The sequence below is a fragment of the Tropicimonas aquimaris genome (assembly GCF_042676185.1).
GTDB classification, from domain to species: domain Bacteria; phylum Pseudomonadota; class Alphaproteobacteria; order Rhodobacterales; family Rhodobacteraceae; genus Tropicimonas; species Tropicimonas aquimaris.
The window spans coordinates 1-55,220 of the sequence record NZ_JBHTJT010000051.1 but is presented as its reverse complement, the minus strand read 5'-3'; the positions used below and the strand labels follow the sequence as shown (position 1 = coordinate 55,220).

Below are 55,220 nucleotides of genomic sequence, written 5' to 3'. Positions count from 1 at the left end.
CGACGATGGCCGCCTGCGCGGATGTCGCCCTTGCGGCCGGTGCATGCGAAGTGCGGGTTCTTGCACTGGCGCGGGTCAGCAAGGACCGATAGTCTCGCCGGCGTGCTTCCGGAGAGATGAATGCAACCTGTCGAGATCTACACCACGCCCACCTGCGGATTCTGTCACGCGGCCAAAAGGTTGCTCCAGTCCAAGGGCGTCAGCTACTCCGAGATCGACGTCGCACGCGAACCGCGGCGACGCGAGGAAATGATGACGCGCGCGAAGGGCGGCTACACCGTGCCGCAGATATTCGTCGGCCCCACCCATGTCGGCGGCTGCAACGATCTCTACGCACTGGAACGCGCCGGCAAGCTCGACCGGCTCCTGCAGGGAGGCTGAAAGGGACATCAATATGCGCACCGCCCTGTTGCAGCTCAACGTGACCGACGATCCGGAGCAGAACCTGCCCCGGACGCTGGAGATGGTGGCGGAGGCTAGAGCGCAGGGCGCGGAGTTCGTGCTGACCCCGGAGGTGACCAACTGCCTCTCGGCGAGCCGGACCAGGCAGCGCGAGGTGTTGCAACCCGAGGCCGAGGACATCACGCTTGCCGGATTGCGCGAGGCGGCCGCGCACCACTCGGTCTGGCTGCTGATCGGATCGCTGGCGCTGGCGGAGGAGGGGCCGGAGGGCCGCTTTTCCAACCGCTCCTTCCTGATCGGGCCGTCCGGCGGCATCGTGGCGCGCTACGACAAGATCCACATGTTCGACGTGGATGTCTCCGAGACCGAGACATACCGCGAATCGGCCGGCTATCGCCCCGGAGAGACGGCGGTGCTCGCGCATCCGCCCTTCGCCGTAATCGGTATGACGGTCTGCTATGACCTGCGGTTCCCGCATCTCTATCGTCGGCTGGCCCAGGGCGGGGCAAAGATCCTGACGGTGCCCTCGGCCTTCTCTCCGGTCACCGGCGCGGCGCATTGGGAGCCGCTTTTGCGTGCGCGAGCCATCGAATGCGGGGCCTGGGTCCTGGCTCCGGCGCAATGCGGCGTGCACCGGGCGCAGCGCGGCAAGGAGCGCCGCACCTATGGCCACAGCCTGGTGGTGAGCCCCTGGGGCGAAGTCCTGGCCGATGGCGGGGAGGTTCCGGGCATCACGTGCGTGGACCTCGACATGGCCGCGGTCGAGGACGCTCGCGGCCGCATACCCTCGCTCCGCCATGACCGGGAATTCGAGGGTCCGAGATGAGCCAGCAGACCGACAGCCTCGCCGTTGCGCTTTTCAGCGAGATCTTCACGATCGACCAGCTGGCCCGCAACCGCCTGACCAAGGCGCTGCCGAAGGGGATGGAGCTGAGCCAGTTCTCGGTGCTCAATCACCTCGCCCGGCTCAACGAGGAGCGCACGCCGGCGCAGCTGGCGCAATCCTTCCACCTGACCCGCGGCGCGATGACCAACACGCTCAACAAGCTGGAATGGGCGGGGCATGTCCATATCCGTCCGGACTGGGACGATGCGCGGCGCAAGTTCGTCTCGATCAGCCCTTCGGGCCGCGCGGCGCGGGATGCGGCCATCGCTGCGTTGGCGCCGATCATCGGCGAGGTGATCCGCGAGATCGGCCCGGAGCGGGTGCGGCAGGCGCTGCCGGTTCTGAGGGAGTTGCGCGAACGGCTCGGCGCGATCTGACGGGCTTGCAATCGGCGGGCGGACGGCAAAGCCTGCGCCCATGAGATGCTTCGTCGCCATTCCTCTGCCCGAGACGGTGCGCGACGCGTTGGCCGTGCTGCAGGAAGGCCTGCCCGTCGGTCGCGCGACGCCCTACGACAACCTGCACCTCACTTTGGCTTTTCTGGGGGAGGTTCCGGAGACGGAGCTTCTTGCCGTGCACGAGGCGCTTTCAGGGGTGTGCGGGGCGCGATTCACCGCCGTGTTCGAGGGGATGGACCTGTTCGGCGGCCGCCAGCCCAAGATCCTGTTTGCCGCCGTCCGGCGCAACGAGGCACTCATGGCGCTCCATGTCAGCGTTCGTACGGGGCTTGCCGGCGTGGGGCTGGTGCTGCCGCGGGAGCGGTATCGCCCGCATGTGACGCTCGCCCGCTTCAACCGCGCGCCCGGACGAGACGAGGCGGCGCGGCTGGGGCGCTACCTTGAGGCAAGCGCCCTTGCGCCGGTGCCGGGATTCGACGCGGAGAGCTTCGCGCTTTTCCGGTCCGATCTCGGGAACGGGCCGGCGCTCCACACGGAACTCGCCTTCTATCCGCTCCGCTGACCGGTCAGGCGGGCTTGGTGGAGGCGGTGACGTAGTTGACCGACAGGTCGGACTTGGAGAGCGACCAGGTCCAGGTGATCGGGTTGAAGACAAAGCCCGTCGCGTCCTCCGGCGTCAGCCCGGCATTGCGCAGCAGCTCCTTCAGCTCCTCGGGAGTGATGAACTTGTTCCATTCGTGGGTGCCCTTGGGCAGCCAGCGCATCACCCATTCCGCACCGACGATCGCCATGGCGAAACTCTTGGTGTTGCGGTTGATGGTGGAGCAGATCATCAGCCCGCCGGGTTTCAGCAATTGCTGGCAGGCGGTCAGATAGGCCAGCGGATCGGAGACGTGCTCCACTACTTCCATGTTCAGCACCACGTCGAACTGCTCGCCGGCCGCGGCCATCTCCTCGGCGGTGATGCAGCGGTAGTCGATGTCGAGCCCGGATTGCTCGGCATGAATCTGCGCGACGGGAATGTTGCGCGCGGCCGCGTCGGCGCCCACCACGGTCGCACCAAGCCGCGCCATCGGCTCGCTCAGCAGGCCGCCGCCACAGCCGATGTCCAGCAGGCGCAGGCCGGCGAAGGGCTTTTCTGCGGTCAGGTCGCGGTCGAACTCCGCCGCGATCTGGCGCGTGATGTAGTCGAGTCGCGTCGGGTTGAGCATGTGCAGCGGTTTGAACTTGCCGGTCGGATCCCACCATTCGGCCGCCATCGCTTCGAACTTGGCGACTTCGCCTGGATCGACAGTGGTCTGGGTCATGGGTGGCTCCTTGGTGGGGTGCGGTTCATATGGCGTGGCATCGGAATTCGGTCCGCTATATAGCTCTGACATGGACAGGGTCGCAGATCACAAAAGCGCACAGGACTTCCTCTACCCTTCGCTGGCTCCGTTTGACCAGCGGATGATGGACGTTGGTGACGGTCACAAGATCTATGTCGAACAATGCGGCGATCCAGAGGGCGTTCCGGTGGTGGTGCTGCATGGCGGGCCCGGCGGCGGATGCAGCCCTGCGATGCGGCGCTTCTTCGACCCGGAAGGATACCGGATCATCCTGTTCGACCAGCGCGGCTGCGGCCGGTCGCGGCCCCACGCCAGCATCGAGGCCAACACGACATGGCATCTCGTCGCCGATATCGAACAGATTCGCGAGGCGCTCGGGATCGAGCGATGGGTGGTCTTTGGCGGCAGCTGGGGCGCGACGCTCGGGCTGGTCTATGCGCAGGCGCATCCGGACCGGGTGGCCTATCTCGTGCTGCGCGGGGTCTTCCTGATGATGCAGGAGGAGCTCGACTGGTTCTATGGCGGTGGCGCGGGCAAGTTCTTTCCCGAGAACTGGCGCCGCTTCACCGGGCTGTTGCCCGAGGACGAGCGGGACAACGTGATCGACGCCTTCGGCCGGCGGCTCTTCGGGCCCGACCGCGCGGTGCAGACACGGTTCGCCCGCGCTTGGGCGTCATGGGAGAACGCGCTGGCGGCGATGAGCCATGACGGGCCCGGGCACGACAGCCCGCCCGATTACGCGCGCGCCTTCGCACGGCTGGAGAACCACTATTTCCGGCACCTCGGCTGGCTGGAACGGGACGGGCGGATCCTGGAGGACATGCCTTTGATCTCGCACATCCCCGGCACCGTCGTTCAGGGCCGCTACGACATGATCTGCCCGCCGGCTTCCGCCTGGAAACTGACCGAGCGCTGGTCCCGTGGGGAATTGCGCATGGTGAGCATGGCCGGACACGCGCTGACCGAGCCGGGCATCACCTCGGAACTCGTGCGTGTGACGGATTCGGTGCTGCGCACCGCCGGACGGCTGGGATTCTAGGCGACAGGGCGCCGGAAGCCCCGGCAGGGGTAGCGCGGGGATCCGGATGGAGGCTACAAAGGGGCGACGGAAACCGCCGCAGATCGCGTTTCAGTCCATACCCTGACCGAAACCGAACCTGACGATGCGCTCCGCCCTGCGATACTTCCTTGCCAGACAACCCATCGCCTTCGGCATCTTCGCCGCGTCCCTTCTGGTGATGCTGTTCTTCGCGGTGCAGTTCCTACTGCATTTGGGACATGTGCGCGACGACGTTCCGGAGAACCAGGCGCTCGAGGAATGGATGCGGCCGCGCTACGTGGCGATGTCCTATCGGCTGCCGCCGCATGTGCTGTCCGACATCCTCGATATCGGGCCGCCTCCGAAAGAGCGGGAGCGCGAGCCGCTGACAATGGCCGACATCGCCGAACGGCAGGGCGTCGACCTGCCGACGCTGACAGAGCGCGTCCGCGCCGGCGCCGCGGCCTTCCACGAGGAGCGCGGCAAATGATCGATACACTGCTCGCCCTCGTTCCGTTTTACGGACTATTCCTTGTCGGGGGCGTGGTTGCGGTCTCCTGCCTTGCGGTGCCGCTGCCCTCGTCGATGCTGGTGATGGCTTCGGGCGGGTTCGCTGCGGCCGGGGACCTGGTGCTGTGGCAGGTGATCACGGTGGCCTTCGCGGGCTACGTGATCGGCGATCAGGTAGCGTTTCACATAGCGCGTTGGGGTGGGGCGCCGCTTCTCAGCCGGATGAAGACCCGGCCCGCCCGCGCGAAGCTCCTGGAGCGGGCCGAGGCGCTGGTAGCGCGATGGGGCGCGGCTGCGGTCCTGGCCAGCCGCACCATTGTAAGCCCGCTCGGCCCCTGGACGAGCTATGTCAGCGGGGCGGTCGGTCTCGGCTGGCGGACCTTCACTTTGGCGGCGGTTCCGGGCGCGGCGCTCTGGGCCACGGCCTATGCGATGCTCGGCTTCCTCTTCGCCGATCAGATCGCCGATCTCGCGACGGTGATCGTGGATGGCGCTGCCCTGATTCTCGCCGCTGCTGTGGCCATTGGCTCCGGCTGGTGGCTCTGGCGGGGCTGGCGCAGCTACCGGTTGGCGGCGCAGGTGGCAAGTGAACCCTTGCGCAATCCGCGCTGAGTCCGTATATGCCCTCTCAACAGCGGCGCTGCCGGGGTCACCCGAAAGCTCCACCGGGAAAGATCGACGGGCCGCGCGCCCGTTTTTTTGTGTTTGGAACCGACGAACGTGACCGACCTGATAGCAAAGACCAACATGGACCGCCGGCTGGCCGAGATCCTGACCCCCGTGATCGAGGGGATGGGGTACGAGCTGGTGCGTATCCGGTTGATGTCGGGCAAGACCAAGACGCTGCAGATCATGGCCGAGAAGTCGGAGGGCGGCATCGAGGTCGACGATTGCGCCGAGATCTCCACCGCAGTCAGCGCGGTGATGGATGTCGAGGACCCTATCGAGGACAACTACACGCTGGAGGTGTCGAGCCCCGGCATCGACCGTCCGCTGACCCGGCTCAAGGATTTCGAGACCTGGGAAGGCTACGAGGCCAAGATCGAGACCCACGAGATGATCGACGGCCGCCGCCGCTTCAAGGGCGTGCTGCAGGGCGTTGAGGACGGTGAGGTGCTGATCGAGATCGACCAGGAGGGCGGCGCGGTGGTGATCGGGCTGCAATTCGACTGGCTCTCGGATGCCAAGCTCGTTCTGACCGACGAGTTGATCCGGGAAATGCTCAACCAGCGCAAGCATTCGGGCGAGATCGACGAAGCCCAGTACGACGAAGTCGAGACATTCATGGCGTCCGAGGACGACGCCGCCGAGAACTCGTAAAAGAGGAACCACAAGAGATGGCCATCACATCCGCCAACCAGCTGGAACTGCTGCAGACCGCCGAGGCGGTGGCGCGCGAGAAGATGATCGACCCGGAACTGGTGATCGAGGCGATGGAAGAAAGTCTCGCCCGGGCTGCCAAGTCCCGCTACGGGACCGAGATGGATATCCGCGTGTCGATCGACCGCAAGACCGGCCGCGCGACCTTCACCCGCATCCGCACCGTGGTTGCGGACGAGGAACTGGAGAACTACCAGGCGGAGCTGACGGTTGAGCAGGCCAAGCAGTACCTCTCCGATCCGAAGATCGGCGACGAGATCCGCGACGAGGTTCCGCCGGTGGAAATGGGTCGGATCGCCGCCCAGTCGGCCAAGCAGGTAATCCTGCAGAAGGTTCGCGAGGCCGAGCGCGATCGCCAGTACGAGGAATTCAAGGATCGCGCGGGCACCATCATCAACGGTGTCGTCAAGCGCGAGGAATACGGCAACGTCATCGTCGACATCGGCCGTGGCGAGGGCATCCTGCGTCGCAACGAGAAGATCGGCCGCGAGAGCTATCGCAACGGCGACCGCATCCGCTGCTACATCAAGGATGTGCGCCGCGAGGCCCGAGGCCCGCAGATCTTCCTGAGCCGCACCGCGCCGGAATTCATGGCCGAGCTGTTCAAGATGGAAGTGCCGGAGATCTACGACGGCATCATCGAGATCAAGGCCGTGGCCCGCGACCCGGGCAGCCGCGCCAAGATCGCCGTTGTGTCCTATGACGGCTCGATCGACCCGGTCGGCGCCTGCGTCGGTATGCGCGGCAGCCGGGTTCAGGCGGTGGTGAACGAACTCCAGGGCGAGAAGATCGACATCATCCCGTGGAACGAGGATGTCCCGACCTTCCTCGTGAACGCGTTGCAGCCGGCCGAGGTCTCCAAGGTCGTGCTCGACGAGGAAGCCGAGCGAATCGAGGTCGTGGTGCCGGACGAGCAGCTGTCGCTGGCCATCGGCCGCCGCGGTCAGAACGTGCGTCTGGCCAGCCAACTCACCGGCCTCGACATCGACATCATGACCGAGGAAGAGGAATCGGCGCGCCGCCAGAAGGAGTTCGAGGAGCGCACGCAGCTCTTCATGGACACGCTGGACCTGGACGAGTTCTTCGCCCAGCTTCTGGTGGCCGAAGGCTTCACCAACCTCGAGGAAGTCGCCTATGTCGAGGTCGACGAGCTTCTGGTGATCGACGGCGTCGACGAGGATACCGCGGCCGAGCTCCAGGCACGGGCCCGCGATCACATCGACGAGATGAACCGCAAGGCGCTCGAGCGGGCAAAAGAACTGGGTGTGGAGCAGAGCCTCATTGATTTCGAGGGGCTGACACCCCAAATGATCGAAGCACTGGCCGAGGACGGCGTGAAGACGCTGGAAGATTTCGCCACCTGCGCCGATTGGGAACTTGCGGGCGGCTGGACCACGGTCAACGGCGAGCGCGTGAAGGATGACGGGGTTCTGGAGAAGTTCGACGTGTCGCTGGGCGAGGCCCAGGACATGGTGATGACGGCCCGGATCCTGCTTGGCTGGGTCGATCCGGCCGATCTGGAATCCGACGAGGAAGACGCAGACACTGTCGACACAGAGGAGGCTGGCGCCTGATCTCAGGCGCCGGTTTGGGTGCGGGCCTTGGGGCGCGGCGGGCAGACAGATACTCGGGAGGTGGCGGAGCGACGCTGCATCGCCACCGGCGAGGTCGGCCCGAAAGCGGGGCTGATCCGCTTCGTGGTCGGTCCCGGGGGCGAGATCGTTCCTGACCTGGCCGGCAAGCTGCCCGGGCGCGGCATCTGGGTGTCGGCCGACCGCGCCGCTCTGGAACTGGCCGTCAAGAAACGGCTGTTCAGCCGGAGCGCGAAGCGGCAGGTCCAGGTGCCCGAGGGGCTCGTCGAAACGGTTGAAGCGGGCATGACCCGGCGCGTGACCGACATCCTGTCGTTGGCGCGCAAGGCCGGGCTGGCCATCGCGGGCTACGAGAAGGTCCGCGGCATGATCCAGGCGGGAGAGGCCGTGGTGCTGGTGCAGGCATCCGACGGTTCCGTCAGGGGAAAAAGCAAACTGCGCCTTCCACCGGAGGAAGGCACCACATTCGACTGTTTGACGGCCGATGAAATCGGTTTGTCCTTTGGTCGAGACCATGTAATACACGCGGCGCTGTGTAACGGGGGGTTGACGACTCGTTTCGTCGAGGAAACCACACGGCTATCCGGCCTGCGCGGCAAGATCGGGGCGACCGGCCCCGGAAAGGACGATGGTATCGCATGAGCGACAATGACGGCAAAAAGACCCTGGGCCTGAAGGGCGGATCGCGCTCTGGCTCCGTGAAGCAGAGTTTCAGTCACGGCCGGACGAAGAACGTCGTGGTCGAGACGAAGCGCAAGCGCGTGGTCGTGCCGAAACCTGGTGCAGCCAAAGGCGCCGGGGGCGCTGCGGCCGGCGGTGATCCGTCGCGTCGCCCTGCAGGCATTTCGGATGCCGAGATGGAGCGCCGCCTGAAGGCGCTTCAGGCAGCCAAGGCGCGCGAGGCCGACGAGGCCCGGGAGCGCGAAGAAGAAGAGAAGCGTCGCGAGGAAGAGCGCGAGCGTCGTCGTGCCGAGGCCGAGGCCAAGGAGCGCGAGGAGCGCGAGCGCGAAGAGGCCCTCAAGGCGAAGGCGGAAGAGGACGAGCGCAAGAAGCGCGAGGCCGAGGAAGCCGCCAAGCGCGAGACCGAAGCCCGCAAGGTCGAGCCCGAGAAGCCGGCTTCCCCGCGCGCCGCGGCCAAGGATGACGACGGCGCGGCCACGCAGCGCAACTTCACCAAACCCGACGCGGCGCCGCGCAAGGCCGATCGCGAGGAACGCCAGCGCGAGACCCGCGGAAAGGCCCGCGACGATGGCCGCCGCTCCGGCAAGCTGACGCTGAACCAGGCAATGTCCGGGAACGAAGGCGGTCGCCAGCGTTCGATGGCTGCGATGAAGCGCAAGCAGGAACGCGCACGCCAGAAGGCAATGGGCGGCGCCGAGATCCGCGAAAAGGTCGTACGCGACGTTCAGGTCCCCGAGACCATCGTGGTGAGCGAACTGGCCAACCGCATGGCCGAACGCGTCGCCGACGTGGTCAAGGCGCTCATGCAGAACGGCATGATGGTCACGCAGAACCAGGCGATCGACGCCGATACCGCCGAACTGATCGTCGAGGAATTCGGCCACAAGATCGTGCGTGTGTCGGATTCGGACGTCGAGCAGGTGATCGACTCCGTCGAGGACAAGGACGAGGATCTTCAGCCGCGTCCGCCGGTCGTGACCGTCATGGGCCACGTCGACCACGGCAAGACGTCGCTGCTCGATGCGATCCGTAACGCAAAGGTCGTTTCCGGCGAGGCCGGCGGCATCACCCAGCATATCGGTGCCTATCAGGTGAAGACCGACAGCGGTCAGCTCCTGACCTTCCTCGATACGCCGGGCCACGCCGCCTTCACCTCGATGCGCGCCCGTGGTGCACAGGTGACCGACATCGTGATCCTCGTGGTCGCGGCGGACGACGCCGTGATGCCGCAGACGGTCGAGGCGATCAACCACGCCAAGGCCGCCGGGGTTCCGATGATCGTGGCGATCAACAAGATCGACAAGCCAGACGCCGATCCGCAGAAGGTTCGCACCGCGCTTCTGCAGCACGAAGTGATCGTGGAGCAGATGTCAGGTGAGGTTCAGGACGTTGAGGTTTCGGCCAAGACAGGCCTTGGCCTTGATGCGCTGCTCGAAGCCATCGCGTTGCAGGCAGAGATCCTGGAACTCAAGGCCAACCCCGAACGCGCCGCCGCCGGTGCGGTGATCGAAGCCCAGCTCGACGTGGGCCGCGGCCCGGTTGCTACCGTTCTCGTCCAGAACGGCACTCTCAAGCAGGGTGACATCTTCGTCGTCGGCGAGCAGTGGGGCAAGGTTCGTGCGCTGGTCAACGACAAGGGCGAACGCGTCAAGGAGGCCGGCCCATCGGTTCCGGTCGAGGTGCTCGGCCTGAATGGAACGCCGGAAGCCGGTGACGTTCTCAACGTCGTCGAGACCGAAGCGCAGGCCCGCGAGATCGCGGAATACCGCGAACAGGCCGCCAAGGAGAAACGCGCCGCCGCCGGCGCCGCGACCTCCCTTGAACAGCTTCTGGCCAAGGCCAAGGAAGATGAGAACGTCAAGGAGTTGCCGATCCTGGTCAAGGCGGACGTGCAGGGTTCCGCCGAAGCCATCGCCCAGGCGATGGAGAAGATCGGCAACGAGGAGGTGCGCGTGCGCCTTCTGCACTCCGCCGTGGGCGCCATCACGGAAAGCGACATCGGCCTGGCCGAAGCCTCCGGCGCTCCGGTCATCGGCTTCAACGTCCGTGCCAACGCCCCGGCCCGCGCCGCGGCGAACCAGAAGGGCGTGGAGATCCGCTACTACTCGGTGATCTACGACCTCGTGGACGACGTGAAGGCGGCCGCCTCCGGCCTGCTCTCGGCCGAGGTCCGCGAGACCTTCATCGGCTATGCCACGATCAAGGAGGTCTTCAAGGTCTCCCACGTCGGCAAGGTCGCTGGCTGTCTCGTCACCGAAGGTGTGGCGCGCCGCTCCGCGGGTGTCCGTCTGCTGCGCGACGACGTGGTGATCCACGAAGGAACGCTGAAGACTCTCAAACGCTTCAAGGACGAAGTGTCCGAGGTCCAGTCCGGTCAGGAGTGTGGTATGGCGTTCGAGAACTACGACGATATCCGCCAGGGCGATGTGATCGAGATCTTCGAACGCGAGGAGGTGGAGCGGTCCCTGGACTGATCCACTCACCCCCAGAGTTCAGACACAAAAAATGGGCGGCCCGGGATCTGGCCGCCCTTACTGTTCCGTCGCCCCCGGGGTGGTCTTTGACGGATATGTCATCTTCTTTCTTCAGGCAGCTTTGGACTCACGGATGGGGGTACCCTTGAAGTTCTCTTCTCCGACCCGAACAACAATGCGACCGTCCTGGGTATCACGGACATAGATACCCTGAACGGAAATGGTGCCGACAGTGATTGTGCGCAGCATCTGATGATCTCCTTCCTGACACGCGACAGGTGAAAGATACGCACTCACTGTTCACAAATCACGAATAATTTTGTCACATTAAAGAAACATCAGGTGATTTTTTGTGCAACCTGTGGAAATCCGCCGACCCGCTACAGCCAATCCCGGAGGTGTGGGATCAGAGGAATGTCGGCGGCGGGCATCGGGTAGTCCCGAAGCTGGGCGGCACGGACCCATTTGAGAGCCTGATTCTCACGCGACACCGGATTTCCATTCCATTTCCGGCATATAAACAATGGCATAAGCAGGTGGAAGCTATCGTAGCTGTGGCTGGCAAACGTCAGCGGCGCGAGGCAGGAAGCCCAGGTGTCGATCCCTAGTTCTTCCTGCAACTCGCGAATCAGTGCGGCCTCCGGCGTCTCCCCGGGCTCGACCTTGCCGCCGGGAAACTCCCAGAGACCGGCCATCGACTTGCCCTCGGGCCGTTGCGCCAGCAGAACCCGGCCGTCCCTGTCGACCAGCGCGACGGCCGAGACCAGGATCGTCTTCACGACCGGTAGTCCGCGTTGATCGAAATGTAGCCGTGGGTCAGGTCGCAGGTCCAGGCGGTGAAGCTGCCCGACCCCAGCCCGAGGTCCACGCCGATCACCAGTTCGGCCTGCTTCATGTAGGTAGCACCAGCTGCCTCGTTGTAGGAACCGGCGACCCAGCCGTTCTCCGCCACGAGGATATCGCCGAAACGGATGCTCAGCCGATCCCGGTCGGCCTCGGCGCCCGACTTGCCCACCGCCATGACGACGCGGCCCCAGTTCGGGTCCTCGCCGGCGATGGCGGTCTTGATCAGCGGGGAGTTGGCGATCGCCATGGCGACCTTCTTCGCGTCGGCATCGCTGACCGCACCCGTTACCTGCACCTCTACGAATTTCGACGCGCCCTCACCGTCGCGAACCACCTGTTTCGCAAGGTCCAGCATCACACCATGCAGCGCCTCGGAGAAGGCGCGGCCATCGGCGCTGTCGGCCTTGGTGATCGCCGCGCCGCTCTGGCCGGTGGCTGCCAGAAGCAGCGTGTCGGAGGTCGAGGTGTCGCTGTCCACGGTGATCGCATTGAAGGTTACGTCGGTCAGGCCCGACAGCATGGATTGCAGCACCGGCTGCGGCACCGCCGCGTCGGTGAAGATGTAGACCAGCATCGTCGCCATGTCGGGCGCGATCATGCCCGAGCCCTTGGCGATGCCCGCGATCCGGACGGGGCCTGCCGAGGTCTCGACTATCGCTTCCGCCCCTTTGGGGAAGGTGTCGGTGGTCATGATGGCGCGGGCGGCCTTCTCGATCCCGTCAGCGGCGAGGGCGGAAACAAGTTCTCCGACCTTGGCGGTGATCCGGTCATGCGGAAGCCGCTCGCCGATCACCCCGGTGGAGGAGGTGAAGACCCGCTCCTGCGGCACGCCCGCGGCGGCGGAGACTGCCTCGCAGATCGCCTGCACGGAGCCCTCGCCGGCCGAGCCGGTGAAGGCGTTCGAATTGCCGGAGTTCACCAGGATCGCTGCGCCAGTCGTCCCGGCGCTCTCGACCGACAGCTTGGCCTGGCAGTCAAGCACCGGGGCGGAGCGCGTCGCCGAGCGGGTGAAGACCCCGGCCACCGTGCTGCCCGGCGCAAGGCGCGCAAGCATCACGTCGGTCCGGCCGGGATAGCGCACCCCGGCCGCGACGGCGGCAAACTCGACCCCGGCGACAACCGGAAGGTCCGGAAAGCGCGCAGGCGCCAGCGGAGAGACGGGAAGCGAACCAGCCATGGTGGATTCCGATCCTGAAGGATGTGTGAGGGTTATTCGGCGACCAGATCGAGGTTGTTGATCGACGCGGGGTCGATCTCGACCTCTGGCCGAACGACCTCGGCGGATTCCATGACCTCGGTCACCACGGCGTCAATGGTCGCACCCTCGATCTCGGCCACAAGTTCCTGACGGACTTCATCGAGGGTGGGGGCCTCGGCAAGGCGGGTTTCGTCGAGCTTTACAACGTGCCAGCCGAACTGGGTCTGCACCGGCTCGGAGATCTGGCCCGGCTCGAGGGCGATCACGGCGGCTTCGAACTCGGGAACCATCATGCCCTTGCCGAACCAGCCAAGGTCGCCGCCATTGGGGCCGGAGGGGCCGGTGGACTTTTCGCGGGCCAGCGCGGCAAAGTCTGCGCCGCCGTCGAGCTCTTGCTTGAGCGCCTTGGCCTCGTCCTCGGTCTCGACGAGGATATGCGCGGCGCGGAACTCCGTCTCCGGCTCGGCATCGGCAAAGCGGGCGTCATAGGCGGCCTGCACGGCCTCCTCGGTCACGGCGGCCTGGATCGCCTTGCCGAGAGCCTCGCCGGCAAGCAGGCCCGAGGTCTGGTTGTCGATCGAAAGCTTCGTGGCGGTTGTGACTTCGTCGCCGAGCGACTGCGCGAGGGCGGTCTGCTGCACCAGCTGGTCAAGCACGCCCTGGAAAAGCACTTGGGCCTCGAGTTGCTGATATTGCGGGGGAAGGGCGTTGCGAGCGACGATCATGTGGCCGAGCGTGATGTCCTTGCCACCGACCGTCGCGACCACTGTATCCGCGGTCACGTCCTGCGCCGCGGCGGGCACCGTCGACAATGCGAGGGAAATCAGCCCGGCGGCCCAGGTTTTGTTGGTCATGCGCATCGTGAAAGGCTCCTGTTCGGCCGCGTAAGACGGCGGCGTTGACACTCCCAGAACGCACCCTTACATCCCGGATGGTCCGAGAGTGCCGGGCGGCTCTTCATTGAATGCTTGGTAACGCCGTGCGGAAGGGCCGGCAAGGCGTGCTCTCACACGAAAGCGTCAAAGCGGAGCAGATATGCTGGGTATTGGAACGATCGCGAAAAAGGTCTTCGGAACAACGAACGACCGGAAGATCAAGGCAACCCGACCGCTTGTCGACCAGATAAACGCGCTGGAGCCGGATTTCGAGAAGCTGACCGACGAGCAGCTGATCGGGAAGACCCGGGAGTTCCAGGAACGCGCACGCGGCGGCGAGGATCTCGACAAGCTGCTGCCAGAGGCCTTCGCCAACTGCCGCGAGGCGGCCAAGCGGGCGCTCGGCCTGCGCGCCTTCGACGTACAGCTGATGGGAGGGATCTTCCTCCACGAAGGCAACATTTCGGAGATGAAGACCGGCGAGGGCAAGACGCTGGTCGCCACCTTCCCGGCCTACCTCAACGCGCTGACCGGCAAGGGCGTGCATATCGTCACGGTCAACGACTACCTCGCCCGGCGCGATGCGGAGTGGATGGGCAAGGTCTATGCGCAGCTCGGCATGACTTGCGGCGTCGTCTATCCGCAGCAGCCCGAGGAGGAGAAGCGCGTCGCCTACAAGGCGGACGTCACCTATGCGACCAATAACGAGCTGGGCTTCGACTACCTGCGCGACAACATGAAGTCCAACCTCAAGGACATCAACCAGCTCTACCACAACTTCGCGATCGTCGACGAGGTGGACTCGATCCTGATCGACGAGGCGCGGACGCCGCTGATCATCTCCGGCCCTTCGCAGGACCGTTCCGAACTCTACCGGGTCATCGACAAGATCATCCCCGAGCTGCAGGAAGAGCATTTCACGCTCGACGAAAAGACCAAGAACGTCACCTACACCGACGAGGGCAACGAGTTCCTCGAAGAGCGTTTGCGCGTCTACGACATCCTGCCCGAAGGACAGAACCTCTACGATCCGGAAAGCACGACCATCGTGCACCACATCAATCAGGGTCTGAAGGCGCACAAGCTGTTCCAGAAGGACAAAGATTACATCGTCCGCGACGGCGACGTGGTGCTGATCGACGAATTCACCGGGCGCATGATGCACGGCCGGCGTCTGAGCGACGGCCTGCACCAGGCGATCGAGGCAAAGGAGGGCTGTAACATCCAGCCCGAGAACGTGACGCTGGCCTCCGTCACCTTCCAGAACTACTTCCGTCTCTACGACAAGCTTGCGGGCATGACCGGCACAGCCTTGACCGAGGCCGACGAGTTCATGGAGATCTACAAGCTGGGCGTCGTCGAAGTGCCGACCAACCTGCCGATCGCCCGCCAGGACGACCACGACCAGGTTTACCGCACCGGGCGCGAGAAATACGAGGCCGTGATCGCGGCGATCAAGAAGGCGCACGAAGTCGGACAACCCGTGCTCGTCGGAACAACGTCGATCGAGAAATCCGAAATGCTGAGCCAGATGCTCACCCAGGCCGGGCTCAAGCACAACGTGCTGAACGCCCGCCAGCACGAGCAGGAAGCACAGATCGTCGCCGACGCCGGCAAGCTGGGCGCGATCACCATCGCGACGAACATGGCCGGCCGCGGCACCGACATCAAGCTCGGCGGCAATGTCGAGTTCAAGGTCATGGAGGCCATTGCGGCGAACCCGGACCGCGACCCGGAAGAGATCCGGACCGAGATCGAGACCCAGCACAAGGGCGACGAGGAGGCGGTGAAGGCCGCCGGGGGGCTGTTCGTTCTGGCCACCGAGCGTCACGAGAGCCGGCGCATCGACAACCAGCTCCGCGGCCGCTCCGGCCGTCAGGGTGACCCGGGCCGGTCCAGCTTCTTCCTCAGCCTCGAGGACGACCTCATGCGGATCTTTGGCTCGGAGAGGCTGGACGCCATGCTCGGCAAGCTGGGGATGCAGGACGGCGAGGCGATCGTCCACCCGTGGGTGAACAAGTCGCTGGAGCGCGCGCAGGCCAAGGTCGAAGGTCGCAACTTCGACATCCGCAAGCAGCTGCTGAAGTTCGACGACGTGATGAACGACCAGCGGAAGGTGATCTTCGGCCAGCGCCGCGAGATCATGGAAGCCGAGGATCTGTCCGAGATCGTGCAGGACATGCGCCACCAGGTGATCGACGACCTGGTCGACCAGCACATGCCCAAGAAGAGCTATGCCGATCAATGGGAGACCCAGGCGCTCTACGCCGACGTCCTGGAGCACCTCGGCATCGACGTACCGGTGATCGCCTGGGCCGAGGAAGAGGGTGTCGACGACGACGACATCCGTGAGCGGCTCTACAAGGCCTCCGACGAGTTCATGGCCCAGAAGGCCGTGGATTTCGGCCCGGAGAACATGCGCTCCATCGAGAAGCAGATCCTGCTGCAGACCATCGACGCCAAGTGGCGCGAGCACTTGCTGACGCTGGAGCATCTGCGCTCGGTGGTGGGCTTCCGCGGTTATGCGCAGCGGGACCCGCTCAACGAATACAAGAACGAGGCTTTCCAGCTCTTCGAGGGCCTGCTCGACGGGCTGCGCGAGGATGTCTGCAAGAAGCTCTCGCAGATCCGCCCGCTGACCCCGGAAGAGCAGCAGGCGATGATGCAGCAGATGCTGGCGCAGCAGCAGGCCATGGAAAAGGCGATGCAGGCCAAGGGCACCGAGGAGGCGGCCGGCAGCGAAACCACCGGCCCGGAACCGCTGGTCGAAGGCTTCGACGAGAACGATCCGGCGACCTGGGGCAACCCCGGCCGCAACGATCCCTGCCCATGCGGCTCAGGCAAGAAGTTCAAGCACTGCCACGGCCAATTCTGATCGCACCTCTCCCGGCCTTTCGGGCCGGGAGGCCGGTGGGAGTGTTGTGGATCGGTCGCAGCCGCTGACCCTTGTGGCGGGAATCGGGCCCACGCCCGCCACGGCTTTGCCGCTTTCCAACCGTAGGATTTCCTGAGGTTTGGGAAGTGGAGGCGAGAATGCAAACGAGTCGTCGCGCGGCAATGGCCGGGTCGGTGTTCCTGGTGGCGCTTGCCACGGGATATGTCATGCAGAACGGCAATGCCGTCGCTTCCCGCTTTGCCGACGGTCAGAAATTGTCTGAGGCGCCGCAGTCGATGCAGGAGCTTCAGGCCCTGCAACTCACCGCCGCGCGTGCCCGTACCGATCTCGGCATCCCCGAAGAGCCACGCCTTGTTTCCCTTGCGACGCCTGCGCCCGAAGCTTTCGCCCGCGCTCCGCTGCCGGATGCGGGCCTGTCTGAGCTGCAGGTCGAGCCCGGCAAGGGGTTCAGCGCCTTCGGTATGCCCTGCGATGTCACGTTGACAGCGAGCCCTGCGCCCGCCGCCATGGTGCGGCTCTCGTTGCGCGCTGCCTGCAACGCGGGCGAACCGGTTACGCTGCGCCACGGGGCGCTGACCTTCACCGAGATCACCGGAACCGACGGTCACCTCGACCTCGACGTCCCGGCCCTGTCTGCCCGCGCGGAATTCGAGGCGCGGCTGCTCGACGGGACGATCGTGGAGGCTCGCGCGGAGGTTCCTGACGCCGGCGGCTACGAGCGGGTTGCGCTGCAATGGCAGGGCAGCACCGGGCTCGGACTGCACGCTTTCGAATTCGGTGCCGGCTATGGCGAACCGGGTCATGTCCACCTTGGCGCGGCCCACGGGCCGGACCGTGCGCGCGTCCGCGGCGCAGGCTACCTGACGCAGCTTGGCAACGATGCGGCGCCCGGTGGATGGGTGAGCGAGGTCTATTCCTTCCCCGCCGCCGATGCCCGGTCCAGCGGCGCGGTGCAGATCACGGTGGAGGCCGAGGTAACCAGGGCCACCTGCGGTCGCGAGCTTGCGGCGCAAACGCTGCAGCCTACCGCAGCCGGTACCCACGAGGTTGTCGAACTGTCGCTCGCGGTGCCTGCCTGTGACGCGGTGGGCGAGTTCCTGGTTCTCGACAATCTGGTTCCCGACGTGCAGGTCGCGGCCAACTGACGGCCAACAGCAGCGGACACAAAAAAGCGCGGCTCGGGGGCCGCGCTCTTCGGTTCCGGAGGCTGACGTTCGTCAGCTCTTCATCTCGTCCCAGAAGCTCTTCACCTTCGAGAAGAAGGTGGTGGAGTGCGGGTTGTTCTCGGCGCTCAGCTCGTCGAACTCACGCAGGAGCTCTTTCTGGCGAGAGGTGAGGTTCACGGGCGTCTCGACCAGCAGCTCGATGAACATGTCGCCGGTGGCGCCGCCACGCAGCGCCGGCATCCCCTTGCCGCGCAGGCGCATCTGCTTGCCGGTCTGCGATCCGGCCGGGACCTTCACGCGGCTGCGACCGCCGTCGATCGTCGGCACCTCGATCTCGCCGCCGAGCGCCGCGCTCGCGATGCTGACGGGGACCTGGCAGAACAGGTGATGCGCGTCGCGCTTGAACAGGTCGTGCTCGGTCACCTCGATGAAGATGTAGAGATCGCCCGAGGGGCCGCCGCGCGTGCCCGCGTCGCCTTCGCCGGCGAGCCGGATCCGGGTGCCCGTCTCGACACCGGCCGGGATGTTGACCGACAGCGAGCGTTCCTTCTCGGTGCGGCCGCTGCCCTGGCAGGTCTGGCAGGGGTTCTTGATGATCTGGCCGAGGCCGCTGCAGGTCGGGCAGGTGCGCTCGACCGTGAAGAAGCCCTGCTGGGCCCGCACCTTGCCCATGCCGGAACAGGTCGGGCAGGAAACCGGCTCGGCGCCGCCCTCGGCACCTGTGCCGGAACAGGCGGTGCAGCCGACCGAGGTCGGCACGTTGATCGTTTTCTGGACGCCGGAATAGGCCTCTTCCAGGGTGACGCGCAGGTTGTAGCGCAGGTCGGAGCCGCGCGCCGCGCGCTGCCGGCCGCCACCGCCGCGCTGGCCACCCATGAAGTCGCCGAAGAGGTCGTCGAACACGTCCGAGAAGGCGGAGGCGAAATCGCCCTGCTGGTGGAAACCGCCTCGCGGCCCGCCGCCGCCACCCATGCCGCCTTCGAAAGCGGCGTGGCCGAAGCGGTCGTAGGCGGCCTTCTTGTCGGGATCTTTCAGGACGTCATAGGCCTCGTTCACTTCCTTGAACTGGGCTTCGGCGTCCGGCTTGTGGGAGTTGCTGTCCGGGTGGAGCTCGCGGGCTTTCCGGCGGTAGGCCTTCTTGATGTCCGCATCCGAGGCACCCCGCGCAACACCCAGAACGTCGTAATAATCACGTTTTGCCATCGATTATCCTCTTGCCCCCGACATACGAGGCCGGCCCGGTTTCCCGGACCGGCCCCCGGAGGTATCGGTCGCGCTCAGCGCTTGTCGTCGCCGAGATCCTCGAAGTCGGCATCCACGATGTCCTCGTCGACACCGTGCGGCTCGTCATCGCCCTCGGGCGCTGCTTCGCCGGCCTTCTCCTGCTCGGCCTTGTAGATGGCCTCGCCAAGCTTCATCGCGGCTTCGGTCAGGTTCTGGATGCCGGACTTGATCTTGCCGAGATCGGTCCCTTCCAGGGCCTCTTCGAGCGGGCCCATGGCCAGTTCGATCGCCTCGACGGTCGAGGGGTCGACCTTGTCGGAGTGCTCGGAGAGCGACTTCTTGGTCGAGTGGAGCAGGCTCTCGCCCTGGTTCTTGGCCTCGACCAGCTCCTTCTTCTCCTTGTCGGCCTCGGCATTTGCCTCGGCGTCCTTGACCATCTGGTCGATCTCGTCGTCCGACAGACCGCCCGACGCCTGGATCGTGATGTTCTGCTCCTTGCCGGTGCCCTTGTCCTTGGCGGAGACCGACACGATGCCGTTGGCGTCGATGTCGAAGGTCACCTCGATCTGCGGCATGCCGCGCGGTGCCGGCGGGATGTCCTCGAGGTTGAACTGGCCGAGCAGCTTGTTGTCGGCCGCCATCTCGCGCTCGCCCTGGAACACCCGGATCGTCACGGCGTTCTGGTTGTCCTCGGCGGTCGAGAAGACCTGGCCCTTCTTGGTCGGGATCGTGGTGTTGCGGTCGATCAGGCGGGTGAAGACGCCACCCAGCGTCTCGATCCCGAGCGACAGCGGGGTCACGTCGAGCAGGACCACGTCCTTCACGTCACCCTGAAGCACGCCGGCCTGGATGGCGGCACCTGCGGCAACCACTTCGTCGGGGTTGACGCCCTTGTGGGGCTCCTTGCCGAAGAATTTGGTCACTTCCTCGACGACCTTGGGCATGCGGGTCATACCACCCACGAGCACCACCTCGTCGATCTCGTTCACCGAGATTCCGGCATCCTTGAGCGCGGCCTGGCAGGGCTTGATCGACTTCTTGATCAGGTCGCCCACGAGGCTTTCCAGCTTGGCGCGGGTCAGCTTCATAACCATGTGCAGCGGCGTGCCGCCGTTCGGGTCCATCGAGATGAACGGCTGGTTGATCTCGGTCTGCTGCGAGCTCGACAATTCGATCTTGGCCTTCTCGGCAGCTTCCTTGAGGCGCTGCAGAGCCATCTTGTCCCTGGTCAGGTCAATGCCGTGCTCTTTTTTGAACTCGTCCGCAAGGTACTGGACGATCCGCATGTCGAAGTCTTCACCGCCGAGGAACGTGTCGCCGTTGGTGGATTTCACTTCGAAGAGGCCTTCGTCGATCTCGAGGATCGTGACGTCGAACGTGCCGCCGCCGAGGTCGTAGACGGCGATCGTCTTGGTCTCTTCCTTGTCGAGGCCATAGGCGAGGGCGGCCGCGGTCGGCTCGTTGATGATACGCAGCACCTCGAGACCGGCGATCTTGCCGGCGTCCTTGGTGGCCTGACGCTGGGCGTCGTTGAAATAGGCCGGGACGGTGATGACCGCCTGCTCGACCTTTTCGCCGAGATAGGACTCGGCGGTTTCCTTCATCTTCTGCAGGATGAAGGCGGAAATCTGGCTGGGCGAATACTTCTCGCCGCGGGCCTCGACCCAGGCGTCGCCGTTGCCGCCGTCCACGATGTTGTAGGGGACGATCTTGCGGTCCTTGGCGACTGCGGGGTCATCCTCGCGGCGGCCGATCAGGCGCTTCACAGCGAAGATCGTGTTCTCGGGGTTGGTCACGGCCTGCCGCTTGGCGGGCTGACCGACGAGACGTTCATTCTCGGTGAAGGCGACAACCGATGGGGTCGTCCGTGCACCTTCGGCGTTCTCGATCACGCGGGGCTGCGACCCGTCCATGATGGCGACGCAGCTGTTCGTCGTACCGAGGTCGATACCGATGACTTTGGCCATATGCTTTCTACCTCTCTTGGCGATGTTGCGGGGCTCGGGCCCTATGAGGCTCCCGGACCCCTATCCCAGTTCTTCCGGGTGGCTGCCCGGACTTTGCATCTGGGCGTATATAGGAGTGGAGTTTTGGCCCTGCAAGCGGGGATGGGCCATGGATGGGGGTACGAACCATGAGCAAAGTGACGCCCGGGTCACAAATTCCGCCAACGCTGAACATTCGCGGCGTGGCTCTGTTTCAGGGCCTTCTCGACCGAGCCGCGCAGGAGGCGATGGTGCGGGAGTTGCGCGAGGTGGTGGCCGCCGCGCCGCTGTTCCGGCCCGAGACGCGGCGCGGACAGAAGATGTCGGTGCGGATGACGTCGGCCGGGTCGGTGGGCTGGGTCAGCGACCGGCGCGGCTACCGGTACCAGGAGGCCCACCCAGAAGGCATGGCCTGGCCGCCGATCCCGCCCTCGGTGCGGGCGGTCTGGGAGACAGTGGCGGGGGCGAGCCGGTCGCCGGATTGCTGCCTCGTCAATTTTTACGACGAGGGCGCGCGGATGGGCCTTCACCAGGATAGGGACGAGGGGGATTTCGACCAGCCGGTCGTCTCGATCTCGCTCGGCGACGACGCACTGTTCCGGATCGGCAACCTGACGCGCGGCGGCAGGACGGAGTCGGTCTGGCTGAAATCGGGGGACGTCGTGGTGATGGGCGGACCGGCGCGGCTGGTGTTCCACGGGATCGACCGGCTCCGGCCCGGCAGTTCCAATCTCCTCGCCGGCGGCGGGCGGCTCAACCTCACCCTGCGGGTCGCGCACTAAGGCGCGGCTCACCGCTTGGCGTGCCAGCTCAGCGAGGCGTTCTTGCGGGTGTAGGATTCTCCCATCAGCCCCAGAAACAGCAGCCCGACGCTCAGCCAGAACGGATAGGCGATGTTGGAGTAATGCGGGTTGTAATTGATGAACACGAAGCCGCGGCACTGGTCGATGGTGTGAAAGAGCGGGTTCCAGGTGAAGAAGGCCAACATGTAGCTCGGTAACTGGTTGGCCACGAACATCTTGCCCGAGGCGATCATGTTGGCCCGGGAATAGACGTTGGTGATGACACTGACGAAGCCCGGGAACCAGGGCTTGATCGACAGGAAGATCATCCCGATCGACACGCCCGAGAACCACGACAGCAGCACCATGCCCATGGCGCCGGCCGGCTGGTGGATGTGCACCGGGTTGAAGCCCACGTGATAGACAGTGAGCACCACAAGCATCGACAGGATCTGTATGTAGAGCGAGCCGAGCGCGGCCGCCGAGATCGCGACGATGGTGTTCATCGGCGCGTGCTTCATCATCGCTGAGGCCGGGCCTTCGGACATGACCACCGCGCTCAGCGCCTTGGTGTGGGTCATGAACAGGAAGACCCCGGACATGATGTAGAGCATGAAGTCGCCCCGGATCGAGGCGCCGCGCCAGCCGAGCAGGGTGAACATCAGGTAGAAGGCCAACACGAAGATGACCGTCTGCATCATGTTCATAATTAGGCCGATAAGCGCGTTGCCGTGGTCCTTGCGCAGGTGCCGGACAGTCGCATGGTAGATCAGGCCGGCGAGCCGAAGCGCGGAGGCGGTCTGCGATCGTGGTTCGGTGGCCTGGAACATTCGGGTGGGCGCGCCGCTCTTGTGACGTTCTGCATGACTTTCTGGCGGGGAAATCTTGCTGTTCCCTTGATGGGTGACGATAAGGGGCGCGACACGTCATTGCAAAGCCTACGCCCGTCGCACGGCGCATTCCGAGGAGAGAGAGCATGGATTATGATCGCCTGACCACAGTCATCCGGCGCCTGGCGCTGGAGGCCGGCGACAAGATCATGGAGATCTACAACGCCGACGATTTCGAGGTCCGTGCGAAATCGGACGATAGCCCGGTGACCGCCGCCGACGAGGCCGCCGACGCGCTGATCTCTGCCGGTCTGGCAGAGGCCTTCCCCGATGTCCTGGTCGTGACCGAGGAGCAATCCGCCTCCCACGCCGAGAGTGCCGACAGCTTCCTGATTGTCGACCCGCTCGACGGCACCAAGGAGTTCGTCCAGCGCCGCGGCGATTTCACCGTGAACATCGCCTATGTGGAGAAAGGTGTCCCGGTGCGCGGCGTGGTCTATGCCCCGGCAAAGGGACGGCTCTTCTACACCGACGCCAGCGGCGCCTCCGTCGAGGAGACCGGCGATTTCGCCAAGGACCAGGCCGGACCGGTCAAGCCGATCAAGGTGACCGCGCCCGACAACGCCGCGCTGATGGTCGTGGCCTCCAAGTCGCATCGCGACCAGGCGACGGACGATTACATCGCGCGCTACGCCGTGAAGGACATGACCTCGGCCGGGTCTTCGCTGAAGTTCTGCCTGGTCGCGGCCGGCGAGGCCGATCTCTATCCCCGCCTCGGGCGGACGATGGAATGGGACACCGCCGCCGCCGACGCGGTGCTGCGCGGGGCCGGTGGCAAGATGGTCCGCTTCGATGACCATTCGGAGTTCACCTATGGCAAGCCGGGCTACGAGAACCCGTTCTTCATCGCCTACGCGCCGGGCGTGGAGCTGAAGCCAGCAGCATGAGCGTCCTGATTGCCATCCCCGCCCGCTACGCCTCGCACCGCTATCCGGGCAAGCCGCTCGTGCCGCTTAAGGGCGCCAGCGGCCAGTCCCGCACCCTGATCCGGCGCAGCTGGGAAGCCGCGATGGCAGTCGAGGGCGTGGACCGGGTGGTGGTTGCGACCGACGACAGTCGCATCCGGGACGAGGCAGAAAGCTTCGGCGCGGAGGTCGTGATGACCTCCTCGGCCTGCTCCAACGGCACCGAGCGCTGCGCCGAGGCCCATGCCGCGATCGGCGGCGGCTACGAGATCGTGGTGAACCTGCAGGGCGATGCCCCGCTCACCCCCGCCTGGTTCGTCAGCGATCTCGTCGAGGGCCTGCGCGCCGCGCCGGACGCCGAGATCGCGACGCCGGTTCTGCGCTGCGACGGACGGGCGCTGGCGACGCTCAAGGCCGACCGCGCCGAGGGGCGCGTCGGCGGCACGACCGCCGTTTTCGACCGGGACAACCGGGCGCTCTATTTCTCCAAGGAGGTCGTGCCCTACACGGCCACGATCTACGCCCCCGAGGCGGAGACCCCGGTATTTCACCACGTCGGCGTTTATGCCTACCGCGCCGATGCCCTCGCGAGCTACGCCGAGTGGCCACACGGTCCGCTCGAACGGCTCGAAGGCCTGGAGCAGCTCAGATTCCTCGAGAACGGCCGGCACGTTGTGTGCGTCGAGGTAGAATCGCGTGGCCGGCTTTTTTGGGAACTAAACAACCCGCAAGACGTTATTCGCCTCGAAGAGATGATGGCGGAGATGGGTGTTGAGTGATCGGCATGCCGGGCGAGCAACACTCCGCTGGCGCATTGTCTACGGATTTGGCAGACTGTTGCCGCAATGGAGCGAATGTTGCCGCAATGGTGTGTTATCAACGCAAGCAACACGAATGTGCCTTGGATTTGGACACGACATGCCGGGGGCCCTTCGGTAAACTTCACGACAGTTTCACGGTGCACGATTATGACGATGTCTTACCGAGTACGGCAGGTCGTGTTCTGATGCCGACAAACGAAAGGATTTAGGTTTATGCAACGCAAGGTCATCAAGGCAGTGTTCCCCGTCGCAGGTCTGGGAACGCGGTTTCTGCCGGCAACCAAATCGGTTCCGAAGGAAATCATGACCCTGGTTGACCGTCCGCTGATCCAATATGCGATCGACGAGGCGCGGGCGGCTGGTATCAAGGAATTCATTTTTGTAACGTCGCGCGGCAAGAGCGCGCTCGAGGATTATTTCGACACGGCCCCCGAACTCGAAGCCTCCCTTCGCAAGAAGGGCAAGGAGGACCTGCTAGAGGTTCTCAAGCAGACCAACATGGAAAGCGGCGCGATCGCCTATATCCGTCAGCACCGCGCGCTCGGCCTCGGCCACGCCGTCTGGTGCGCGCGTCGCCTGATCGCCAACGAACCCTTCGCTGTCATTCTTCCTGACGACGTGATCGCGGGCGAGAAGGGCTGTCTGCAACAGATGGTCGAAGCCTACGAGGAGACCGGCGGCTGCATGGTTGCGGCGATGGAAGTGCCGCATGACAAGGCGAAGGCCTACGGCATTCTCGACGTCGAGAAGGACATGGGCCAGCAGGTCAAGGTGAAGGGCATGGTCGAGAAGCCCGAGCCGGGCACCGAGCCGTCCAACCTCGCCGTGATCGGCCGCTACATCCTGACGCCGCAGATCATGCGCAACCTGAACCGCATGCGCTCCGGCACTGGCGGGGAGATCCAGCTGACCGACGCCATCGCCGACGAGATCGCGGCCGGCCGCGACGTTTACGGCTACCGCTTCCGCGGTCAGCGTTTCGACTGCGGCTCCAAAGCGGGCTTCCTGCAGGCGACGGTTGCCTTCGGCCTCGCTCGCGACGATCTGCGCGACGAATTCTCCGACTACCTGAGCGAACTGGTGGCAATGCGCAACGCTGCCCAGTAAAAGGTCGGCGTAAGACACAGCAGACTGGATCACCAGATGACCAAGATCCTTGTCACGGGGGGTGCGGGCTATATCGGCTCGCACGCTTGCAAGGTGCTTGCCCGCGAGGGCTACACGCCAATCACATTCGACAACATCTCTACTGGTTGGGAAGAGGCGGTGAAGTTCGGTCCGCTCGAGAAGGGCGATCTGCTCGACCGGGCGCGGCTGGACGAGGTGTTCGCCAAGCACAAGCCGGACGCGATCATGCATTTCGCCGCCCTGAGCCAGGTGGGCGAGTCGATGCAGGTGCCGGGCTGGTACTGGCGCTCCAACGTGGTCGGGGCCGCCAACCTCTGCGAAGCGGCGGTCGAGGCGGGCTGCAAGAAGTTCATCTTCTCCTCGACCTGCGCGACCTATGGCGACCAGGACGGCGTGGTTCTCGACGAGCATTCGCTCCAGAAACCGATCAACGCCTATGGGGCCTCCAAGCGCGCGATCGAGGACATCCTCGCCAATTTCGACGACAGTTTCGGCCTGAAGAACGTGATCTTCCGCTACTTCAACGTGGCGGGCGGCGACGAGGAGGCCGAGGTTGGTGAGTTCCACCGGCCCGAGACGCACCTGATCCCGCTGGTACTCGACGCGATCGACGGCAAGCGCGACAAGCTGACGATCTACGGTACCGACTACAAGACGCCCGACGGCACCTGCATCCGCGATTACGTCCACGTGATGGACCTCGTGGAGGCGCATGTGCTGGGCCTGAAATGGCTGGAGAAAGGCAAGGACAGCCGCGCCTTCAACCTCGGGACGGGCAGCGGCTTTTCCGTGCGCGAGGTGATGAACGCGGCCGGGCAGGTAACCAACCGTCCGGTGCCCTACGACGAGGGCCCGCGGCGCGCCGGGGATGCCACCCGTCTCGTTTCGGGGTCGAGCCGCGCAATCGATGAGCTTGGCTGGAAGCCACGCCGCTCGACCATGCCACGGATGATCGAGGATGCCTGGCGCTGGCATCAGACCGGCCACTACGAGAAGTGAGCCGCATGACGGAGGCGCCGGCCGCGCCTCCGCTCTCTCCCTGGATGTGGATGGCGACGCGGATACGCTGGAAGCGGCGCAGGCTGCTCTGGCGGGCGTTTCGCAGCCGCCATGTGCTGCGCCCGGTCGTGGACCGGACGTCGGAGATTGCCGCAGGGGACGTGCTCGTGTTCGCCACCCTGCGAAACGAGATCGCGCGGCTTCCCTATTTCCTCGACCACCACCGCCGCCTCGGGGTGGCGCATTTCCTGATCGTCGACAACGGAAGCACTGACGCCGGGCCCGGATTCCTCGCGGATCAGCCTGACGTGTCGCTCTGGCAGACCTCCGCCAGCTATCGCGAGGCCCGGTTCGGGATGGACTGGCTCGGCTGGCTGTTGATGCGCCACGGCGCCGGCCATTGGTGCCTGACAGTGGATGCCGACGAGTTGCTGATCTATCCGCAGTGGCAGACCCGGCCGCTCCCCGCGCTGTGCGCGCGCCTGGAGCAGACCGGTGCACCGGCGCTCGGGGCGCTGATGCTCGATCTTTATCCTCGAGAGCCGCTGGGGACGGGCCTCGCGCCCGCCGATCCGCTGGAGCTGCTGCGCGGGTTCGATCCCGGCCCCTATCGCGCCCGCCGCCGCGCCCGGGACGGGGCGTTGATCGTGCAGGGGGGGGCGCGCGAGCGGGTGTTTTTTGCCGACACGCCGGAGCGCGGTCCGACGCTCAACAAGCTGCCGCTGGTCAAGTGGCGGCGCGGCCACGCCTATGCCAATGCCTCCCATTCGATGCTGCCGCCCGCGTTGAACCGCGCCTGGGACGGGCCCGGGGACACGCGGCTTTCGGGCGTGCTGCTGCACACGAAATTCCTGCCCGGGATCGTCGAACGGTCGGTCGAGGAACGAACTCGCGGCCAGCATTTCGGCCAGCCCGCCGCCTTCGACGCCTATTACGGCGCGATCGCTGCACGGCCGACGCTCTGGTCGGAGGAAACGCTGACGCTCGACGGCTGGGAGCAGCTCTGCGCCCTCGGGCTGATGGCCGACGGCGGCTGGCGCTGAAAAGCGCCTCCGAGGAGGCTGGGCGAATCACTTGCAGTTTACCCCGACCGCGCCATTGCCTAACGTGAACCAAAGAAGCAGTCAGGGCACAGCAGGCAGACCTTGTTTCCGACACGATCCAGGCAGATGACACCCCGCGCCGATGGCCCGAGGAAAGGCCGCGTTAACCTCGCGGGTCCATGGTCGCGCCGCAACCTTCGAAAAGGGGCGGGGCGGTGAGCGTGATCGAGTCCTATCGGCTGCGACTGCGGCGCAAGCGGTACCGGATCCGGGCCTTCCGGAAACGGCGGGAGCTGACCGTGGTCGCCGACCGGACCCGCGCGATCGGCGAGGAGGATGTGCTCGCCTTCACCACTCTGCGCAACGAGCGGGTGCGGCTGCCATATTTCCTGGATTATTACCGTCGGCAGGGGGTCGGCCATTTCCTGATGGTCGACAACGGCTCGACCGATGGCTCCAGCCAGTTCCTCGCCGATCAGGCGGATGTTTCCCTCTGGACCACGCAGGCCAGCTACAAGCGTGCCCGCTACGGGGTGGACTGGCTGAACTGGCTGCAATGGCAGCACGGCCACGGGCACTGGACGCTGGTTGTCGATCCGGACGAGTTCTTCATCTATCCGTTCTGCGACACCCGGCCGATCCAGGCGCTGACCGGCTGGCTCGATACCTGCGGGCTGCGCAGTTTCTCGGCGATGCTGGTGGACATGTATCCCAAGGGTCCGATCGACGCCGAGGCCTACCGCGAAGGGCAGGATCCGTTCGAGATCGCCTCGTGGTTCGACAGCGGCAACTACTTCATCTCGCGCAACCCGCTCTACCACAACCTGTGGATCCAGGGCGGGCCGCGCGCGCGGGTGTTCTTTGCCGACCAGCCCTCCGCTGCACCCTCGCTCAACAAGATCCCGCTGGTGAAATGGCGGCGTGAGTACGTCTACGCGCAATCGACGCATATGCTGCTGCCGCGCGGGCTGAACCGGGTCTATGACGACCACGGCGGGGAGAAGACGTCGGGCGCGCTGCTCCATGCCAAGTTTCTCAACACGCTGGCCGGCAAGGCGGAAGAGGAGCTTGCGCGCGGCGAGCATTACGCGGGCGGCCGGGAATACCGGGCCTATCGCGACGGGATGGCCAACCGGACGGATCTCTGGACCAAGTGGTCAGAGCGCTACATCAACTGGCGCCAGCTCGAGATCCTCGGCCTGATGTCCAAGGGGAACTGGGCATGAGCGTGGGCTTCATCCTGCTGGTGCACACCGCGCTCGACCGGGCGGCGCAGGTCGCACGGCACTGGGCCGGCAGCGGATGCCCGGTGGTCATTCATGCCGACCGCGCCGTGCCGGAGGAGCGGTTCGACGCCTTTCGCGCCGCGCTGGCGGGGAATCCGAACATCCGTTTCGTGGAGCCCCGGCGGCGCTGCGAATGGGGCACCTGGGGCATCGTCGGAGCGACGATCGACGCCAGCGCGCTGATGCTCGAAAGCTTCCCGAAGGTCAGTCATGTCTACCTCGCTTCCGGTTCCTGCCTTCCGTTGCGCCCGGTGCCCGAGTTGCGCGCCTATCTCGCCGAACGCCCGCACACGGATTTCATCGAGTCGGCGACCATCGACGATGTCGACTGGTCCAAGGGCGGGTTTGACCGCGAGCGCTTCACCCTGCGCTTTCCCTTCTCGTTCAAGACGCAGCGCGGATTGTTCGACCGGTTCGTCACCCTGCAACGCGGCCTCGGGATGAAGCGCAGCCTGCCGGCCGGGCTGGTTCCGCACCTGGGCTCGCAATGGTGGTGCCTGACGCGGGCAACTCTGGAGGCGATCCTCGGCGATCCGCGGCGCGGCGAATACGAACGGTTCTTCCAGAGCGTCTGGATCCCGGACGAGAGCTATTTCCAGAGCCTCGTGCGGCTTCACGCAACCCGCGTGGAAAGCCGGTCGCTGACGCTCTCCAAGTTCGATTTCCAGGGCAAGCCGCACACTTTCTACGACGACCACCTGCAACTCTTGCGCCGCTCCGACTGCTTCGTCGCGCGCAAGATCTGGCCGCGGGCTGACCGGCTCTACTCGAGCCTGCTCTCGAACGACCCGCAGGTCACCAAGAACGCCGAGCCCAATCCGGGCAAGATCGACCGGCTTTTCACTCATGCGGTGGAACGGCGGCTGCGGGGCCGGCCGGGGCTCTACATGCAGAGCCGGTTCCCCCTGAGCGACCGCGACAACGGAAAATCCTGCGGGCCCTATTCGGTCTTCGAGGGCTTCTCAGACTTATTCGAGCATTTCGAAAGCTGGCTCAGCAAGACCACCGGCTGCCGGGTGCATGGCCATCTCTATGCGCCCGACCGCGCCCATTTCGCCGGGGGGGAGAAGGTCTACAACGGCAGCCTGCCCGACAGCGCGGCGCTGCGGGACTACAACCCCTGCGCCTTCCTGACCAACCTGACCTGGTCGACGCGGGGCGAGCGGCAGTGCTTCATGTTCGGACCGGCGGACAACCAGTATCCCACCGATTTCATGACCGGCGATCCCCATGCGCAGATCTCGGTGATCACCGGCGCCTGGGCGATCCGGCTGTTCCGGCGCAAGGCGACTTCGGAGGAGGTTCGCAAGGAAGCTGCCCGGCTCCAGCGGATCGAGCAGGCCCATGTGGAGCGGCTGCGTGCCCATTGGGCGAAGGCGCGGATCCGGATCTGGACGCTGGCGGAATTTATCGAAGCACCGATGGACCACCTGCAGGAGATCCTTGACGAGGTCTCGCCGCGCGGCGCCCGCCGGCTGACCGAGGCGCCGCGCCTCACCGACCTGACCGGGTTCGGCCGGTTCCTGCAGGAGCTGAAGAACGAGGGGATGAACCTGCATGTCGCCGGTGATTTCCCCGCCGGCTACGATCCGGCGCCCCTGCAGCCGGACACGCAGCGGCGTTACGTGGTGAAATAGGCGATGGAGCGGTTCGACGGTTTTGTCCTGTTTGCCGAGATGCGTACGGGATCGAACTTCCTGGAGGAGTCGCTCAATCTCTTTCCCGGGCTGACCTGCCACGGCGAGGCGTTCAACCCGGGCTTCGTCGGCCAGCACAACTGGCCGGACCTGTTCGGGATGGACCTCGAGGCCCGCAAGGCCGACCCGCTGGAATTGATGAGGCGGATCCGTGAAGAGACGGATGGGCTGGGAGGCTTCCGCTTTTTCCACGACCACGACCCGCGCGTGCTGGACGCAGTACTGCCCGATCCGCACATCGCCAAGATCCTGCTCTCGCGCAACCCGCTCGAGGCCTATGTCTCGCGCAAGATCGCCTCCGAGACCGGTCAGTGGCGGCTGACCAACGATGCGCATCGCAAGGTTGCGAGGATTCGGTTCGACGCGGCCGAATTCGAGGCGGTGCTGGCGCGCCAGACCGCCTTTCGAGACCGGGTCCGGCGGGCGCTACAGGTGTCCGGGCAGACCGCGTTCGAATTGAGCTACGAGGAGACCGGGCAGCTCGACGTGGTCAACGGGCTCGCGGCCTTCCTCGGGGTGACGCACCGGCTGAACGGGCTTTCGAACCGGCTCAAGCGGCAGAACCCCGCGCCGCTCTCCGCCAAGGTGGAGAACTTCGCGGAGATGCAGGCGGCCCTGTCGGGCATGGAGCTTCTGGCGCTGGCGCGGCGAGGCGAGGGGGAACCGAAGCAGGGCGCCTCGGTACCGACATGGCGCGCCTGTGTGCAGACACCGCTCCTTTTCCAGCCGGTCAAGGGCGGCCCGACCGAGTCGATCCTTGCTTGGATGGCGCGGCTCGACGGCGTTGAGGGGCCCGAGGCGCTGGCCTCGGGGTTCAACCAGAAGATGCTGCGCCAGTGGAAGAACCAGCACAAGAACGCCCGCGGCTTCACCATCGTCAGCCATCCGGTCGCACGGGCGCATGGCGTCTTCGACCGCTACATCCTTCCCACCGGTCCAGGCAGCTTTGCCGCGATCCGCAACGACCTGAGGGAGAACGACGGGCTGCCGATCCCCGAGGCTGCGCCAGACGAAAGCTACGATCCGGCCGATCACCGCGCGGCCTTTCTCGGGTTTCTTAAGTTCCTGCGGCGCAACCTTGCGGGCCAGACCCGCCTGCGCACCGATCCGGCGTTCTCGACCCAGGCGAGCCTGATCCAGTCGATGGCCGAGATCCTGCCGCCCGACATGGTGATCCGGGACGGCCAGCTCAAGCTCGGCCTCGGCCAGCTATGCCAACAGATCGGGTTGGAGCGGATGCCTCCGCCACCGTCTCTCGAGGGCTTCGGTGGCGCACGGCTGGCGCAGATCCACGATGACGAGATCGAGGCCGCCGCGCGCGGCGCCTACAATCGCGATTACATGAGTTTCGGATTCCGGGGATGGACGCCGGGCTGACGCCCGCGGCCGGTCAGGCAGCCTGCGAGGGCCGGCCTTCGGTCAGGACGGTGTAGAGGGTTGCCGGGTTGTCATTGGCGCGAAGCTTCTCGCAGACCCCGGCGTCGCGCATGGTCCGGGAAATCAGCGCCAGTGCCTTGAGGTGGTCCACGCCCGAGTTCTCGGGCGCGAACAGCGCGAATACGAGATCGACCGGCTGGCGGTCGACCGCGCCGAATTCCAGCGGCCGTTCGAGGCGGAAGAACACGCCCCGGACGGCCTTGGCATCCTTGACCCGGGCATGGGGCAGCGCAATGCCGCTGCCCACACCGGTCGGACCGAGGCCTTCCCTCTCGAGCAGGGCCTCAAGCGCCGCATCGCCGTCAAGACCGTAGGAGGCTTCCGCCGCCTCCGCGAGGCGCTGGAACAGCCGCTTCTTGCTGCTCGCCTCGGAAATCACCTTGACGGCGTCGGGCTTCAGAATGCTCGACAGGTTCATACTTCCTCCAGTCGCCCCGGGTTTCAGTCAGGCCGGTTCAGGCCTTGTCCGAGGGATCGATCCATCCGATGTTGCCATCGTCGCGGCGGTACACCACGTTCAGGCTTGTTTTTCCTTCCGGATGGAAGATCAGAACCGGCGCTCCGGCCAGCTCCATCTGCATTACCGCCTCGCCTACGGACAGGCTCGGGATGCTGGTTTCCATCTCCGCGATGATCATGGGCTGGAGCGTTTCAGGTTCCTGCTCATCTACCCCGTCATCCGATGCGGCGAGGATATACGAGGACGCGCCGAAGACTTCAACCGGCTCCTTGCGATCCCGATAGTGATCCTTCAGGCGGCGCTTGTAGCGACGGAGTTGCTTCTCCATCTTCTCGCATGTGTCGTCGAAGGCGGCGTAGATCTCGGGCGCGCGGCCGCTGGCGGAGGCGTTGAGACCTGTAGACAGGTGGACCGTCGCCTCGCAGATGTATTCGTGGCCGCGCTTCGAAAAGATCACCTGGGCGTCGGTCGGACGCTCCGCATACTTGGCAATCGCTTCGCCAAGCTCGGTTTTGACATGGTTGGTGAGGGATTCCCCAATGTCGATCTGGTGACCGCTGATCTGGTAGCGCATTTCGCCTCCCTGAGTTGAAGTTGAGGGTTCGCCCACCTAGCGGAGTGCGGACCCGGTTGAAAAGGGCAAAACGTTTGTCGGAAAGGCGATGCCAACACCACGCCGTGGTCTCGGGGCGGTCGAGACGGTGTCGATGTTGTGATCAGGGCTGCTAGCTCCGGCATTTCCCGTATTTGGCGATGGTTCGACGTACGATGTCAACGCCCGCGTCCTCGTGTGCCCGCACCGGCAGGCCCTGCAATTGCAGCGTGCGGGGGGCGGTTTCGTCAATGATCCGTATCAAATTCAACGCGGTGACCCAGCGAAGGTTCCCACTCCGGGGGCGTCTGTTGCAGGCGGGTCAGCCGATACGGAAGTTCTGACCAAGATAGACCCGGCGGACGTTCTCGTCCCGGACGACATCCTCGGCAGTGCCGCTCATCAGCACCTGTCCATCGTGCAGGATATAGGCGCGGTCGACGATCTCCAGCGTCTCGCGGACGTTGTGATCGGTGATCAGCACGCCGATCCCGCGGTTCTTGAGATCCATCACGAGGTGACGGATGTCGCCGACGGAGATCGGGTCCACCCCGGCGAAGGGCTCGTCGAGCAGCAGGTATTTCGGCTCGGCCGCGAGGCAGCGCGCGATCTCGACCCGCCGCCGTTCGCCGCCGGAGAGAGACAGCGCCGAGGCCCGGCGGAGATGCTCGATGGCGAATTCCGACAGCAGGTCTTCCAGCCTTTCGCGGCGCTTGTGCCTGTCCTTTACGGCGATCTCGAGGATCGCCATGATGTTGTCCTCCACCGACATGCCGCGGAAGATCGAGACCTCCTGCGGCAGGTAGCCGATGCCGAACTTGGCGCGGCGATACATCGGCAGGGTGGTCACGTCGCGGCCGTCGATCTGCACCAGGCCGGATTCGGGCGTGACCAGCCCGGCGATGGAATAGAAGCAGGTGGTCTTGCCGGAGCCGTTGGGGCCGAGCAGGGCCACGACCTCGCCGCGCTGCAACTCCAGCGTGACGTCATGGATCACCGGACGGCGGCGATAGCTCTTGCGCAGCTGCACGACCTGCAGACCGCGCTCGCCGGGCGTCACGGTCAATCCGCGCTGTGGGCGGTTCATTGGCCGTCGCCTTGCGCGCCCTGCGACTGGAACACCACCCGCACGCGGCCCTCCATGACGCCGGTGCCGGTGTCGAGGTTTACCGTCAACTTCTCGCCGGCCATCGCGTTCTCGCCCTGGGTCAGGACGACATCGCCGGTCATCACCACCTCGCCGGTCTCGAGCGTATAGACGGCTTCCTGCCCTTCGGCGGCCTCGGCCCCGTTGAACAGGGTCACCCCGCCGGAGGCGTGCAGGCGCTTGACCTCGGTCTCGCCGGTGGCGCTCTCGCCGTATTCGACATCGACCACGGCGCCGGTCAGACGCATCTCTCCCTGGCCGACGACGACATTCCCGGTGAACTTGGCGCGTCCATCGGCCTGGTTCACATCGAGCTGGTCGGCAGTGATCTCTACGGGCAGGGAGCTGTCGTGTTCGGCGCCGCCAAAGCCAATGTTGGCGCCCTGCGCGAGGGCGGCGGCGGGAAGGAGAAACGCTGCGGCAAGCAGCAGGGACCGGAGCGACACTGGTAGCATCCTATTGGTTTCCGGGAACGTATAGCAGCCTGACACCGTCCTTGAAAACCACGGTCACGCTATCGCGATCCTCGCCGGACTGGGTCACGACCATCCGGCCGGCGTCGATGCTGCCGATGGGTCCGGTGCCGGAGACCGGTCCGGTGGTCTCCATGTCGGTCCGGTCGAGCGCGGCGGAGAGTTCGTCGGTGTCCAGCTTGTATCCCGTCGAGGTGCTGATGTGAACATTCCCGCGCAAGACGGTGCGGGATTCTGTGGCGTGCACGGTTCCGGCGTCCGATGTCAGGCGGATCGAACTGTTGTCGCCCGTTTCCATCGTGCCGCTGACCTCGACCGCGTCGACGACGCTGGCCTTGGCGTCGCGCGGAGTCGCGCTGCGGGCGTTGAGCGTTATGGCGTTGCCGTCTTCGGTGACGCCGGAGAACTCCGGCCCGTCCACCCGCTGCTCGCTCGCCATCTGCTCCAGGTCCCGTTCCGAAAAGGGCAGGCTGGCCTTGTTGTCGCCGGTGCGCGCCACGAGGAACAGAGACGAGAGCAGGGCGAGCGCCATCAGCGGCAGCAGGACCTTGAGCCATGCCACCACGCGGGAGTGGAGGTTGTCGAACGTGGCCATCGGCCTAGACGATACCCGCCCGCAGGCAGTCGTGAATATGCAGGATTCCGGTCGCTTCGCCGGTCCCCATCGGGTCGACCACGAAAAGGCAGGTGATCTTGCGGTCGTTCATCGCGGCCAGCGCCTCCTCGGCCAGCGCATCGGGTCCGATGGTGCGCGGGGCAGGGGTCATCACCGCCTCGGCGGTCAGGTCCAGCAGCCCGGCCATGTGGCGGCGCAGGTCGCCGTCGGTGACGATGCCGGCGAGGCGACCGCTGGCGTCAGTCACCCCGACCACACCAAAGCCCTTTTGCGTCATCACGATCAGCGCGTCGCGCATCGGTGTGCCTGCGGCAACGAGAGGCAGCGCCTCGCCGCTGTGCATCAGGTCGCTGACCCGCGCCAGCCGGGCGCCGAGACTGCCGCCGGGATGAAACTCGCGGAACTTGTCGGGGGTGAAGCGGCGATGCTCCATCAGAGCGATGGCGAGCGCGTCGCCGAGCGCAAGGGTCATCGTGGTCGAGGTGGTCGGCACAATCCCGGTCTCGCACGCCTCCGGCGCGGGCGGCAGCAGCAGCGCCACATCGGAGCGGGTGAGCAGGGTGCTGCCAGGGCGCCCGGCAACGCCGATCAACGGAATCTGGAACCGCCGGGTATAGGCGATCATGTCGGCCAGTTCCGGGGTCTCGCCCGAGTTGGACAGCAGCAGCGCGACATCGCCGGTGGCCATCATCCCCAGATCGCCGTGGCTGGCCTCGGCGGGGTGGACAAAATGCGCCGGCGTGCCGGTGGAGGCGAGGGTCGCCGCGAGCTTGCGCGCGATGTGGCCCGACTTGCCCATGCCCGACACGATCACCCGGCCGCGCGCTTCGAGGATCAGGGCCACCGCATCGGCGAACGCCTCGTCCAGCGCCTCGGCCAGCAAGGACAGCGCTTCGCCTTCGCGGCGGATCACGCGGCGGGCGGTGGCGAGAAAGGTCTGGGTCCGGTCGGGGGCCGCGGAGGCGTCGGGCATGGCGATGTCAGTGCGAGAAAATGTCGATCTCGGGCCAGCCGGCCAGATCGAGCTTGGCCCGGGTGGGCAGGAAGTCGAAACAGGCTCGGGCGATCTCGGTGCGCCCCTCGCGTTCCAGCCGCTTGTCGAACTCCCTGCGCAGGCGGTGCAGGTAGAGCACGTCGGAGGCGGCGTATTCCTGCTGCGCGACGGTCAGCGTCTCGGCGCCCCAGTCGCTGGATTGCTGCTGCTTGGAAATGTCGATGTCCAGCATCTCCTGGCAGAGGTTCCGCAGGCCGTGGCGGTCGGTGTAGGTGCGTACCAGCTTGGAGGCGATCTTGGTGCAATAGACCGGCGCAGCCAGCGCGCCGAAGGCATTGTACATCGCCGCGATGTCGAACCGGCCAAAGTGGAACAACTTCAGCACCTCCGGGTCGGTCAGCAAGCGTGCGAGGTTCGGCGCCTCAGTCTGGCCCCTTTCGATCTGCACCAGGTGCGCATCTCCATCACCGCCCGAGAGCTGCACGAGGCAGAGCCGGTCACGGTGCGGGTTGAGCCCCATCGTCTCGCAGTCGATTGCGACCACGGGGCCGAGATCGAGCGCGTCGGGGAGATCTTTGGCGTGGAGGTGGATCGCCATGTCGGGGCCTTCTTTTTCGGGGTCTCCGCCCAGATACGGCGAGAGGGCCGGGATTTCAATGCTGGCGCTTCCGCGGGCCCTTGCGGTGATGCGCAATATGCAGGCGCTTGCGGCGGAATGCGCCACATTAAGCGGCGCGAATTGCTTTGACAGCGCGCGCCCGGGCCTACACCTTGTAGCTGGGTCTGAAATATTTGACCTTTCGGACAATATCGCGGCAAGCGCCTAATAACACAGCAACAGGGTCAGTCTCATGCATGAATCCAAAGTTCCCGGTGCGATTTCGCGCCGTGCCTTCCTTGGCTCGACGGTGGCCGTCGGTGCGATTGCGAGCCTTCTTCCGCTCAAGGCCCATGCCCAGGAGCCGCTGAAGGTCGCCGGTATCTATACCGTGCCGGTGGAGCAGCAGTGGGTGAGCCGGATCCACATCGCGGCCCTTGCAGCCCAGGAACGCGGCGATATCGAATACACCTATTCCGAGAACACAGCGAACACCGACTATCCGCGGGTGATGCGTGAATATGCCGAGGGCGGCTACGACCTGATCGTCGGCGAGATCTTCGGCGTCGAGGCGGAGGCCCGCGAAGTGGCCGCCGAGTATCCGGAGGTCGCCTTCCTGATGGGCTCGTCCTTCAAGGAAGATCCGGCCATCGCCAACCTCGCGGTTTTCGACAACTACATCCAGGACGCCTCCTACCTGTCGGGCATCATCGCCGGGGCGCTGTCGGAGAGTGGCAACATCGGCATGGTCGGCGGCTTCCCGATCCCGGAAGTGAACCGCTTGATGCACGCCTTCATGGCCGGCGCGCGCGAGATGAACCCCGACGTGACCTTCCAGGTGTCCTTCATCGGCTCCTGGTTCGATCCTCCCAAGGCCAAGGAAACCGCCTATGCGATGATCGAGAACGGCGCCGACCTGCTTTATGCCGAGCGCTTCGGCGTCTCGGACGCGGCCAAGGAGAAGGGTATCCTCGCCATCGGCAACGTGATCGACACCCAGGCCGACTATCCCGACACCGTCGTGGCCTCGGCGCTGTGGCATTTCGAGCCCACGCTGGACAAGGCAATCGCCGAAGTCATGGCCGGGACCTTCACGGCTGCGGACTACGGGATCTATTCCTTCATGAAGGAAGGCGGCTCCTCGCTCGCCCCCTATGGCACCTTCGAAGGCAAGATTCCGCAGGCGGCGCTGGACCTCGTGGCCGAACGGGAAGCGGCGATCAAGGATGGCTCCTTCACGGTCGAAATCAACGACGAAGAGCCGAAGTCCTCGTAGGCTCATGACAGGCGCGGAGCCGGTGCAGACCGTTCTGCGCCTTTCCAACATCACCAAGCGCTTCGGATCGCTCACCGCAAACGATGCGGTGAGCTTTCATCTGGACCGGGGCGAGGTTGTCGCCCTGCTCGGCGAGAACGGCGCCGGCAAGACGACGCTGATGAACATTCTCTTCGGCCAGTACACGGCCGACGAGGGCGAGGTGGAGCTTTTTGGCCAGACGCTCCCGCCAGGCAATCCGCGCGCCGCGCTCGATGCCGGGGTCGGGATGGTGCATCAGCATTTCACGCTCGCCGGCAACCTGACTGTCTGGGAAAACATCGTGCTGGGCGCGCAGCCGCTAAACGCGATGTCTTTGCGGCCCGGCGAGGTAAAGGCCCGGATCCGCGATCTGTCGACTCGCTTTCATCTCAAGGTCGATCCCGATGCCCGGGTCGGGCGGCTGACGGTGGGCGAGCGGCAGCGGGTGGAGATCCTCAAGGCGCTCTACCGCGACGCCCGTATCCTGATTCTCGACGAGCCGACTGCCGTGCTGACCCCGCAGGAGACGGACGCGCTGTTCTCGACCCTGCGCGAGGCGATCGGCATGGGGCTGTCGATCGTCTTCATCTCGCACAAGCTGCACGAGGTCATGGCGATCTCCGACCGGGTGCTGGTGCTGCGGCACGGCAAGCTGGTGGCAGAGCGCCCGACGGCCGAGACCAACCGCGAGGAACTGGCCGCGCTGATGGTCGGGGCCGAGGTGACGATGCCGGAGATCACGCCGTCGACCCCCGGCGCGCCGCGCCTGTCGCTCCGCGCCGTGTCGACGGAAGGCGAGGGCGACAAGCCTGGGCTCGACGCGGTGACGATGGACCTGTGCGCGGGCCAGATCACCGGCTTGGCGGGCGTTTCCGGCAACGGGCAGGCCGCGCTGTCGGACCTGCTGTCGGGGCTGCGCGCACCGATTTCGGGCGAGATGACAGTGGCGGGCGAGCCGATCAGCGGCTGGACGCCGCGCACCGCCATCGGCCACGGCATCGCCCGTATCCCGGAAGACCGGCACCACACCGGCACCATCGCGGATTTCACCCTGGCGGAGAACGCGATCCTCGAGACCTACGGCAGCGATTTCTCGCGCCGCGGCTGGATGGACTGGGCCCGCGTGCGGAGTCACGCCGAGGAGTTGATCGCGACCTACGACATCCGCTGCCCGGGACCGGACGTGCGGATCCGGCTGCTGTCGGGCGGCAACATGCAGAAGCTGATCCTCGGGCGGGTTCTGGAATGGGGTCCGGAGATCATCCTCGCCAACCAGCCGGTGCGCGGGCTCGACATCGGCGCGGTGAACTACGTGCACGGCCGGCTCGCCGAGGCCCGCGATGCCGGCGCGGCGGTCCTGCTGATCTCCGAGGATCTCGACGAGATCATGCGCCTGTCGGACGTGATCCACGTGATCTCCGAGGGCCGGCTCAGCCCGCCCTTTGCCCGCGGCACAATGAAACCCGAGGATCTCGGCGCCTGGATGGCCGGCCACGGGTTCGAGGAGGCCGCGCATGCGACTTGAACCGATCGCCAACCCGACGTTCGCGCGGCGGACCCTGCCGCCGGCGCTGGCTCTGGCGACAACTTTTTTGGTCGCGGCGCTTCTGGCCATGATCGCCGGGGGTAACCCGGCCGCCGTTTTCGGCGAGATCATGAAAGGCGCCTTCGGTTCGAAATTCGCCGTGCTGGAGACGTTGAACCGTGCCACGCCGCTGATCTTCACCGGCCTTGCCGTGGCCGTCGCCTTCCGCGCCAAGCTCTGGAACATCGGGGCCGAGGCGCAGCTCTATGCCGGGGCGGTCGTCACCGCGGTGCTCGGCACGGGCGCGCTCGGATGGCCGTCTCCGGTGCTGCTGCCGGTGATCGCGGTCGCCGCGATGCTGGCGGGCGCGTTCGTTCTGTTCGTGCCGGCCTTGCTGAAGACCCGGTTCGGCGTGGACGAGGTAGTGACAACGCTGCTCTTCAACTTCATCTTCCTGCTCTTTGTCTCCTACCTTCTCGAAGGTCCGCTGAAGGACCCGATGGGTATGGGTTGGCCCAAGTCGGCACGGCTGATCCCGGAAGCCCGCCTGCCTCGGCTCGTCGAAGGGTTGAGGATCCACTGGGGGTTCGCGCTGGCACTGATCGCCGCCGCCGCGATCTGGGTGATCGACGCGAAAACCACACTGGGCTTCGAGATGCGTGCGGTTGGCCAGAACGCCGAGGCCGCGCGCTTTGCAGGCATCCGCGTGACGCGCGTCATCCTCAAGACGGCGCTGCTGTCGGGCGGGCTCGCCGCGCTGGCGGGTTTCTCCGAGGTCGCAGGGCTCAAGGGCTCGCTCACGCTCGATCTGTCGCCGGGCTATGGCTACACCGGGATCGTCGTGGCGATGCTGGCGCTGTTGCATCCGCTCGGTGTGGTCTTGGCGGCGCTGTTCGTCGCCGCGATCTTCGTCGGCGCCGACAGCATGAGCCGCGCCATCGGCGTGCCAACCTACCTGGCCGACATCATGCTCGCCACGGCGCTGCTGCTGATGGTGCTGGCGATCCTGCTGACCAAGTTCCGCGTGCGGAGGGATTGAGATGGATCTGTTCGACATCCTGCTCTCCGCCTCCTTCTGGGCCGCCGCGATTCGCATCGCTTCGCCGCTGATCTTTGCCACGATGGGCGAGCTGATCTGCGAGCGGGCGGGGGTGCTGAACCTCGGCATCGAGGGCATCATGGTCGCCGGGGCCTTTGCCGGCTGGATCGCTGTCTGGGCCGGGCTGCCGCTCTGGGGCGGGGTTGCGGTGGCGCTGCTGACCGGCATGGCCTTCGGGCTGGTGCACTCCATCCTCTCGGTGCCGTTCGGGCTGTCGCAGCACGTTGTGGGCGTGGGGATCACGCTGCTCGCGACGTCGCTCACCTTCTACACCTATCGCGTGGTCCTGCCCGAGGTCTCCTCGCCGCCAAAGATCGAGGCCTTCCAGGCCTTCGAGATCCCGATTCTGTCCGAGATCCCGATCCTCGGCCCGGCGCTGTTTGCCCAGACGCCGCTGACCTACGCGGCCTTCGTTGTGGTGATCTTGACCATGCTCGTGCTCTACCGCACGCCGCTCGGGCTCGCCGTGCGGGCCGCGGGCGAGAGCCCGTCGGCGGTCGCGGCGCAGGGCCTGTCGGTCATGGCGATCCGCATGGGCGCGGTGATCGTGGGGTCGGGGCTGATGGCGGTGGGCGGTGCCTTCCTGACCATGTCGGCCTTCGACAGCTTCTTCTTCGACATGGTGAACGGGCGTGGCTGGATCTGCATCGCGCTTGTCGTCTTCGGCGCCTGGAAGCCGGGCAAGGCGCTGCTCGGTGCGATCCTCTTTGCCGCCTTCGATGCCTTCCAGATCCGGCTGCAGCAGACGCCGGTGGGCGCGTTCGTGCCCTATCAGGTGTTCCTGATGATGCCCTATTTCCTGTCGATCCTTGCGCTCGTCCTCATGTCGCGCCGCGCCGAGGTCCCGGCGGCGCTGATGGTGCCGTTCAACAAGGGAGAGAGATGATGTTCGACCTGATCGTTCGCGGCGGAACGCTGCCCGACGGGCGCGTCGCCGATATCGGCATCACCGGCGACCGGATCGCCGCCATCGCGCCAAAGCTGGAGGCCGAGGCTGGCGAGATGATTGACGCCAGCGGCGATCTGGTCTCCCCGCCCTTCGTTGACCCGCATTTCCACATGGATGCGACGCTGTCCTACGGCAAACCGCGGGTGAACGCGTCCGGCACTCTGCTGGAGGGCATCTCGCTCTGGGGCGAGTTGCGGGACATCGCGACCGTTGACGAGATGGTCGAGCGCGCGCTGACCTATTGCGACTGGGCCGCGTCGATGGGCCTGCTGGCGATCCGCAGCCATGTCGATACCACGCCGGATCACCTCAACACCGTGACCGCCCTTCTGGAGGTGCGGGAGCAGGTGAAGGGCTACATCGACCTGCAACTCGTCGCATTTCCGCAAGACGGGCTCTACCGCGCGCCAAACGGGCGGGAAAACGTGATCCGGGCGCTCGACATGGGGGTCGACGTGGTCGGCGGCATCCCGCATTTCGAGCGCACGATGGCCGACGGCGCCGCCTCCCTGCGCGACCTTTGCGAGATCGCGGCGGAGCGCGGCCTGATGGTCGACATCCATTGCGACGAGACGGACGATCCCATGTCGCGCCACATCGAGGCGCTGGCTTTCGAGACACAGCGGCTGGGCCTGCAGGGGCGCGTGGCGGGCAGCCACCTGACCTCGATGCACTCGATGGACAACTACTATGTTTCCAAACTGCTGCCGCTGATCGCAGAGGCCGGCATCGCCGCGATCCCGAATCCGCTGATCAATATTGTCCTGCAGGGCCGGCACGATACCTTTCCCAAGCGGCGCGGTCTGACGCGGGTAAAGGAGATGCAGGCGATGGGCATCCCCGTGGGCTGGGGCCAGGATTGCGTGCTCGATCCGTGGTACAGTCTCGGCACCGCCGACATGCTGGACGTGGCCTTCATGGGCCTGCACGTCGCCCAGATGACCCACCCCGAGGAAATGGCGCGCTGCTTCACCATGGTGACGGAGACCAATGCCGCAATCATGGGGCTGAAGGATTACGGGCTGCGCGAGGGAGCGGTAGCCTCGCTGGTGGTGCTCGACGCGGGCAATCCGACCGAAGCGGTGCGCCTGCGGCCGGCCCGGCTGGCGGTGGTCGCCAGGGGCAAGGTCATCGCACGCTCCGAGCGGGGCGACGCGGCGCTAAGCCTGCCGGGGCGCCCGGCCTCGGTGCGCCGCCGCGCGCCCTGAAACCGTGGCCTTTGGCTCCCAGTCTGCCGCATTTCAACGAAATCAAGGGGCTTGCGGCCAATTTCGGGTATCTCGGGCGCTGTTTCGTGGCTAAGCTGCCCCCAAAGGTCGGGCTCGATGCCCGGCGGTATGCTTTGATCGAACCTGCTCAGTGGGAGGTGATAATGTCCGATGTTTGTGGAGCGCGAAAGGCTGTTCTTGCCCGTGGACTTGGGGCTGTGTTGGTCGTGCTCGGCCTCTCGGCCTGCGCGCCCGAGCCCGAGACCACCCAGCATGTGACCTACCTGCCGGCCTCGACGCCGCGGGTCAACGCCCCGGCAGAACGCGCACGCCAGCTCTCCACCGGCACGCACCGGGACGACATTCCGGAATATACCGGCGCACCCAGCCCCCGCACTGGCACTTGGCCAGCCCCGGTCCCGGAGCGCCGCAAGACGGCCTATCGCGACGATTACGTCACTTACGTTCAATGAACGGATGAGCTGGGACGCCTGAATTCCGGGGCTGAATTGTCCCGGATTGGGAAACGATGATTAAATAATCCCGGTGATTCCCTAGTTTTGCCCCAATAATCGGATGATCTGCCGGCGAATTCACGCGCCAGCCCAGGGTAGATCGATCCATGAAGACTTCCGCCAGACTGACGGCCGATGGCGCCGAGCTCCGACAGGCATCGCCGGCAGGCGCCGGACCTTTGGCAAAGGACACGGCCCTACTGGCCTCGCTGCTCTATCCGGCCGCGGTCTCGATCCTCTTTGTCATCGTGTACTGGAATCGGATGTTGAGCCACGACGTGGCCGTCTACGTTCTGGCAGCCCGCGACTGGCTGGACGGCGCGGTGCTCTACCGCGACGTGATCGACATCAACCCACCGCTGAACTTCTACCTGACTGTGCCGGCGATCCTGCTGTCGGATCTGCTGAACCTCTCGCCCGACAACGGCGCCTACGTCGCTTTCGCGCTCCTTGTCTTTGCCTCGCTCCATTGGTGTTTCCGCATCCTTCACGACGAGCAGGGCATGACGCCCAGCGAGGCCGGGCTGATGACCCTCGCGGTCGGGTTCTCGATCCTCGTCTCGGCACGGTTCGAACAGATCCAGCGCGATGGCTTGCTGCTCGTGTTCATGATGCCCTGGTTGGTCTCCCAACTGGGGCCGCGCCCGAACGCTCCAGGCATGTTCCGGACGGTGTTCTTCGGACTGGGTGTCTGCCTGAAGCCCTATTTCATCGTCTTTCCCCTGTCGATCACGGCCTATCAGGTGCTGCGCCAGCGGTCGCACCGCCCCATCCTTTCGCCATCGAACCTGACGCTCCTGGCCGTCGGCTTAAGCTACGGGGCCTTTGTCGCGCTGGTTCATCCGCTCTATTTCTCCGACATCGTTCCCCGTGCGCGCGAGGTCTACGGCAACATATCGGCCTCGCCCGGGTTCATCCGAATGCGCCTGCAACTCGCCGGCTTTCCCGTCCTCGGGATGGTCCTGGTGCTGGCGCTGCGTGCCCGGTCATTGCCGGCGGGCACCGGGGTCTTCGTCACGGCGCTGCTGGCCTCCGTGGTCAGCTATCTTTGGCAGGGCAATGGTTTTGGCTATCACCTTTACCCGTTCTTCTGCTTTGCTTTCCTCACGGCTTTCTGGGTGCTGTTTCGTGGCGAAGGGCTGCGGTTCCAGAAGGTCGCCTGCATCTTCGCCGTGGGCGCAATCCTGTTCGGCTTCACGCGGATGGGTTTCTATCACGACAAGGGCGTCGAGGAAGTTGTTGCCATGACCGAGGGCCTGCCGGCGCAGTCCATCTGGGTTCTGAGCACCGATTCCGCGGCCGGACCGGGTGCTGCGCTCGCCATGCGGCGGAGCTGGGCCGTGCGCTATCCGCACAACTGGGTGGCGCCGGGTGTGGTCGACGGGCGTGCGAAAACCGATTGCGTTCAAGAGCCCGACGCTTGTGCCCGGTACGACGAATTGCACCGCCTGAACGCTTCGCAATATGCGTCCGACCTCCTGAACAAGCGTCCCGAGATCGCCGTCATCGACAATCGGCGGTACTTCTTCGAGACCCAGGACTTCGACTGGTACGCCTATATGAGCGTTGCGCCGGAGTTCGGCGAGGCAATGGACCGATACGAACTTCACGCCAGTTCAGAGAACTTCGACGTCTACCTGCGCAAGCAGTGATCTCCGTCGCAGCGGAAAGACCCGCTGCGCAAAGGAAAACGGGCCGGCGTCTGAAACGCCGGCCCGTCCAAGTCCTGTTACCGTGAAGGCGCGTTGCCTTACTCGGCTTCTTCTTCCTTCTTGGCTTCCTGGCCGGTTTCCTGGTCGACGACCTTCATCGACAGGCGGACCTTGCCGCGGTCGTCGAAGCCCAAAAGCTTGACCCAGACTTCCTGGCCTTCCTTCAGCACATCCGACGGGTGGTTCAGGCGGCGGTTCTCGATCTGGGAGACGTGCACGAGGCCGTCACGCTTGCCGAAGAAGTTCACGAAGGCGCCGAAGTCGACGATTTTCACGACCTTGCCCTTGTAGACCTTGCCCTCTTCAGGCTCGGCCACGATCGAGTAGATCATGTCATAGGCCTTCTGGATGGCGTCGGCGTTCGGCGAGGCGATCTTGATCACGCCGTCGTCGTTGATGTCGACCTTGGCGCCGGAGGTTTCCACGATCTCGCGGATCACCTTGCCGCCGGAGCCGATCACTTCGCGGATCTTGTCGGTGGGCACGGTCATCGTCTCGATGCGCGGGGCATGGGCCGAGAACTCGGTCCGGCCAGCGGACAGCGCCTTGCCCATTTCGCCGAGGATGTGCATCCGGCCGTCCTTGGCCTGAGCCAGGGCCTGCTTCATGATCTCGGGGGTGATTCCCGCGACCTTGATGTCCATCTGCAGCGAGGTGATGCCGTTCTCGGTGCCGGCAACCTTGAAGTCCATGTCGCCGAGGTGATCCTCGTCGCCAAGGATGTCGGTCAGAACGGCGTAGGAGCCGTCCTCTTCCAGTACGAGGCCCATGGCGACACCGGCAACCGGCGCCTTGAGCGGCACGCCGGCATCCATCATCGACAGCGAGCCGCCGCAGACGGAAGCCATCGAGGAGGAGCCGTTCGACTCGGTGATCTCCGAAACGACGCGGATCGTGTAGGGGAAATCGGTCGCTGCCGGCAGAACCGCCTGAAGCGCGCGCCAGGCGAGCTTGCCGTGGCCGATCTCGCGACGGCCGGGGCCGCCCACGCGGCCAACCTCACCGACCGAGTACGGCGGGAAGTTGTAGTGCAGCAGGAAGTTCGAGCGGAAGTTGCCGTGCAGCGCGTCGATGATCTGCTCGTCTTCGCCGGTGCCCAGCGTGGTCACGACCAGCGCCTGGGTTTCACCGCGGGTGAACAGCGCAGACCCGTGGGTCCGGGGCAGAAGGCCGACCTGCGATTCGATGGCACGGACCGTGGTGGTGGAGCGGCCGTCGATGCGGTTGCCGTTCTTCACCACGTCGCCGCGCAGGATGCTGGACTCCAGCTTCTTGAGCGCGGAGCCGAGGTTCGCGTCTTCCAGCTGCTCTTCGGTGAGGGCGGCCTTGATCTTCTCGCGAACGGCGGCGACCGTGTTGGTGCGCTCCTGCTTGTCGCGGATCGCATAGGCGGCGCGCATGTCTTCTTCGCCCGCGGCCTTCACGGCGGCGTAGAGCTCGGAATAGTCCGGCGGCGTGTAGTTGAACGGTTCCTTGGCGGCGACCTCGGCCAGGTCGATGATCAGGTCGATTACCGGCTGGATCTGCTCGTGGGCGAAAACCACGGCACCGAGCATCTCGTCTTCCGAGAGCTCGTAGGCCTCGGATTCCACCATCATCACGGCGTCCTTGGTGCCGGCGACAACCAGGTCGAGCCGCTGCTCGGGGTTGTTGCGCAGCTGGTCCATGTCCTGGACTTCCGGGTTCAGCACGTATTCGCCATCGACGAAGCCGACGCGGGCCGCAGCGATCGGGCCCATGAAGGGAACGCCAGAGATCGTAAGCGCCGCGGAGGCGGCAATCATCGCGACGATGTCGGGATCGTTGACGAGATCGTGGCTCAGCACGGTGCACATAACGAGCACTTCATGCTTGAAGCCGGGGGCGAAGAGCGGGCGGCAGGGACGGTCGATCAGGCGCGCGGTCAGCGTCTCCTTCTCGGTCGGGCGCGCCTCGCGCTTGAAGAAGCCGCCCGGCACCTTGCCGGCGGCGTAGTATTTTTCCTGGTAATGAACGGTCAGCGGGAAGAAGTCCTGACCCGGCTTCGGTTCCTTGGCGAAGGTCACGTTGGCCATGACCGAGGTTTCGCCCAGCGTGGCGATGACGGAGCCATCGGCCTGACGCGCAACCTTGCCGGTTTCCAGTGTGAGCGTCTCCTGCCCCCACTGCATCGATTTTTTCACTTCATTGAACATCTAGCGTATCCTGTAAGGGAGCCCTCCCGGGCGTATCCCGGGTCTCCCGTTTGAATGGCGGCCCCATTGCCGCCGACCCCTGATCCTGTCGCACGCGCCCGGGGCCAAAGGCGTCACGTCTCAGATGGGCGGCAAATACAGGAGTTTCGGCCACAATGAAAGCCGGTAGTAAATCGGCCCCTTTCGGGGCGCGTGCGGCGCGATCCGCGGACGGGCCGGCCCGGAAACGAAAAAGGGCCGCCGAAGCGACCCCTTCCGTGCAATGCTGCGCTGGCGTCAGCGGCGGATGCCGAGGCGCTCGATCAGCGACTGGTACCGGGCTTCTTCCTTGCCCTTGAGGTAGTCCAGCAGCTTGCGGCGCTGCGCGACGAGCTTCAGGAGGCCACGACGGGAGTGGTTGTCCTTCTTGTGGGTCTTGAAGTGCTCGGTCAGGGTGTTGATGCGCGAGGTCAGGATCGCGACCTGGACTTCCGGGGAACCGGTGTCGCCGGCCTTGGTGGCGAATTCCTTGATGACGCGTTCTTTTTCTTCAACGGTGATCGACATCGGGGTCTCCTTTACAGGTTCGAGTCATGGCGCAAGCCGGGATGTCGTCCAGCAGGGCCCTTGGAGAGTTCACCGCCCTCCGAGGAGGACGGATGCGCGCGTATAGGAGAGAATCGGCCCGAACGGAAGGAAAAACTGCCCCGCCCGGATCACGCAGCCAGCCAGGGCTCCGGCCGAGTGGCGTAGGACACGTAGAGCGGGTGCCGTGGATGGCCGTGCCGGGTCAGCCCGAGGTGGTGCAGCGTGTGCCCGGCCTCCCGCAAGCTGCGCTCCACGTCGGCCGCGCGGCCGAGATGCACACCATGAACACCCCAAGCGCAGAGGATCGTCTGCGATTGCCCGGCGGCTTCGAGGAGGGCCGCGTCGTTCTCCGGGCCAACGGGCTCGGCGGCGCGGCGCAGGGCCTGCGGGTCGGTTTCGCGCCAGGCAAACAGGTTGCAGGCGGTGAAGCCGCCGAAACCGAGCGCGCGGGCGCGCCGCTCGCAACGTTCGATGGTGGGATCGTTGACCACCTCCGTCGCCTTGGACGGGTTCAGCATGATGTAGAGCAGCCGGGGCGCGTCGGCCTCCCAGGTTCGGGCAAGGCTGTAGCGATAGCTTTCGCACTCCGAATAGGCCGCCGAGGACGTGGCGGCTTCCGTCGCGTGGTGCCGGACGATCATGTCGCGGGCGGAAGGTTGAACACCCGGTCGGGATGCAGCTCGCCGCTGCGATAGATACCGATGGCCACCGGCACGCCCCGGTAGGAGGCCCAGGCGGTGTCGCCGTACTCGACATCGGGCGCCGACATGACCATGCCGGGGTTGCCGTTGCGCAGCCGGGTCGCGCCTTCGGGCGTGCAGGGTAGCCGGGGCAGGTCGACGAGCGCTTCCTCTAGCGGGCGCAGCCATTCGTCGAGTTCGGGCGTCCGCGCCTGCGCCTCGAGCGTCTCCCAGTCGAGTGCGCCTTCGACTTCAAAGGCGCCGGACCATGTGCGGCGCAGCGTGGTGACATGGGCGTGGCAGCCGAGGGTCGCGCCGAGGTCGCGGGCGATGGACCGGACGTAGCCACCCTTGCCGCAGACCATCTCCAGCTCCGCGTGGTCGGCGTCGGGCCGGGCGACGAGCGCGAGGCTGTCGACATAAAGCGGGCGCGCTGCGATCTCGAATTCCTCGTCGTCCCGGGCCAGCGCATAGGCGCGCTCGCCGTCGATCTTCACGGCCGAGTATTTCGGGGGGACCTGCATTATGTCCCCCACGAAGTCCGGCAGCGCGGCCTCGATCTCGACATCGCTGGGCCGGGCGTCGCTGGTGGCGATCACCTCGCCCTCGGCATCGTCGGTGTTGGTCGCCTGGCCGAAGCGGATCGTGAAGCGATAGGCCTTGAGCGCGTCGGTGACATAGGGAACCGTCTTGGTCGCTTCGCCGAGCGCAACGGCGAGCACGCCGGTCGCTGCGGGGTCGAGCGTGCCGGCGTGGCCGGCCTTCTTCGCGTCGAAGGCCCAGCGGACCTTGTTGACGACTGCGGTGGAGGTCGGGCCGGCGGGCTTGTCCACGATGACCCAACCGGAGATGTCGCGTCCCTTGCGTCTGCGTGCCATGCTGTTCCCCGTTGCAATGAGGGCGGCGGGGTAGCCTGAGGCGGCGCCTGCGTCAATGCCTGGCCTTCTGCGGACCCTGCGGGTTGCGGTGCTTTGCTGAGAGGATGAGACGTAGCTCCGGTGCCGCGGGTTGGGTGGGGGCTGAAAATCCGCGGCACCGGACGAGCATACGCTCACTACAGTCCAAAGTGTTAATCGGGCGCGATGGCCGGGGTGTGGGGGAAAAGCGGCATTCGGGCGGTCATTTCGTGGCGCAATTGCGGCAAATGCCAATTCTGCGTTGATTTGCAAGCATTCCCGCACCACAGTCGAACCATGAACATGGAGACACCTACACCCTTGTCTTCCGGCCACCTGGCGGACCAGGTGGCCTTCCAACGCTCAGAACTCAATGTGATTCTCGGTCTCTACGGACGCATGGTCGCCGCCGGAGAATGGCGCGACTACGGGATTTCCTGTCTCAAGGATGCTGCCGTTTTCTCGGTGTTCCGGCGGACGGCGGAGACGCCGCTCTACATGATCGAGAAACGCCCGCGGCTCCGGCACAGGCAGGGCATGTATTCCGTCATCGGTATGGACGGGCAGATCCTGAAGCGGGGGCACGACCTGAAGACGGTGCTGCGGGTCCTGGAGCGCAAGCTGATCCGCGCCGTGGAGTGAGCCGCACTCAGCCGAGCCGCCTGTGCGAGGTGGGCGGGCCGTCGCCCGCGGCCTCGATTCGGGCGATTGCCGACTGAAGCGGTTCGAACGACACCGCCATGGCCCGGGCGTTCGCGTGGATGATCCGGCCCTCGTCGACCGCCATCGCCACGTGCCCCTTCCAGAAGAACAGATCGCCCCGCCGGGCGGGCGTTCCCTCCGGAAGGGCTGCGCCGAGGGCCTGTTCCTGCATATCGGAATCCCCGGGGCAGGGGATGCCGCAGGCCAGAAGCGCCGCTTGCACCAGCCCCGAACAATCGATCCCGGCGCGGGAGTTGCCGCCCCAGAGATAGGGCGTGCCGAGATAGAGTTCGGCGACGGCGACCGGGTCGTCGTCTCGCGCCTCGACAGGGGAGACATGGCCGGACGGCACGAAATGCCCCGCGTCGGTTTGAAGGTAATTGCCGGCGGTGCCGGTGATCGTCAGCAGGGCGCCATGGGACAGGCCGCAGATCTCGATCCGCTTGAGATCGGGCGCGGGATAGAGATGCGTGGCCGCGCGGTGGACCCGGTGCGTGGGCTGCGCGTCGGTTCCAAGGGCGGCGGTGTCGAGATAGCCGACGAACCCGTCCCGCTCCGACTGGAGAAAGGCGTGGCCGTCGCGAGTGTCGAACACCCGAACCCGCTGTCCGTAAAGCAGCTGCCGCTCTCGCGGCCCGCCGGGCGCGCGGAGCAGGTCTGCCACCGGCACCTGCACCCGATGCCAGGCGCCATCGTCGTAGCGCGGGGCCTCGACGACGCCGCGCAGCTCGCTCGCCGCAACATGGTCGTTCGCGGGCAGGAGCCGCCGGTCGGTCTGCATCGCCGCGCTCACAATCCGAGGACGCGAGGCAGCGCGTCGAGCACTGCGCGCGCGCCTTGACCCACGCCCCCGACCGGGCGGGCCGGGGCGGCGCTGGGCTGCCAGCCATAGATGTCGAAATGGGTGTAGCTTGCCGCGCCCTCGGCGAAGCGGCGGAGGAAGAGCGCCGCGGTGATCGCGCCGGCCATGCCGCCCTTGGGCGCGTTGTCGAGATCGGCGATCGCCGGCTCGACCATCGCCTCGTAGGGATCGTGGAACGGCAGCCGCCAGACCGGGTCCGCGACGCGGGCGCCGGAGTGCTGAAGCGCGTCAGCCATCGCCGCGTCGTCGGTGAAGAACGGTGCGATGTCGGGGCCGAGCGCCACGCGGGCGGCGCCGGTCAGCGTGGCCATCGAGATCAGGAGATCCGGGTTTTCTTCCGCCGCGAGCGAGAGGGCGTCGGCCAGAACGAGCCGGCCCTCGGCATCGGTGTTGTTGATCTCGACCGTCAGCCCCTTGCGGGATCGGAGCACGTCCTGCGGGCGGAAGGCGTTCCCGGCGACGCTGTTGTCAACGGCCGGGATCAGCACGCGCAGCTGCACCGGCAGCCCGAGCGCCATGATCGAGCGCGCCAGCCCCAGCACCGTGGCCGCGCCGCCCATGTCCTTTTTCATCAGGCCCATGGAGCTGCCGGGCTTGAGGTTGAGACCGCCGGTGTCAAAGCAGACGCCCTTGCCGACCAGCACGACCTTCGGGCCGGTTTGGCCCCAGCGGAGATCGATCAGCCGTGGCGCGCGAGGGGAAGCCCGGCCAACGGCGTGGATCAGCGGGAAGCCTTTCCGCAGATCGTCGCCCTTGGTAACGTAATGCGACGCGCCGAAGCTCTCCGCTAGATTGCAGGCGGCGGTTTCGAGCTCTCCCGGACCCATGTGGTTGGGCGGCGTGTTGATGAGATCCCGGGTCAGCACCTCGCTTTCCGCGATGGTCAGCAGGCGGGCGGCATCGACGCCCCGGGGCGCCTTCAGGCGGGCGCCGTCGCCGTTGCCGCCGGGCTTGAAGCGGCTGAACCGGTAGCTGGCGAGCAGCCAGCCGAGCGCGGCTTCCGACAGTTCCTCGACGGACAGGTCGCCCTTGATCTCGTAGGTTCCCCGAGGCAGCGATGTTGCGGCCGTGGCGAGGTGGAACCTGCCACGCGCCCGGTCCCGCGCCGTTCCGTAGCCGACGACAGCAAGTTCCCCGTCGCTGGCCGGCACGAGTGCGGCCTGTCCAATGGCGCCAGCGAAGCCAATTCGATCCAGCCAGAAGCGCACTTCGATCGACTGGGAGTCCCGCCAGGCGGGCAGCATCTCGGGGCCGATGACGAAGAGATCGGTCGACGTGGCGTCGGCCTCTGCGAAGGACAGCGACATGAGGTTCTCCCGGCGGTTGGTGGTTCTGGCTTGCCCGCGCGACATTACGGTCCTTACTGCGCGCCGCAAGTGGCATCGGCCTTGCCCGACGGATTCCGCTCAGGAGGTGACGTCCCGCAGATCCCAGACCGCGGTCAGCGACCTGTCCCCGATCCGCTCGAGCCGGCAGAGCGTTGCAGCAAGCGCCGTCCGGTCCTGACGCAAAGCGCAGCGTGACACGTCCTCGGCCACATGCGCCAGCGTCTGCAGGCCGATCTGCGAGGAAATGCCGACCAGGCTACGCGCCAGGCGGGCGAGATCGCCGGATCGGTCCGCGCGATATAGCGGCGCGATGTCGGAGAGCCGCACAGCCAGTTCCTCCATCGCCCGGCAGATCACGTTTTCTGCTCCCGCAGCGCCAAGCTGCCGATAAAGCTCCTCCAGATTGTCGCGGTCGAGCCGAACCGACTCTTCGAATGTCAATGTCGCCACCGATGCCACCATAACCCCCGTTGTTCGCACCATGCCCCCGGATCCCCGCGCATGATTGCCCCGGTGGCTGAACAAAGCGTTATGCCTTTGTCGGGTGGGCCCTTGGGATTACTCTCGAATTTCTTCAAATTCCGCCATACAACCGTGAGCGCGAGACCGGAAACCTACGGAGCACAGCGATGTCCGAACCCGTCGAAAAGATCCATGCCATGCCGCTGCCGCCCTACCTGGTGCCGCGCTATCACGGATGGCATGCGACCACCTATGCCGACAACAAGATCTGGTATCGCAAGCTTGCCGAGGAAGGGCAGAGCCCGCGCATCATGGCAATTGCCTGCTGCGACAGCCGGGTCAACGTGAACGCCGTCTTCAGCGCGGAGACCGGCGACATCTTTTTGCATCGCAACATCGCCAACGTGGTACCGCCCTACCTGCCGGACGGCGATCCGCACGGCACCTCGGCGGCGCTTGAGTACGCGGTGTCGGTGCTGCGCGTCGCCCATGTGCTGGTGGTCGGGCATACCGATTGCGGCGGTGTCAGGGGCTGCCAGCAGATGTGCGCAGGCCATGCGCCGGAACTGGAGGAAAAGAGCAGCTTCGTCGGGCGCTGGCTGGACATTCTGCGGCCGGGCTACGAACGGGTTGCCGATATAGCCGACGAGACCGAACAGCAAAGGGCGCTGGAGAAGCAGGCGGTGATCGTGTCGCTGGAGAACCTCTGGGGATTCCCCTTCGTGCGCGAAGCTGTCGAGGCGGGGCGGTTGTCGCTGCACGGCATCCTGTTCGACATCCGAGAGGGGACATTGCAGCACTACCTGCCCGAGGCCGGAGGCTTCGTGAAGATCTGACAGAGAGAGTGGCCGCGGGGCCCATCGGTTGCGGGACCCACAAGGCAAGGCTCCCGCCCCCGGAGCCGCGCGGCATAGCCGCTTGTCCGGGGTTGGGCGTGGCGCGGCGGCGATGCCGCCGCGCGGTCGGGCTCAGCCCTTTTTCAGAACACGGTTGCCGAGCAGTTCCGCGATCTGCACCGCGTTGAGTGCGGCGCCCTTGCGCAGGTTGTCGGAGACACACCAGAGGTTGAGGCCGTTCTCGATGGTGGAATCCTGGCGAATGCGGCTGATGTAGGTCGCATATTCACCGACGCATTCGACCGGGGTGACGTAGCCGCCGGATTCGCGCTTGTCGACGACCATGATTCCGGGTGCCTCACGCAGGATATCGCGCGCTTCGTCTTCGTCGAGGAAGTCCTCGAACTCGATGTTGATCGCTTCGGAATGGCCAACGAAAACGGGGACCCGCACGCAGGTCGCGGTGACCTTGATCGACGGATCGACAATCTTCTTGGTCTCGGCGACCATTTTCCACTCTTCCTTGGTCGTTCCGTCTTCCATGAAGACGTCGATGTGCGGAATCACGTTGAAGGCGATCTGCTTCTGGAACTTGGACGGCGCGACTTCCTGGCCGGGAACGTACATGCCCTTGGTCTGGTCCCAGAGTTCGTCGATACCTTCCTTGCCGGCGCCGGAGACCGATTGGTAGGTGCTCACCACGACCCGCTTGATCCGCGCACGGTCATGCAGCGGCTTCAGCGCCACGACCATCTGCGCTGTGGAGCAGTTGGGATTGGCGATGATGTTGCGGTTGGAATAGGCGTCGATCGCATCGGGGTTCACTTCCGGAACGATCAGCGGGATGTCTGGCTCGTAACGGTAGAGCGACGAGTTGTCGATCACCACGCAGCCAGCAGCGGCGGCCTTGGGCGCGTAGGTCTTGGTCGCGTCGGAGCCAACGGCGAACAGGGCCATGTCCCAGCCGGTGAAATCGAAGGTGTCGAGATCCTGGGTCTTGAGAGTCTTGTCGCCGAAGCTGACTTCAGTCCCGAGGGATTTTCGGCTGGCCAGGGCGGCAACCTCATCCACCGGGAACTGGCGCTCGGCCAGGATGTTCAGCATTTCGCGACCCACGTTGCCCGTGGCACCCGCGACGACGACACGATATCCCATCGGTCTTATCTCCTATAAGTGCGCGCGCGTCATACCAGCGAGTCTTGCCTTGGGGAAGGCGCGATTGCGCAAGGTCGGTCATGCGGGCGCGGGGCCCGGGCAAAGGCATTGTGCGGCATGGGCCGCTCCTGAACCGCCCGGATGGCCACGCGAGCCGATCCGTCGAATTTTCTCGGCATCTATATAGTGCGGACGCTCGGACGATGGCTGCGGCAGGTGCCCTGATGTGGGGAATCGGCCGTCACCAGGGGGCGAGTCCATACATCAAGCGGTCCAGGCGGGGAGTCCGAGGGGAAACCGACTCGGATTCTCTGCGGATTCGGCCAGTTTCCCCCACGGAACCATGCTGGGTTTGCCTGGGTGAGTGGGAGTTGATATAGTCGTAAGGATATGTTATTTATTGACTAATTAGATTTTTGACCAAGAGATGAAGGTTTTTTCAAAAAACCCCTTGCGGCCTGCGGGTAGTATCCGTAGAACCCCCTTCACCGGCGGCGCTGAGGCG

General features: G+C 65.5%; 55 protein-coding genes (1 of these 55 running past the window's edge). 32 read left to right on the top strand and 23 right to left on the bottom strand.

Annotated elements, in window-relative coordinates; all coding sequences use genetic code 11:
• The 5 genes in view from ACFQ2S_RS21335 to thpR are tightly spaced (at most 40 nt apart) and all read left to right on the top strand, a layout consistent with a single transcriptional unit that may run on beyond the window.
• Nucleotides 1–92 carry the 3' end of a ComF family protein gene (locus ACFQ2S_RS21335; RefSeq protein ID WP_386077773.1) on the top strand. Its footprint begins 676 nt before the window's first position, so only the last 92 of its 768 coding nucleotides appear in the window; its start codon lies off the left edge, out of view; it ends in the stop codon at nt 90–92.
• 28 nt (nt 93–120) lie between these two features.
• The gene (gene grxC, locus ACFQ2S_RS21330; protein WP_386077770.1) at nt 121–381 is read left to right on the top strand and encodes a glutaredoxin 3; all 261 of its coding nucleotides are present in this window, start codon (nt 121–123) and stop codon (nt 379–381) included.
• A 13-nt stretch (nt 382–394) separates the two neighbouring features.
• Nucleotides 395–1,228 carry a carbon-nitrogen hydrolase family protein gene (locus ACFQ2S_RS21325; protein ID WP_386077767.1) on the top strand — a complete coding sequence of 278 codons (834 nt, stop codon included), beginning with the start codon at nt 395–397 and terminating at the stop codon, nt 1,226–1,228.
• Complete coding sequence (locus ACFQ2S_RS21320; RefSeq protein WP_089234695.1) at nt 1,225–1,665, top strand: MarR family winged helix-turn-helix transcriptional regulator; 441 nt, start codon at nt 1,225–1,227, stop codon at nt 1,663–1,665. Before ACFQ2S_RS21325 ends, ACFQ2S_RS21320 begins: the two co-directional genes overlap by 4 nt.
• A 40-nt stretch (nt 1,666–1,705) precedes the next feature.
• Nucleotides 1,706–2,248 (top strand): RNA 2',3'-cyclic phosphodiesterase, encoded by a 543-nt coding sequence (gene thpR, locus ACFQ2S_RS21315; RefSeq protein ID WP_386077764.1) that lies wholly within the window; start codon nt 1,706–1,708, stop codon nt 2,246–2,248.
• Between the two features lie 4 nt (nt 2,249–2,252).
• Here thpR and ubiG read toward each other — a convergent pair whose 3' ends face one another.
• Entirely contained in the window at nt 2,253–2,993 is a 741-nt protein-coding gene (gene ubiG / locus ACFQ2S_RS21310; protein WP_386077761.1) for a bifunctional 2-polyprenyl-6-hydroxyphenol methylase/3-demethylubiquinol 3-O-methyltransferase UbiG, read from the bottom strand.
• Nucleotides 2,994–3,063: 70 nt separating this feature from the next.
• Here ubiG and pip point away from each other — a divergent pair, with 70 nt between their 5' ends.
• From pip to infB, 7 genes are all read left to right on the top strand, one after another.
• Nucleotides 3,064–4,053, top strand: a complete 990-nt coding sequence (pip, locus tag ACFQ2S_RS21305) for a prolyl aminopeptidase (protein WP_386077759.1) — start codon at nt 3,064–3,066, stop codon at nt 4,051–4,053.
• Nucleotides 4,054–4,177: 124 nt separating this feature from the next.
• Nucleotides 4,178–4,543, top strand: coding sequence for a hypothetical protein (locus ACFQ2S_RS21300; protein WP_386077756.1), 366 nt, complete (start codon nt 4,178–4,180; stop codon nt 4,541–4,543).
• Nucleotides 4,540–5,175 carry a DedA family protein gene (locus tag ACFQ2S_RS21295; protein ID WP_386077754.1) on the top strand — a complete coding sequence of 212 codons (636 nt, stop codon included), beginning with the start codon at nt 4,540–4,542 and terminating at the stop codon, nt 5,173–5,175. Before ACFQ2S_RS21300 ends, ACFQ2S_RS21295 begins: the two co-directional genes overlap by 4 nt.
• Nucleotides 5,176–5,283: 108 nt before the next feature.
• Nucleotides 5,284–5,883 (top strand): ribosome maturation factor RimP, encoded by a 600-nt coding sequence (rimP, locus tag ACFQ2S_RS21290; RefSeq protein ID WP_386077751.1) that lies wholly within the window; start codon nt 5,284–5,286, stop codon nt 5,881–5,883.
• A gap of 17 nt (nt 5,884–5,900) precedes the next feature.
• Nucleotides 5,901–7,517, top strand: a complete 1,617-nt coding sequence (gene nusA / locus ACFQ2S_RS21285) for a transcription termination factor NusA (protein ID WP_386077749.1) — start codon at nt 5,901–5,903, stop codon at nt 7,515–7,517.
• A 27-nt stretch (nt 7,518–7,544) separates the two neighbouring features.
• Nucleotides 7,545–8,177, top strand: a complete 633-nt coding sequence (locus ACFQ2S_RS21280; RefSeq protein ID WP_386077746.1) for an RNA-binding protein — start codon at nt 7,545–7,547, stop codon at nt 8,175–8,177.
• A complete protein-coding gene (infB, locus tag ACFQ2S_RS21275) occupies nt 8,174–10,690 on the top strand; it encodes a translation initiation factor IF-2 (protein WP_386077743.1) in 2,517 nt (838 codons plus the stop codon). The genes ACFQ2S_RS21280 and infB overlap by 4 nt, the downstream gene beginning before the upstream one ends.
• A 111-nt stretch (nt 10,691–10,801) precedes the next feature.
• On the opposite strand, the gene ACFQ2S_RS21270 is transcribed toward infB, so the two are convergent.
• The 4 genes from ACFQ2S_RS21270 to ACFQ2S_RS21255 all read right to left on the bottom strand — a co-directional run bounded on the left by ACFQ2S_RS21270 (nt 10,802) and on the right by ACFQ2S_RS21255 (nt 13,594).
• Nucleotides 10,802–10,939, bottom strand: a complete 138-nt coding sequence (locus ACFQ2S_RS21270; RefSeq protein WP_386077740.1) for a hypothetical protein — start codon at nt 10,937–10,939, stop codon at nt 10,802–10,804.
• A 131-nt stretch (nt 10,940–11,070) separates the two neighbouring features.
• On the bottom strand, nt 11,071–11,469 hold the full coding sequence (mutT, locus tag ACFQ2S_RS21265; RefSeq protein WP_386077737.1) for an 8-oxo-dGTP diphosphatase MutT: 399 nt from the start codon (nt 11,467–11,469) through the stop codon (nt 11,071–11,073).
• Nucleotides 11,466–12,713, bottom strand: coding sequence for a bifunctional glutamate N-acetyltransferase/amino-acid acetyltransferase ArgJ (gene argJ, locus ACFQ2S_RS21260; RefSeq protein ID WP_386077734.1), 1,248 nt, complete (start codon nt 12,711–12,713; stop codon nt 11,466–11,468). The genes mutT and argJ overlap by 4 nt, the downstream gene beginning before the upstream one ends.
• 32 nt (nt 12,714–12,745) lie before the next feature.
• The gene (locus ACFQ2S_RS21255) at nt 12,746–13,594 is read right to left on the bottom strand and encodes a peptidylprolyl isomerase (protein ID WP_386077732.1); all 849 of its coding nucleotides are present in this window, start codon (nt 13,592–13,594) and stop codon (nt 12,746–12,748) included.
• Nucleotides 13,595–13,769: 175 nt separating this feature from the next.
• Here ACFQ2S_RS21255 and secA point away from each other — a divergent pair, with 175 nt between their 5' ends.
• Together secA and ACFQ2S_RS21245 are read left to right on the top strand one after the other, a co-directional pair.
• Nucleotides 13,770–16,484, top strand: a complete 2,715-nt coding sequence (secA, locus tag ACFQ2S_RS21250; protein ID WP_386077730.1) for a preprotein translocase subunit SecA — start codon at nt 13,770–13,772, stop codon at nt 16,482–16,484.
• 158 nt (nt 16,485–16,642) lie between these two features.
• Nucleotides 16,643–17,650 carry a translocase gene (locus ACFQ2S_RS21245; protein ID WP_386077728.1) on the top strand — a complete coding sequence of 336 codons (1,008 nt, stop codon included), beginning with the start codon at nt 16,643–16,645 and terminating at the stop codon, nt 17,648–17,650.
• Nucleotides 17,651–17,722: 72 nt separating this feature from the next.
• On the opposite strand, the gene dnaJ is transcribed toward ACFQ2S_RS21245, so the two are convergent.
• Both dnaJ and dnaK read right to left on the bottom strand, forming a co-directional pair.
• Nucleotides 17,723–18,874, bottom strand: coding sequence for a molecular chaperone DnaJ (dnaJ, locus tag ACFQ2S_RS21240; RefSeq protein WP_386077726.1), 1,152 nt, complete (start codon nt 18,872–18,874; stop codon nt 17,723–17,725).
• A gap of 74 nt (nt 18,875–18,948) precedes the next feature.
• On the bottom strand, nt 18,949–20,862 hold the full coding sequence (gene dnaK, locus ACFQ2S_RS21235) for a molecular chaperone DnaK (protein WP_386077724.1): 1,914 nt from the start codon (nt 20,860–20,862) through the stop codon (nt 18,949–18,951).
• Between the two features lie 167 nt (nt 20,863–21,029).
• On the opposite strand from dnaK, the gene ACFQ2S_RS21230 reads away from it, so the two are divergent.
• Complete coding sequence (locus ACFQ2S_RS21230) at nt 21,030–21,662, top strand: alpha-ketoglutarate-dependent dioxygenase AlkB family protein (protein ID WP_386077722.1); 633 nt, start codon at nt 21,030–21,032, stop codon at nt 21,660–21,662.
• Between the two features lie 8 nt (nt 21,663–21,670).
• On the opposite strand, the gene ACFQ2S_RS21225 is transcribed toward ACFQ2S_RS21230, so the two are convergent.
• Nucleotides 21,671–22,492: an ABC transporter permease gene (locus ACFQ2S_RS21225; protein WP_386077719.1), complete on the bottom strand. Its 822-nt coding sequence runs from the start codon at nt 22,490–22,492 to the stop codon at nt 21,671–21,673.
• Nucleotides 22,493–22,638: 146 nt separating this feature from the next.
• Here ACFQ2S_RS21225 and cysQ point away from each other — a divergent pair, with 146 nt between their 5' ends.
• The 8 genes from cysQ to ACFQ2S_RS21185 all read left to right on the top strand — a co-directional run bounded on the left by cysQ (nt 22,639) and on the right by ACFQ2S_RS21185 (nt 31,808).
• Complete coding sequence (gene cysQ, locus ACFQ2S_RS21220) at nt 22,639–23,439, top strand: 3'(2'),5'-bisphosphate nucleotidase CysQ (protein WP_386077717.1); 801 nt, start codon at nt 22,639–22,641, stop codon at nt 23,437–23,439.
• Nucleotides 23,436–24,236 (top strand): 3-deoxy-manno-octulosonate cytidylyltransferase, encoded by an 801-nt coding sequence (locus ACFQ2S_RS21215; protein WP_386077714.1) that lies wholly within the window; start codon nt 23,436–23,438, stop codon nt 24,234–24,236. Before cysQ ends, ACFQ2S_RS21215 begins: the two co-directional genes overlap by 4 nt.
• Nucleotides 24,237–24,491: 255 nt before the next feature.
• On the top strand, nt 24,492–25,385 hold the full coding sequence (gene galU, locus ACFQ2S_RS21210; protein ID WP_386077711.1) for a UTP--glucose-1-phosphate uridylyltransferase GalU: 894 nt from the start codon (nt 24,492–24,494) through the stop codon (nt 25,383–25,385).
• A gap of 36 nt (nt 25,386–25,421) precedes the next feature.
• Complete coding sequence (gene galE / locus ACFQ2S_RS21205; protein WP_089234714.1) at nt 25,422–26,405, top strand: UDP-glucose 4-epimerase GalE; 984 nt, start codon at nt 25,422–25,424, stop codon at nt 26,403–26,405.
• A 5-nt stretch (nt 26,406–26,410) separates the two neighbouring features.
• A complete protein-coding gene (locus ACFQ2S_RS21200; protein ID WP_386077708.1) occupies nt 26,411–27,448 on the top strand; it encodes a glycosyltransferase family 2 protein in 1,038 nt (345 codons plus the stop codon).
• Between the two features lie 215 nt (nt 27,449–27,663).
• On the top strand, nt 27,664–28,674 hold the full coding sequence (locus ACFQ2S_RS21195; protein ID WP_089234757.1) for a glycosyltransferase family 2 protein: 1,011 nt from the start codon (nt 27,664–27,666) through the stop codon (nt 28,672–28,674).
• On the top strand, nt 28,671–30,371 hold the full coding sequence (locus ACFQ2S_RS21190) for a DUF5927 domain-containing protein (protein ID WP_386077705.1): 1,701 nt from the start codon (nt 28,671–28,673) through the stop codon (nt 30,369–30,371). Before ACFQ2S_RS21195 ends, ACFQ2S_RS21190 begins: the two co-directional genes overlap by 4 nt.
• Before the next feature lie 3 nt (nt 30,372–30,374).
• Nucleotides 30,375–31,808, top strand: a complete 1,434-nt coding sequence (locus ACFQ2S_RS21185) for a nodulation protein NodH (RefSeq protein WP_386077703.1) — start codon at nt 30,375–30,377, stop codon at nt 31,806–31,808.
• Between the two features lie 13 nt (nt 31,809–31,821).
• Here the strand turns inward: ACFQ2S_RS21185 and ACFQ2S_RS21180 are convergent, their stop codons facing one another.
• From ACFQ2S_RS21180 to ACFQ2S_RS21150, 7 genes are all read right to left on the bottom strand, one after another.
• Entirely contained in the window at nt 31,822–32,286 is a 465-nt protein-coding gene (locus tag ACFQ2S_RS21180; protein WP_386077701.1) for a PTS sugar transporter subunit IIA, read from the bottom strand.
• Nucleotides 32,287–32,323: 37 nt separating this feature from the next.
• On the bottom strand, nt 32,324–32,902 hold the full coding sequence (gene hpf / locus ACFQ2S_RS21175) for a ribosome hibernation-promoting factor, HPF/YfiA family (protein WP_386077698.1): 579 nt from the start codon (nt 32,900–32,902) through the stop codon (nt 32,324–32,326).
• 340 nt (nt 32,903–33,242) lie between these two features.
• Complete coding sequence (gene lptB, locus ACFQ2S_RS21170; RefSeq protein ID WP_089234720.1) at nt 33,243–34,007, bottom strand: LPS export ABC transporter ATP-binding protein; 765 nt, start codon at nt 34,005–34,007, stop codon at nt 33,243–33,245.
• Nucleotides 34,004–34,513: an LptA/OstA family protein gene (locus ACFQ2S_RS21165; RefSeq protein ID WP_386077695.1), complete on the bottom strand. Its 510-nt coding sequence runs from the start codon at nt 34,511–34,513 to the stop codon at nt 34,004–34,006. Before ACFQ2S_RS21165 ends, lptB begins: the two co-directional genes overlap by 4 nt.
• A gap of 10 nt (nt 34,514–34,523) precedes the next feature.
• On the bottom strand, nt 34,524–35,135 hold the full coding sequence (gene lptC / locus ACFQ2S_RS21160) for an LPS export ABC transporter periplasmic protein LptC (protein ID WP_386077692.1): 612 nt from the start codon (nt 35,133–35,135) through the stop codon (nt 34,524–34,526).
• Nucleotides 35,136–35,139: 4 nt separating this feature from the next.
• Nucleotides 35,140–36,129, bottom strand: coding sequence for a KpsF/GutQ family sugar-phosphate isomerase (locus ACFQ2S_RS21155; protein ID WP_386077690.1), 990 nt, complete (start codon nt 36,127–36,129; stop codon nt 35,140–35,142).
• 7 nt (nt 36,130–36,136) lie between these two features.
• The gene (locus ACFQ2S_RS21150) at nt 36,137–36,748 is read right to left on the bottom strand and encodes a ribonuclease D (protein ID WP_386077688.1); all 612 of its coding nucleotides are present in this window, start codon (nt 36,746–36,748) and stop codon (nt 36,137–36,139) included.
• Nucleotides 36,749–37,001: 253 nt separating this feature from the next.
• On the opposite strand from ACFQ2S_RS21150, the gene ACFQ2S_RS21145 reads away from it, so the two are divergent.
• From ACFQ2S_RS21145 to ACFQ2S_RS21115, 7 genes are all read left to right on the top strand, one after another.
• Nucleotides 37,002–38,024, top strand: a complete 1,023-nt coding sequence (locus ACFQ2S_RS21145) for a BMP family protein (protein ID WP_386077686.1) — start codon at nt 37,002–37,004, stop codon at nt 38,022–38,024.
• A gap of 4 nt (nt 38,025–38,028) precedes the next feature.
• On the top strand, nt 38,029–39,570 hold the full coding sequence (locus ACFQ2S_RS21140; RefSeq protein WP_386077683.1) for an ABC transporter ATP-binding protein: 1,542 nt from the start codon (nt 38,029–38,031) through the stop codon (nt 39,568–39,570).
• A complete protein-coding gene (locus ACFQ2S_RS21135; RefSeq protein ID WP_386077680.1) occupies nt 39,560–40,609 on the top strand; it encodes an ABC transporter permease in 1,050 nt (349 codons plus the stop codon). The genes ACFQ2S_RS21140 and ACFQ2S_RS21135 overlap by 11 nt, the downstream gene beginning before the upstream one ends.
• 1 nt (nt 40,610) lies before the next feature.
• Nucleotides 40,611–41,555 (top strand): ABC transporter permease, encoded by a 945-nt coding sequence (locus ACFQ2S_RS21130; RefSeq protein ID WP_386077677.1) that lies wholly within the window; start codon nt 40,611–40,613, stop codon nt 41,553–41,555.
• Complete coding sequence (locus ACFQ2S_RS21125) at nt 41,555–42,826, top strand: amidohydrolase family protein (RefSeq protein ID WP_386077676.1); 1,272 nt, start codon at nt 41,555–41,557, stop codon at nt 42,824–42,826. Before ACFQ2S_RS21130 ends, ACFQ2S_RS21125 begins: the two co-directional genes overlap by 1 nt.
• Nucleotides 42,827–42,990: 164 nt before the next feature.
• Nucleotides 42,991–43,299 carry a hypothetical protein gene (locus tag ACFQ2S_RS21120; protein ID WP_386077674.1) on the top strand — a complete coding sequence of 103 codons (309 nt, stop codon included), beginning with the start codon at nt 42,991–42,993 and terminating at the stop codon, nt 43,297–43,299.
• 149 nt (nt 43,300–43,448) lie between these two features.
• Complete coding sequence (locus tag ACFQ2S_RS21115; RefSeq protein WP_386077671.1) at nt 43,449–44,993, top strand: hypothetical protein; 1,545 nt, start codon at nt 43,449–43,451, stop codon at nt 44,991–44,993.
• Between the two features lie 98 nt (nt 44,994–45,091).
• Here the strand turns inward: ACFQ2S_RS21115 and pnp are convergent, their stop codons facing one another.
• From pnp to truB, 4 genes are all read right to left on the bottom strand, one after another.
• Complete coding sequence (pnp, locus tag ACFQ2S_RS21110) at nt 45,092–47,227, bottom strand: polyribonucleotide nucleotidyltransferase (protein WP_386077668.1); 2,136 nt, start codon at nt 47,225–47,227, stop codon at nt 45,092–45,094.
• 276 nt (nt 47,228–47,503) lie between these two features.
• Nucleotides 47,504–47,773 (bottom strand): 30S ribosomal protein S15, encoded by a 270-nt coding sequence (rpsO, locus tag ACFQ2S_RS21105; RefSeq protein ID WP_089234733.1) that lies wholly within the window; start codon nt 47,771–47,773, stop codon nt 47,504–47,506.
• Between the two features lie 149 nt (nt 47,774–47,922).
• Complete coding sequence (locus ACFQ2S_RS21100; protein ID WP_386077665.1) at nt 47,923–48,435, bottom strand: DUF1643 domain-containing protein; 513 nt, start codon at nt 48,433–48,435, stop codon at nt 47,923–47,925.
• On the bottom strand, nt 48,432–49,352 hold the full coding sequence (gene truB, locus ACFQ2S_RS21095) for a tRNA pseudouridine(55) synthase TruB (protein ID WP_386077662.1): 921 nt from the start codon (nt 49,350–49,352) through the stop codon (nt 48,432–48,434). Before truB ends, ACFQ2S_RS21100 begins: the two co-directional genes overlap by 4 nt.
• A gap of 315 nt (nt 49,353–49,667) precedes the next feature.
• On the opposite strand from truB, the gene ACFQ2S_RS21090 reads away from it, so the two are divergent.
• Nucleotides 49,668–50,012, top strand: a complete 345-nt coding sequence (locus ACFQ2S_RS21090; RefSeq protein WP_386077660.1) for a DUF2794 domain-containing protein — start codon at nt 49,668–49,670, stop codon at nt 50,010–50,012.
• A 7-nt stretch (nt 50,013–50,019) separates the two neighbouring features.
• Here ACFQ2S_RS21090 and ACFQ2S_RS21085 read toward each other — a convergent pair whose 3' ends face one another.
• The 3 genes from ACFQ2S_RS21085 to ACFQ2S_RS21075 all read right to left on the bottom strand — a co-directional run bounded on the left by ACFQ2S_RS21085 (nt 50,020) and on the right by ACFQ2S_RS21075 (nt 52,712).
• The gene (locus ACFQ2S_RS21085) at nt 50,020–50,853 is read right to left on the bottom strand and encodes a C40 family peptidase (RefSeq protein ID WP_386077658.1); all 834 of its coding nucleotides are present in this window, start codon (nt 50,851–50,853) and stop codon (nt 50,020–50,022) included.
• An 8-nt stretch (nt 50,854–50,861) separates the two neighbouring features.
• The gene (locus ACFQ2S_RS21080; RefSeq protein ID WP_386077656.1) at nt 50,862–52,241 is read right to left on the bottom strand and encodes a leucyl aminopeptidase family protein; all 1,380 of its coding nucleotides are present in this window, start codon (nt 52,239–52,241) and stop codon (nt 50,862–50,864) included.
• Nucleotides 52,242–52,340: 99 nt separating this feature from the next.
• Nucleotides 52,341–52,712, bottom strand: a complete 372-nt coding sequence (locus ACFQ2S_RS21075) for a hypothetical protein (RefSeq protein ID WP_386077653.1) — start codon at nt 52,710–52,712, stop codon at nt 52,341–52,343.
• Between the two features lie 179 nt (nt 52,713–52,891).
• Here ACFQ2S_RS21075 and ACFQ2S_RS21070 point away from each other — a divergent pair, with 179 nt between their 5' ends.
• A complete protein-coding gene (locus tag ACFQ2S_RS21070; protein WP_386077650.1) occupies nt 52,892–53,560 on the top strand; it encodes a carbonic anhydrase in 669 nt (222 codons plus the stop codon).
• Between the two features lie 132 nt (nt 53,561–53,692).
• Here ACFQ2S_RS21070 and ACFQ2S_RS21065 read toward each other — a convergent pair whose 3' ends face one another.
• Nucleotides 53,693–54,715 carry an aspartate-semialdehyde dehydrogenase gene (locus ACFQ2S_RS21065; RefSeq protein ID WP_386077648.1) on the bottom strand — a complete coding sequence of 341 codons (1,023 nt, stop codon included), beginning with the start codon at nt 54,713–54,715 and terminating at the stop codon, nt 53,693–53,695.
• Nucleotides 54,716–55,220 lie beyond the last annotated feature (505 nt).

Bases quoted from the DNA above. Each gene is read 5' to 3' on its own strand.
- grxC (WP_386077770.1), top strand. From the start codon at position 121: ATGCAACCTGTCGAGATCTACACCACGCCCACCTGCGGATTCTGTCAC.
- ACFQ2S_RS21325 (WP_386077767.1), top strand. From the start codon at position 395: ATGCGCACCGCCCTGTTGCAGCTCAACGTGACCGACGATCCGGAGCAG.
- ACFQ2S_RS21320 (WP_089234695.1), top strand. From the start codon at position 1,225: ATGAGCCAGCAGACCGACAGCCTCGCCGTTGCGCTTTTCAGCGAGATC.
- thpR (WP_386077764.1), top strand. From the start codon at position 1,706: ATGAGATGCTTCGTCGCCATTCCTCTGCCCGAGACGGTGCGCGACGCG.
- ubiG (WP_386077761.1), bottom strand. From the start codon at position 2,993: ATGACCCAGACCACTGTCGATCCAGGCGAAGTCGCCAAGTTCGAAGCG.
- pip (WP_386077759.1), top strand. From the start codon at position 3,064: ATGGACAGGGTCGCAGATCACAAAAGCGCACAGGACTTCCTCTACCCT.
- ACFQ2S_RS21300 (WP_386077756.1), top strand. From the start codon at position 4,178: ATGCGCTCCGCCCTGCGATACTTCCTTGCCAGACAACCCATCGCCTTC.
- ACFQ2S_RS21295 (WP_386077754.1), top strand. From the start codon at position 4,540: ATGATCGATACACTGCTCGCCCTCGTTCCGTTTTACGGACTATTCCTT.
- nusA (WP_386077749.1), top strand. From the start codon at position 5,901: ATGGCCATCACATCCGCCAACCAGCTGGAACTGCTGCAGACCGCCGAG.
- infB (WP_386077743.1), top strand. From the start codon at position 8,174: ATGAGCGACAATGACGGCAAAAAGACCCTGGGCCTGAAGGGCGGATCG.
- ACFQ2S_RS21270 (WP_386077740.1), bottom strand. From the start codon at position 10,939: ATGCTGCGCACAATCACTGTCGGCACCATTTCCGTTCAGGGTATCTAT.
- argJ (WP_386077734.1), bottom strand. From the start codon at position 12,713: ATGGCTGGTTCGCTTCCCGTCTCTCCGCTGGCGCCTGCGCGCTTTCCG.
- ACFQ2S_RS21255 (WP_386077732.1), bottom strand. From the start codon at position 13,594: ATGCGCATGACCAACAAAACCTGGGCCGCCGGGCTGATTTCCCTCGCA.
- secA (WP_386077730.1), top strand. From the start codon at position 13,770: ATGCTGGGTATTGGAACGATCGCGAAAAAGGTCTTCGGAACAACGAAC.
- ACFQ2S_RS21245 (WP_386077728.1), top strand. From the start codon at position 16,643: ATGCAAACGAGTCGTCGCGCGGCAATGGCCGGGTCGGTGTTCCTGGTG.
- dnaJ (WP_386077726.1), bottom strand. From the start codon at position 18,874: ATGGCAAAACGTGATTATTACGACGTTCTGGGTGTTGCGCGGGGTGCC.
- dnaK (WP_386077724.1), bottom strand. From the start codon at position 20,862: ATGGCCAAAGTCATCGGTATCGACCTCGGTACGACGAACAGCTGCGTC.
- ACFQ2S_RS21230 (WP_386077722.1), top strand. From the start codon at position 21,030: ATGAGCAAAGTGACGCCCGGGTCACAAATTCCGCCAACGCTGAACATT.
- ACFQ2S_RS21225 (WP_386077719.1), bottom strand. From the start codon at position 22,492: ATGTTCCAGGCCACCGAACCACGATCGCAGACCGCCTCCGCGCTTCGG.
- cysQ (WP_386077717.1), top strand. From the start codon at position 22,639: ATGGATTATGATCGCCTGACCACAGTCATCCGGCGCCTGGCGCTGGAG.
- ACFQ2S_RS21215 (WP_386077714.1), top strand. From the start codon at position 23,436: ATGAGCGTCCTGATTGCCATCCCCGCCCGCTACGCCTCGCACCGCTAT.
- galU (WP_386077711.1), top strand. From the start codon at position 24,492: ATGCAACGCAAGGTCATCAAGGCAGTGTTCCCCGTCGCAGGTCTGGGA.
- galE (WP_089234714.1), top strand. From the start codon at position 25,422: ATGACCAAGATCCTTGTCACGGGGGGTGCGGGCTATATCGGCTCGCAC.
- ACFQ2S_RS21200 (WP_386077708.1), top strand. From the start codon at position 26,411: ATGACGGAGGCGCCGGCCGCGCCTCCGCTCTCTCCCTGGATGTGGATG.
- ACFQ2S_RS21190 (WP_386077705.1), top strand. From the start codon at position 28,671: ATGAGCGTGGGCTTCATCCTGCTGGTGCACACCGCGCTCGACCGGGCG.
- ACFQ2S_RS21185 (WP_386077703.1), top strand. From the start codon at position 30,375: ATGGAGCGGTTCGACGGTTTTGTCCTGTTTGCCGAGATGCGTACGGGA.
- ACFQ2S_RS21180 (WP_386077701.1), bottom strand. From the start codon at position 32,286: ATGAACCTGTCGAGCATTCTGAAGCCCGACGCCGTCAAGGTGATTTCC.
- hpf (WP_386077698.1), bottom strand. From the start codon at position 32,902: ATGCGCTACCAGATCAGCGGTCACCAGATCGACATTGGGGAATCCCTC.
- lptB (WP_089234720.1), bottom strand. From the start codon at position 34,007: ATGAACCGCCCACAGCGCGGATTGACCGTGACGCCCGGCGAGCGCGGT.
- lptC (WP_386077692.1), bottom strand. From the start codon at position 35,135: ATGGCCACGTTCGACAACCTCCACTCCCGCGTGGTGGCATGGCTCAAG.
- ACFQ2S_RS21155 (WP_386077690.1), bottom strand. From the start codon at position 36,129: ATGCCCGACGCCTCCGCGGCCCCCGACCGGACCCAGACCTTTCTCGCC.
- ACFQ2S_RS21150 (WP_386077688.1), bottom strand. From the start codon at position 36,748: ATGGCGATCCACCTCCACGCCAAAGATCTCCCCGACGCGCTCGATCTC.
- ACFQ2S_RS21145 (WP_386077686.1), top strand. From the start codon at position 37,002: ATGCATGAATCCAAAGTTCCCGGTGCGATTTCGCGCCGTGCCTTCCTT.
- ACFQ2S_RS21140 (WP_386077683.1), top strand. From the start codon at position 38,029: ATGACAGGCGCGGAGCCGGTGCAGACCGTTCTGCGCCTTTCCAACATC.
- ACFQ2S_RS21135 (WP_386077680.1), top strand. From the start codon at position 39,560: ATGCGACTTGAACCGATCGCCAACCCGACGTTCGCGCGGCGGACCCTG.
- ACFQ2S_RS21130 (WP_386077677.1), top strand. From the start codon at position 40,611: ATGGATCTGTTCGACATCCTGCTCTCCGCCTCCTTCTGGGCCGCCGCG.
- ACFQ2S_RS21125 (WP_386077676.1), top strand. From the start codon at position 41,555: ATGTTCGACCTGATCGTTCGCGGCGGAACGCTGCCCGACGGGCGCGTC.
- ACFQ2S_RS21120 (WP_386077674.1), top strand. From the start codon at position 42,991: ATGTCCGATGTTTGTGGAGCGCGAAAGGCTGTTCTTGCCCGTGGACTT.
- ACFQ2S_RS21115 (WP_386077671.1), top strand. From the start codon at position 43,449: ATGAAGACTTCCGCCAGACTGACGGCCGATGGCGCCGAGCTCCGACAG.
- pnp (WP_386077668.1), bottom strand. From the start codon at position 47,227: ATGTTCAATGAAGTGAAAAAATCGATGCAGTGGGGGCAGGAGACGCTC.
- rpsO (WP_089234733.1), bottom strand. From the start codon at position 47,773: ATGTCGATCACCGTTGAAGAAAAAGAACGCGTCATCAAGGAATTCGCC.
- ACFQ2S_RS21100 (WP_386077665.1), bottom strand. From the start codon at position 48,435: ATGATCGTCCGGCACCACGCGACGGAAGCCGCCACGTCCTCGGCGGCC.
- truB (WP_386077662.1), bottom strand. From the start codon at position 49,352: ATGGCACGCAGACGCAAGGGACGCGACATCTCCGGTTGGGTCATCGTG.
- ACFQ2S_RS21090 (WP_386077660.1), top strand. From the start codon at position 49,668: ATGAACATGGAGACACCTACACCCTTGTCTTCCGGCCACCTGGCGGAC.
- ACFQ2S_RS21085 (WP_386077658.1), bottom strand. From the start codon at position 50,853: ATGCAGACCGACCGGCGGCTCCTGCCCGCGAACGACCATGTTGCGGCG.
- ACFQ2S_RS21080 (WP_386077656.1), bottom strand. From the start codon at position 52,241: ATGTCGCTGTCCTTCGCAGAGGCCGACGCCACGTCGACCGATCTCTTC.
- ACFQ2S_RS21070 (WP_386077650.1), top strand. From the start codon at position 52,892: ATGTCCGAACCCGTCGAAAAGATCCATGCCATGCCGCTGCCGCCCTAC.
- ACFQ2S_RS21065 (WP_386077648.1), bottom strand. From the start codon at position 54,715: ATGGGATATCGTGTCGTCGTCGCGGGTGCCACGGGCAACGTGGGTCGC.